A 55,507-nucleotide genomic window follows, 5' to 3' on the forward strand; every position below is an offset into this window, starting at 1 on the left:
CGATTAAAGAAGTGCAGAAGGAAACTGGCCATAAAGGGAAGAATCTATTCATGCCGATCCGCGTCGTCACAACAGGACAGTCGCACGGTCCTGAATTGCCGGATTCCATTGCATTGATCGGTAAGGAAAAGACGATTGAGCGAGTATCAAAATTCGCCAAAGCGTAATTTGATTAGTTGACTTTAGGCATTATCGATGTACAATTGACGTACATTCAATAAATCTTACTTTCAATATAAAACGAAAGCTTTGATAAGGAGAAGTACACATCGCATGCTCTTCAGAGAGGATCATCACCGGCTGAAAGTGATCCGTGCCTCTGCAGTGTGGAAATGCCCCTTTGAGCGCCGTGCCGAACAGTTAGTAGGCCGGACGCATCGCCAGCGTTACAGGCGTCAAGCGGGAAGGGGTTCAATCTCCTTTCAAGCGGAGTGGAACCGCGCATTCAATGCGTCTCTGTCTAATTACGGACAGGGGCGCTTTTTGTATTGAGACGGAAAAATAAGAAGGGGAGGTCGAAAACAGTGTTTCGTAGGATGAAGGAAGATATCCGTTGCATATTTGAACAAGATCCTGCAGCGCGCAGCACGTTCGAGGTGGTGCTTACGTATTCTGGCCTCCACGCGGTGTGGGCGCATAGAATAGCGCATGCGTTATATAAAAAGAACTTGCTGTTTCTAGCGCGGGCCGTTTCACAGATCAGCCGCTTTTTCACAGGCATCGAAATCCATCCGGGTGCGACGATCGGCAGACGCCTATTTATTGACCACGGCATGGGGATTGTCATTGGCGAGACGTGCGAAATTGGCGATGATGTAACATTGTACCAAGGTGTAACGCTGGGAGGAACAGGCAAGGAAAAAGGTAAACGCCACCCGACTCTTGGCAATAATGTGCTTGTAGCTTCAGGAGCGAAAGTACTTGGTTCCATTACAATCGGTGAAAATAGCAAGATCGGGGCAGGGTCGGTCGTTTTGATCGATGTGCCTGCCGATTCAACTGTCGTCGGTATTCCAGGCAAAGTCGTCGTCACGAACGGCGTACGGGTGAAGGATAAACACGACCATCGGAATTTGCCGGATCCAGTCATGGACACATGCAACCGCTTAGAAGATGAAATTGCATTTCTGAAAAGACGGATTGAAGAACTTGAGAAGAAGGAAGGGAAAACTGATGAGTATTCAAATTTATAATACATTGACACGGAAAAAGGAACCTTTCATTCCGCTAGAGGAAGGGAAAGTGAAAATGTACGTGTGCGGGCCGACCGTCTACAATTATATTCATATCGGCAATGCGAGGCCAGTCATCGTTTTTGACACGGTTCGCCGGTATTTGGAATATCGAGGCTACGACGTCAATTACGTGTCCAACTTCACCGATGTCGATGACAAAATCATCAAGACGGCGAATGAACTAGGTGAAGAGGTCGGAGAATTGACTGACCGTTTCATTAACGCTTATTTCGAAGACGTGGGAGCTCTCGGCTGCGGCAAAGCGGATGCTCATCCACGTGTTACGGAGCATATTGACGACATTATCGCTTTTATCCAAGTGCTCGTAGATAAAGGGTTTGCTTATGAAGCGCAAGGAGATGTCTATTACAGGACACGCAAGTTCGACGGATATGGCAAACTGTCCCACCAGTCAATCGATGAGCTGAAAGTAGGGGCTCGTATTGAAGAAAGCGGCATTAAAGAGAATGCGCTCGACTTCGCTCTTTGGAAAGCGGCGAAAGAAGGGGAGATCGCTTGGGAAAGTCCATGGGGTCCTGGGCGGCCTGGTTGGCATATCGAGTGCTCTGTCATGGCGAGAGAGCATCTAGGCGATACGATTGACATCCATGCGGGCGGGCAAGATTTGACATTCCCGCATCATGAGAACGAAATCGCGCAGTCCGAGGCGATGACCGGGAAGCAGTTTGCTCGTTATTGGATGCATAACGGCTATATTAATATCGACAATGAAAAGATGTCAAAATCACTCGGGAACTTCATCCTTGTTCATGACATCCGTAAGCAGATCGATCCGAGAGTGCTCCGTTTCTTCATGCTATCCGTCCATTACCGTCACCCGGTGAACTTCTCTCAAGAGCTTGTCGAGAGCGCTTCGAATGGATTGGATCGCATTCAAACTGCGTACAACAATTTGAAGCACCGTTTAAGCACGTCCACTGACTTGGGCGACCAACAAGATATATGGACGCATAAAGTGGATGAAGTCGTCCGCCAGTTTGAAATTGCGATGGATGATGATTTCAACACTGCGAACGCTATTGCTGCCATTTTTGAACTTGTGAAAACTGCCAACATTTATTTGTTGGAGAAGAACACTCAAACAGCCGTACTAACTTATTTCATTTCCACGTTTGACCGAATGATGGAAGTGCTTGGCTTGCCATTCGGCGAGGAAGAGCTATTGGATGATGAAATTGACGGGTTGATCGAGGAGCGATTGAATGCCCGCCGCGAACGGAATTTCGGCCGTGCAGACGAGATTAGGGACCTTTTGAAGGAAAAAGGGATCATCCTGGAGGATACTGCTCAAGGAACGCGGTGGAAAAGAGGATGAGTGACGGATATACATTGCGTGACGTCGACGTAAAGCAACTGAACGCATTAGCGCTAGCTTATATGGGAGACGCGGTTTACGAGCAGGCGGTCCGTGAGCATTTACTGCGCTCGGGCCGCGTGAAGCCGAACATACTCCATAAGGAGGCTACTCGGTATGTATCCGCCAAAGCCCAGGCGTCCTCTGTCAAAATGATGCAGGAGATGGCTTTTCTGACCGATGAGGAGGAAGCCGTCCTGCGGCGAGGGCGGAATGCGAAATCCGGTTCGGTTCCAAAAAATACTGATGTCGTTACGTATAATTATAGTTCAGGGTTCGAGGCTGTCCTTGGCTATTTATATTTGCTTGGCAGAAATGAACGACTGGAAGAAATCATCAGTAAGACAATGCAGTTCATTGAAAATCCGAAAGAGGAGGGCGCATCATGACAAATCAGGAATCGGAATTGATCGGCGGTAAAAACCCGGTCGTGGAAGCACTCCGTTCCGGCAGGGAACTGAATAAGATCTGGATTGCCGAAGGATTGAATAAAAAAAGCATCGGAGAGATCTTGTCGCTGGCAAAACAATCAGGCGTCATTGTCCAAGCTGTGCCTAAGCAGAAGCTGGATGGCATGCTTGACGTAAACCACCAAGGCATTATTGCCTCAGTTGCCGCCTATTCCTATGCTGAGTTGGATGATTTGTTCGCACTCGCAAGAAGCCGGGGAGAAGATCCGTTCTTCCTCATCCTCGATGAATTGGAAGACCCGCATAATCTAGGGTCCATCTTACGAACGGCGGATGCGACAGGCGTACACGGCATCATCATTCCAAAAAGACGTTCGGTTGGTTTGACGGGAGTCGTTGCGAAAGCTTCGACGGGCGCTATCGAGCACATACCGGTTGTCCGTGTGAACAATCTTTCTCAAACGGTGGAAGAATTGAAGAAAGCGGGTGTCTGGATAGCGGGAACGGACGCGAAAGGCTCGCAAGACTATCGTTCAATGGATGCAACATTGCCTCTCGCTATCATCATTGGAAGCGAAGGAAAAGGAATGTCCCGCATTTTGAAGGAGAAATGCGACTTCCTTTATCATTTGCCGATGATCGGGCACGTGACGTCGCTGAACGCCTCTGTCGCCGCCTCTCTGCTCATGTATGAAGTGTTGCGTAAACGCAAGCCCCAAACATCTGGGTCATGAAAAAAGATATATTGCTCGTCGATGGTTATAACATCATCGGGGCATGGCCGGAATTGAGAAAGTTGAAGCAAGAAAGCCTCGCTCAAGCCCGCGACCGGCTTATCGAACGAATGGCGGAATACAAGGCGCATACGGGCTGGCGTGTCATCGTTCTGTTCGATGCGCACTTGATGCGGGGAATTGAAAAGAAGGATTGGAAGCACAAAGTCGAAGTCGTTTTCACCCGTGAAAATGAAACCGCTGATGAGCGGATTGAAAAGATGGTGTCCGAATTAAGTGGGCGCAAAGTCCAAATTCATGTTGCCACTTCGGATTTAACGGAGCAATGGGTCATTTTTGCGCAAGGCGCACTCCGGAAATCGGCTCGTGAGCTAGAAATTGAGATGGATGAAATTGATAAACTAATCACGAAAAAAGTGAAAGAAATCCAAGAGGAACGACCGTTTTCGAAGATTCAATTGTCCGACGAGGTGGCAGAAATATTTGAAAAATGGCGCCGAGGAATGAAATGAACGGTTGACGCAAAAATTTTCCATACGGTATACTGATTGAAATGGCAATAACGAATCGGGGTGTGGTGATTGGCGGGAAATGTATACGTTCAGGGGGGTATTACTGATTTCACCGGGCTATCCGATGAAGAGCTTTTAGTTCGTATCCATGAGGGCAGCACGGACGCGCTTGATTTCCTTATTACCAAATATCAATCTTTCGTAAAAATGAAAGCGCGCTCATATTTCATGATGGGCGGCGATCGGGAAGATATCATTCAGGAAGGAATGATTGGTCTTTATAAAGCAATCCGTGACTTCAGGATGGATCGTCTTGCTTCGTTCCGGGCATTTGCGGAATTATGCATCACAAGGCAAATCATTACAGCTATCAAGACGGCAACGAGACAAAAACACATTCCGCTGAATACGTCAGTATCTTTGGACAAGCCTGTGTTCGACGAGGAATCCGATCGCACTTTACTAGATGTCATTTCAGGTTCCGTTCTCGATGATCCTGAAGATCTGATCATCCACAAAGAAGACTTCATCCATATGGAAGGGGAAATCAATAAAGTGCTAAGCGGGCTGGAAAAGCAAGTGCTATCACTCTATTTGGAAGGGCAGTCTTATCAGGAGATATCCGATGAATTGAATCGGCAAGTCAAATCCGTAGATAATGCGCTTCAACGCATCAAACGGAAGCTCGAACGGCATATGCAGCTGGATGTCGTCCATTGAGGCTTGCAAAGGTTGCCAAACAATTTCCATCGTGTTGACATCATGAATATTAGGTGGTACTCTTTAGCAAGACTATGACGATGTAATTAGACTATCGGCAATAGTTGCACGACGGAATTCCAAGGTGAAAAAATGTCTAAAAAACTGATTTTATGCTGTGATCGCTGCGGGTCAAGAAACTATGTTATCCCCGCGGGGAATAAACAGACGACGGTTCGGTTCGCAGTGAAGAAGTTTTGCAATCAATGTAATACACATACAGAACATAAACAAACAATCTAGTTGCAGCAATATACTTAGTATTCGGAGGTCTACGATTGAATGGGTAAGGTAACCGGCTTTTTAAAAGATGTCGTCTCTGAAATGCGGAAGGTCAGCTGGCCGAAGCGAAAAGAATTGACGCGCTATACGATCGTTGTCATTAGCACGGTTGTTTTCATGGCGGTTTATTTTGGTCTTGTCGATTTGGGCATTTCAGAAGTAATGGAATGGTATCTTGCGTTATAATAGGACAGCGTGAATATCCTTGTTGAAAAATATCCCGTCTTGTTACATGAACGGGTTTTTTCATTTCTCTGAAATATATAGAGTAATTGGCTTATATACGGGGAATTAATTAGAAAGACTTTAGTGAGTTAGAAAAAAGGAGGGACGGACACAACAGTCCTACGTTACTATGGAAATGGAGAAAAATTGGTACGTCGTCCACACATATTCAGGTTATGAAAATAAGGTGAAAGCCAACCTGGAAAAACGTGTTGAGACGATGGGAATGCAAGATAAAATATTCCGAGTCGTCATCCCGGAAGAGCAAGAAACGGATTTCAAAGACGGCAAAAAACGGACAGTCATGAAAAAGACATTCCCTGGATATGTCCTCGTGGAGCTGATCATGACAGATGACTCTTGGTATGTCGTCCGTAACACGCCTGGCGTCACAGGCTTCATCGGATCTTCAGGCGGGGGCGCGAAACCGACACCGCTTTTGCCGGAAGAAGTCGATTTCATCCTCAAGCAGATGGGCGTTAAAGAACGGAAAGCTGAAGCTGACTTTGAAGTTGGCGAAGTGATCGAAGTGCTTGAAGGACCATTTGCTCATTTCCAAGGGAAAGTGGAAGAAATCGATCAGGACAAAGGAAAAGTCCGAGTTTCCGTCGATATGTTCGGCAGAGAAACAATTATGGAACTTGACTTTGGACAAGTTGAAAAAATATAAGAGATTACCACTTGCAAGAAGAGCATAATAGTGGTATCATTTCAAAGGTCAGACTGTAAACAGTACAGGCTGGGCGGATTAACCAAATTCTACCGGGTGAAACCGGCAGGCACATATTGAGTGGGAGGGGCAACCCAATTACCACATCACGGACTTAAGGAGGTGTGTCTCGTGGCTAAAAAAGTAACCAAAATCGTAAAATTGCAAATCCCTGCAGGTAAAGCTAACCCAGCTCCACCAGTTGGACCGGCACTAGGTCAAGCAGGTGTCAACATCATGGGATTCTGTAAAGATTTCAACGCACGTACAGCAGATCAAGCAGGCTTAATCATTCCTGTTGAAATAACTGTATTTGAGGACCGTTCATTCACTTTTATTACAAAAACTCCACCAGCAGCAGTATTGCTGAAAGTTGCAGCTAATCTTCAAAAAGGTTCAGGTGAACCTAACAAGAAGAAAGTAGCTACTGTAAAACGTGATAAAGTTCGCGAAATTGCAGAACAAAAGATGCAGGATCTAAACGCAGCATCGGTTGAAGCGGCGATGGCAATGGTTGAAGGTACTGCTCGCAGTATGGGAATCACGATCGAAGACTGATCGCGATAAACCAAACGCGGTTCTTTGTAGTGGGGGTTGCGATTGTTCCTTGGAACACGCAACCCTTATTCGTGGGAGGTTCAATCCGTTAAAACCACAAACGAGGAGGAAATTTTAATGGCTAAAAGAGGTAAAAAGTTCACTGAAGCGGCGAAGCTAGTAGATCGCACGCAAGTGTATGACTTGAAAGAAGCGATTGAGCTTGCAAAGAAAACAAGCACAGTCAACTTCGATGCAACTGTCGAAGTCGCGTTCCGTCTAGGAATCGACACTCGTAAAAACGACCAGCAAATCCGTGGAGCTGTTGTGCTTCCAAACGGAACTGGTAAAACTCAACGCGTTCTCGTTTTCGCTAAAGGCGAAAAATTGAAAGAAGCGGAAGCTGCAGGTGCAGACTTTGCAGGCGATGCAGAGTACATCACTAAAATCCAACAAGGCTGGTTCGATTTCGACGTTATCGTTGCAACTCCGGACATGATGGGCGAAGTTGGTAAAATCGGTCGCGTATTGGGACCAAAAGGCTTAATGCCAAACCCTAAAACAGGTACAGTAACATTTGATGTTGCTAAAGCTGTTGCAGAAATCAAAGCAGGTAAAGTTGAATACCGTGCGGACAAAGCTGGTATTATCCACGCTCCAATCGGAAAAGCTTCTTTCGACAACGAAAAGCTTGAAGAAAACTTCAAAACTGTTTTTGAAACGATCCAAAAAGCTAAACCAGCTGCAGCAAAAGGAACTTACATGAAGTCAGTGAACGTTACGACTACAATGGGTCCTGCGGTCAAAATTGATCCATCGTCTGTAGTTATTAAATAAAAAACATTGACAAGCTTGAAATCTTATAGTAAGATTTCGTTTGTTGTAAACTAAATCATTTGTACCGTAGACAGCAGGGGCTTTTAAAGCTTAATCATCCTGCCGAGGACAAGACGCTCTTTATGTTAAAGATGACGACTTTTCTGCCCTCGTGGTCTACTTTGTGGATTGCGAGGGCTTTTCATATCGGTATGAATGACCCGAATTCTTACAGGAGGTGTCAAGATGAGCAAAGTATTAGAAGCTAAACAAGCGGTAGTTGAAGAGATCTCAGGCAAATTGCAATCAGCAGTTTCCGTTGTCGTAGTTGACTATCGTGGTCTTAACGTGAGCCAAGTTACGGAACTTCGTAAACAGCTTCGTGAAGCAGGCATCGACTTCAAAGTTTACAAAAACTCAATGTCGCGCCGTGCTGCTGAAACAGCTGGACTTGAAGGGTTGAATGAGCATTTGGTAGGTCCGAATGCAATCGCGTTCTCTACTGAAGACGTTGTTGCTCCTGCTAAAATCCTTAACGACTTCGCTAAGAAGAACGACAAGCTTGAAATCAAAGCAGGTGTGATTGAAGGAAATATCGCTTCTGTTGAAGATATTAAAGCATTGGCGGATCTTCCATCCCGCGAAGGACTTCTTTCTATGCTACTCAGCGTTCTACAAGCTCCAATGCGCAACTTCGCGCTTGCAACGAAAGCTGTTGCAGAGCAAAAAGAGGAACAAGGCGCTTAAGTTTACTCAAGCAGCCTGAACGAAAATATGCGGGGTAATCCCCGACAAAACAAAACCTATTTAGGAGGAACATATAATGACTAAAGAACAAATCCTTGACGCGATTAAAGAAATGACAGTTCTTGAATTGAATGACCTTGTAAAAGCTATCGAAGAAGAATTCGGCGTAACTGCTGCAGCTCCAGTTGCAATGATGGGCGGAGCAGGTGCTGGTGAAGCTGCTGCTGAGCAAACTGAATTTGACGTAGTTCTTGCATCTGCAGGAGACCAAAAAATTAAAGTTATCAAAGTCGTTCGCGAACTTACTGGCCTAGGCTTGAAAGAAGCGAAAGAACTAGTTGATAACGCTCCAAAAGCACTTAAAGAAGGCGTTGCTAAAGAAGAAGCTGAAGAAATGAAAGCTAAACTTGAAGAAGTTGGCGCTGGCGTAGAAGTTAAGTAATTTCTCGATAAATGAAGGAAGGCTCGTCGAATTTGGACGGGCTTTTCTTCGTTTTTTTATCTAAATGACGGCTTTTAATCTTATATTTAAAAAGAAAAATAAATGGGTAACCTTTCGGAAGGAAGGAGGATCATTATGTCCGAACATTACTACTCTAAAAATCCGACAGTGAAAAGTGATCCGAAGGAATGGCAAGCGACATTGCGCAACAACCGTCTGCGTTTCAAAACGGATGCGGGTGTATTCAGCAAAGGGGAAGTGGATTTTGGTTCTCGCCTGTTAGCGGAAGCTTTCACATTGCCTACTGTTGCAGGTGATGTGCTAGATGTTGGCTGTGGATATGGACCTATCGGATTATCGATCGCCGCATCTTTTCCGGATCGGAACATTCAAATGGTCGATGTCAACGAAAGAGCAATGGCTCTTGCAAATGAAAATGCTGAACTGAACGGCATTCGAAATGTGTCTGTTTACGCAAGCGATGCATTGTCGGCTGTAGAGGCGGATGGCTTCGCTGCAATATTGACGAACCCGCCGATCCGGGCAGGAAAAGAGACGGTGTTCAAAATCTATGACGGTGCTTTTTCCAAATTGGCTTTCGGTGGAGAACTGTGGGTCGTCATTCAGAAGAAGCAAGGTGCTCCTTCTACGATGGCGCATTTGACGGAGATTTTCGGAAATGTCGAAACCGTGGAAAAGAAAAAAGGATATTTCATACTTAAAGCCAAAAAAACCTTGACCTGAGAGTTTTGTTGTGCTAGTATTGTAAAATGCATAAATAATATAATGCGGTCGTGTGCCCTTTTGCATAAGTTTTGGAAATCTAAGGCATACTGGCAATGGATAAAAGATTGTTAAACCGAAAATGAGCTCTTGCCAGAACTCGTTTTCTTTTTGTTTTTTCGATATCATACACTATTTTTATGATTTCGCAAAGGACTAATATTGTTTTGAGGGGTGAAAGAGTTGACAGGTCATTTAGTTCAGTATGGTCAACACCGTCAGCGCAGAAGTTTCGCGCGGATCAATGAAGTTCTCGAGCTGCCGAATTTGATTGAAATCCAGACGGCATCTTACGAGTGGTTCTTGGAAGAAGGATTGCGGGAAATGTTCCGCGATATTTCTCCGATCCAGGATTTCACAGGTAATCTTTCGTTGGAATTCATTGATTATCAACTTGGTGAACCGAAATACCCTGTTGATGAATCAAAAGAGCGTGACGTTACGTATGCAGCGCCGCTCCGCGTAAAAGTGCGCTTGCATAACAAGGAAACAGAAGAAGTGAAGGAACAGGACGTTTTCATGGGCGACTTCCCGCTTATGACTGAGAACGGAACGTTCATTATTAACGGTGCGGAACGGGTTATCGTATCACAGCTCGTTCGATCCCCGAGCGTCTACTTCAATGATAAGACGGACAAGAATGGGAAGCGCGGCTTTGCGGCGACTGTCATTCCGAACCGCGGTGCATGGCTCGAGTATGAGACTGATGCAAAAGATGTGGTCCATGTCCGGATCGATCGTACCCGTAAATTGCCGATCACAGTTCTTCTACGTGCACTTGGATTCTCGACAGATCAAGAGATCATTGATTTGATCGGTGATAACGAGTACTTGCGCAATACGCTTGAAAAAGATAATACGGAAACGTCGGAAAAGGCATTGCTCGAAATCTATGAGCGTCTACGTCCCGGCGAACCACCGACACTGGATAGCGCGAAGAGCCTGCTATATCCCCGCTTCTTCGACCCAAAAAGATACGATTTGGCGAATGTCGGCCGTTATAAAATGAATAAAAAGCTTCATCTGCAAAACCGTCTCTTCAATCAAACGGTTGCAGAAACACTTGCAGACCCTGAAACAGGTGAAATTTTACTTGAGAAGGATCAACTGATCGATCGTAGAACATTGGACCGTCTCTTGCCGCATCTTGAAAAAGGCGTTGGCATCCAAGAATTGTCGCATATCGGCGGCGTTTTGGAAGACGACATTACAATCCAAACAATCAAAATCTATGCTCCGAAGAGTGAAGAGAAGCAAGTCATCAATGTCATCTCGAATGCGAGCATCGACGAGTCTGTGAAACATGTCACTCCAGCTGATATTGTTGCGTCCATCAGCTATTTCTTCAACTTGCTTCATGGAGTTGGAAATACGGATGATATCGACCATCTCGGAAATCGTCGTCTGCGTTCAGTCGGCGAGTTGCTGCAAAATCAATTCCGTATCGGTCTATCTCGTATGGAACGTGTCGTTAAAGAACGTATGTCCATCAATGACACTCAATCGATCGTGCCTCAACAATTGATTAATATCAGACCGGTTATCGCTTCTATCAAAGAATTCTTTGGCAGTTCGCAGCTATCTCAATTCATGGATCAGACGAATCCGCTTGCCGAATTGACGCATAAGCGACGTCTGTCTGCGCTCGGGCCTGGTGGATTGACTAGGAAACGTGCGGGAATGGAAGTCCGTGACGTCCACTATTCCCACTATGGACGTATGTGTCCGATTGAAACGCCGGAAGGTCCGAACATCGGATTGATCAACTCCCTTTCGACGTTTGCAAGAGTAAATAAATTCGGTTTCATTGAAACGCCTTATCGGAAGGTTGACCCTGAAACTGGACGCGTCACTCACCAAATCGATTACTTAACTGCAGATATCGAGGATAACTATGTCGTTGCACAGGCGAACGCGCCGCTCAACGAAGATGGTTCCTACGTGAACGAGGAAGTCGTCGGTCGTTTCCAAGGGGATAACACAGTATTCAAGCGTGAGCAGATTGACTATATGGACGTATCTCCAAAACAAGTTGTATCTGCGGCGACTGCTTGTATCCCATTCCTTGAAAACGATGACTCCAACCGTGCCCTCATGGGAGCGAACATGCAACGCCAAGCTGTACCTTTGTTGAACCCTGAAGCTCCGTTTGTCGGTACAGGGATGGAACACGTTTCAGCGCGTGACTCCGGTGCTGCAGTAATCGCTAAATACCACGGTATCGTTGAACACGTCGAAGCGAAAGAAATTCGTATTCGTCGCATTGAGACTGTGGATGACAAAGAAGTCAAAGGCGATTTGACGATTTATAAACTTGAGAACTTTATCCGCTCCAACCAAGGGACTTGCTATAACCAACGTCCGATTGTCAGTGTCGGTGACCGTGTGAAACCACGCGATATCCTTGCTGACGGTCCTTCGATGGATCAAGGGGAACTCGCTTTGGGCCGGAACGTCCTCACAGCTTTCATGACGTGGGACGGCTATAACTATGAAGATGCGATCATCATGAGCGAACGTCTCGTGAAGGATGACGTATTCACATCAATTCATATCGAAGAATATGAGTCGGAAGCTCGGGATACGAAACTTGGACCTGAAGAGATTACAAGGGACATCCCGAACGTCGGTGAAGAAGCTCTTCGCAACCTTGACGACCGCGGTATCATCCGGGTCGGTGCAGAAGTTCGCGATGGCGACATCCTCGTCGGAAAAGTGACACCTAAAGGGGTTACTGAACTGACAGCTGAGGAAAGACTCCTTCATGCAATCTTCGGCGAAAAAGCACGTGAAGTGCGCGATACATCTTTACGAGTTCCTCACGGTGCAGGCGGAATCGTCCTTGACGTGAAAGTGTTCAACCGTGAAGACGGTGACGAATTGCCACCGGGTGTCAACCAGCTCGTTCGCGCGTATATCGTACAAAAACGTAAAATCTCCGTCGGGGATAAAATGGCTGGACGTCACGGTAACAAAGGGGTAATCTCCCGTATCTTGCCTGAATCTGATATGCCATACCTTCCAGACGGAACACCGATTGATGTCATGTTGAACCCACTTGGTGTACCGTCTCGTATGAACATCGGACAGGTATTGGAAATGCACTTGGGAATGGCTGCACGGAATCTAGGCGTTCATATGGCTTCGCCGGTATTTGACGGAGCGAATGAAGAAGACGTTTGGACGACGATGGAAGAAGCCGGCATGAATCGTGATGGTAAGACGATCCTTTACGATGGCCGTTCAGGCGAACCGTTTGATAGCCGTGTATCCGTTGGTGTCATGTACTTGATAAAACTCGCGCATATGGTCGACGACAAGCTACACGCTCGGTCGACTGGACCATACTCGCTCGTTACGCAGCAGCCGCTCGGAGGGAAAGCCCAATTCGGCGGACAACGTTTCGGGGAGATGGAAGTTTGGGCGCTCGAGGCTTATGGTGCAGCTTATACATTGCAAGAAATCCTTACTGTCAAGTCGGATGATGTTGTCGGCCGTGTGAAAACATATGAAGCAATCGTCAAAGGTCAAAGCGTTCCTCAACCAGGTGTGCCTGAATCGTTCAAAGTATTGATCAAAGAACTTCAGAGCCTTGGTTTAGACGTTAAGATGCTGACGGAAGAATTCGAGGAAATCGAAATGCGTGATCTCGATGACGACGATGATATGCAACCGACAGATGCATTGAATCTGATGGCTGAAGAGGTCTGATAAAGTAATAATTTATACAATTGGATAGGGGAGCTGTTATACGCTCCTCTATTTTTAAACGATAATGATGAGAGTCCATCGCGGAGATAAGATAAGAGGGAGGTAGGCTCCTTGATAGATGTAAATAATTTTGAGTATATGAAAATCGGCCTTGCTTCACCGGATAAGATTCGTTCTTGGTCTTACGGTGAAGTGAAAAAACCCGAAACGATCAACTATCGTACATTGAAGCCCGAGAAAGACGGTCTGTTCTGTGAACGGATCTTCGGACCTACAAAAGACTGGGAATGTCATTGTGGTAAATATAAGCGCGTCCGTTACAAAGGTGTCGTCTGTGATCGATGCGGTGTTGAAGTAACTAGGCAAAAAGTTCGCCGTGAACGTATGGGGCATATCGAGCTAGCAGCGCCGGTCACTCACATTTGGTATTTCAAAGGCATCCCAAGCAGAATGGGCCTTATTCTCGACATGACGCCACGCGCGTTGGAAGAAATCATTTATTTCGCGTCTTATGTAGTTATCGATCCTGCGGACACACCGCTAGAACGGAAACAATTGCTCTCTGAAAAGGAATTCAGATTGTACCGTGAAAAGTACGGCTCAAAATTCCAAGCGCTTATGGGTGCTGAAGCAATTGAACAGCTACTAATGGCAATCGATTTGGATAAAGAAACGGAAATGTTGAAAGAAGAGTTGAAGACAGTGCAAGGTCAACGTCGTACTCGTGCGATCAGACGCTTGGAAGTTGTCGAGTCTTTCCGTAACTCCGGAAATCGTCCAGAATGGATGGTTCTTGAAGTGTTGCCGGTCATTCCTCCAGAATTGCGCCCAATGGTACAGTTGGACGGCGGCCGTTTTGCGACATCCGACTTGAACGATCTTTACCGAAGAGTCATTAACCGTAACAATCGGTTGAAGCGACTTCTTGACCTTGGTGCACCTGGCATCATCGTTCAGAATGAAAAGCGTATGTTGCAGGAAGCCGTCGACGCGCTCGTAGATAACGGTCGACGCGGACGACCGGTTACAGGACCAGGGAATCGTCCGTTGAAATCCCTCTCCCATATGTTGAAAGGGAAGCAAGGTCGCTTCCGTCAAAACCTATTGGGTAAACGGGTCGATTATTCCGGCCGTTCGGTAATCGTTGTTGGGCCAAACTTGAAAATGTATCAATGCGGCCTCCCGAAAGAGATGGCTATTGAATTGTTCAAGCCTTTCGTTATGAAAGAATTGGTCGAACGCGGACTTGCGCATAATATTAAGAGCGCGAAACGTAAAATTGAACGTTTGCATTCCGAAGTGTGGGACGTCCTCGAAGACGTCATTAGAGAGCATCCGGTTTTACTAAACCGAGCTCCTACTCTTCATAGACTTGGTATCCAGGCATTCGAGCCGATGTTGGTGGAAGGCCGTGCCATCCAGCTGCATCCACTCGTATGTACAGCATATAACGCCGACTTTGACGGAGACCAAATGGCTGTACACGTTCCACTTTCGGCAGAGGCTCAAGCTGAGGCGCGTCTACTTATGCTTGCCGCGCAAAACATCTTGAACCCGAAAGATGGAAAACCGGTTGTTACTCCATCTCAAGATATGGTGTTGGGTAACTACTACCTTACGTTGGAAAGAGCAGGTTCCATCGGCGAGGGAGCAATCTTCAGCAATATGAACGAGGCACTGATTGCATATCAAACAGGCCATGTCCATCTGCATACGAGAATCGCTATCCAAGCTGGTACGCTGAACAATCCAACATTCACAGAAGAACAGAACAGCAAGCTTTTATTAACAACAGTCGGGAAACTTATCTTTAATGAAATCCTTCCCGAAACATTCCCGTACATCAATGAGCCGACGAATCATAACTTGCAAATTGAAACGCCGGATAAATACTTCATCGAAGGTACGGTAGATGTTAGAGAGCATATTAAAAATGCGGAGATTGTTCTTCCATTCCGTAAAAAAATCCTCGGCAATATCATCGCGGAAATCTTCAAGAAGTTCCATATTACGGAAACTTCAAGAATGTTGGACCGCATGAAAAACCTAGGTTTCAAATATTCAACTCGTGCAGGCATCACAGTCGGTATCTCGGATATCGTCGTATTGCCGAACAAAGATGAAATTTTGCAAGAAGCTCAAGATAAAGTGGATAAAGTGACGCAGCAATTCCGCCGTGGTTTGATTACGGAAGAAGAGCGTTATGACCGTGTCATTTCCTACTGGAGCAATGCGAAGGACATCATTCAGGATAAACTGATGGACTCACTTGAAAATACAAACCCTATTTACATGATGAGTGACTCAGGTGCCCGTGGTAACGCGTCCAACTTCACGCAGCTCGCAGGAATGCGGGGCTTGATGGCCAACCCGGCTGGTCGAATCATCGAGTTGCCGATCAAATCTTCCTTCCGTGAAGGTTTAACCGTACTCGAGTACTTCATTTCCACGCATGGTGCTCGTAAAGGTCTCGCGGATACAGCATTGAAAACTGCCGACTCCGGTTACTTGACACGCCGTCTTGTAGACGTTGCACAAGATGTCATCGTACGTGAAGATGATTGCGGAACAGACAGAGGTCTACTTATCTCTGCTCTTACCGAAGGGACTGAAGTCATAGAAACGTTGGAAGAGCGAATCGAAGGCCGTCATACGAAGAAGACGATCCGTCATCCGGAAACGGGTGAAGTGATTGTTCCGAAAGATGGTCTTGTCACTGCTGATCTTGCAAATGCAATCGTAAATGCTGGCATTGAATCGGTTACGATCCGCTCTGCGTTCACTTGTAATACAAAACATGGTATTTGTAAGAAATGTTACGGCATCAACCTTGCGACAGGCGAAGCGGTCGAAGTCGGCGAAGCAGTCGGTATCATTGCTGCGCAATCGATCGGTGAGCCTGGTACACAGCTTACGATGCGTACATTCCATACAGGTGGGGTTGCCGGGGATGACATCACGTCCGGTCTCCCACGTATCCAAGAGATTTTTGAAGCCCGTAATCCGAAAGGGCAAGCGGTCATTTCTGAAATCAAAGGTGAGATCACTGAGATTGATGAAATCCGGGAAGGACAGAAGGAAATTACGATTCAAGGGGAAGTCGAGACGCGCAAGTATCTCGCGCCATATAATGCCCGCTTGAAAGTGCAAATTGGCGATTCTATCGATCGTGGAGATAGCATTACTGAAGGTTCCATCGACCCGAAAGAATTAATCATCGTTAAAGACGTAGCCACTGTACAAGAATACCTTCTTAAAGAAGTTCAAAAAGTATACCGTATGCAAGGTGTTGAAATCGGGGATAAGCACGTTGAAGTAATGGTTCGCCAAATGCTTCGCAAAGTGCGTGTCATCGAGGCTGGCGACACGGATCTTCTTCCAGGCTCGCTGCTCGATATCCACCAATTCTCCGAAGCGAATGCTGAAGTGTTGAAGAGCGGAAGAGTACCAGCTACATCACGTCCAGTCATTCTCGGTATTACAAAAGCATCGCTTGAGACGGAATCCTTCCTATCAGCAGCCTCTTTCCAAGAAACGACTCGCGTCTTGACAGATGCAGCGATCAAAGGCAAAACGGATGAGTTGCTAGGATTGAAGGAGAATGTCATCATCGGTAAACTAGTTCCGGCTGGAACAGGCATGCAACGCTATCGTCAAATTCAAATGGAACAAGATGAAGAGGCGACAGCAGCAGTTGTAGAATAAACAATAATTGAAATGGGGAGAGAAAAATCCTCTCCCCATTTTTTATTTATTGTTGACATGTTTCTTTCCAGATGATAATATACAAAAGGTTGATAGTTGAATGTCTGTACTTTGGAGGATGTACGAATGTCTTATGAAAAAGTCGAGCAGGCAAAGAAGACAATCATCGGTACAAAGCAAACAGTGAAAGCGATAAAGTCTGGCGTGGTGAGAGAAGTCGTCATTGCGAGAGATGCCGAAGAAAAGCTGATTGATCCCATAGTCGGAGAAGCAGCGCGTCACGGCATTCAAGTAAGTTATGTCGATTCGAGGGAAAAACTCGGTCAGGCATGCGGCATTCAAGTCGGTGCGTCCGTCGTCGCCATTACTGTATGATGGTTTTTGTGTGAATAAACACAAAGACTTTGTTTTTACCCCAAAAATGAACCACCTGGATGTGTGGTCTTACAAAAAGCACAGTGAAAGGAGGAAATCCGATGCCTACAATTAATCAATTGGTCCGTAAACCTCGTCAATCGAAATCGGACACTTCCAAGGCACCAGCACTCGGAAAAAGCTATAACAGCTTCAAAAAGTCGATGACAAATGTCAACTCGCCACAAAAAAGAGGTGTTTGTACTCGTGTGGGTACAATGACTCCGAAGAAACCGAACTCGGCTCTTCGTAAATATGCGCGTGTTCGTTTGACAAACACTCTAGAAGTGAACGCATATATCCCTGGTGAAGGCCACAACCTTCAAGAGCACAGCGTTGTTCTTATCCGCGGAGGACGTGTAAAAGACTTACCGGGTGTTCGTTACCACATCGTACGTGGAGCGCTTGATACTGCTGGTGTTACTGGCCGTATGCAAAGCCGTTCACAATACGGTGCGAAAAAACCTAAAGAAAAGAAAAACTAATAACGAAATGATTATTTCGAAAGGAGGAAAACAATATGCCTCGTAAAGGTCCTGTTGCAAAACGCGACGTATTACCGGATCCGATTTACAATTCCAAGCTTGTCACTCGTCTTATCAACAAAATGATGGTAGACGGTAAAAAAGGTACATCACAAAAAATCCTCTATGGTGCGTTTGAACTTGTTAAAGAACGTTCTGGTAAAGATCCTATTGAAGTATTTGAAGCAGCATTGAACAATGTTATGCCTGTACTTGAAGTACGTGCTCGCCGTGTCGGTGGTGCGAACTACCAAGTTCCAGTCGAAGTTCGTCCTGAACGTCGTACAACTCTCGGATTGCGTTACCTTGTGAACTACTCCCGCACACGTGGTGAGAAAACAATGGAAGAGCGTCTTGCGAATGAAATCCTTGATGCTTCCAACAACACAGGTGCATCTGTGAAACGCCGTGAAGAAATGCACAAGATGGCAGAAGCGAACAAAGCATTCGCTCACTATCGTTGGTAAGATCGGACGTTTTACCTTTATTCAGCAGAAACTGCCACCGCTATATATAGCGTTATCCATGCAATTTTGTATACTGCTAAGCGGATGTTATAATGCTGAACAAAGATAAAAGCCTCCGGCGGATGTCACGGATTTTTTAGGCGAGTTTTCGAACTCGCTCGAAAAAATCCCGACGCAATCACGCCGAGGCGTGATTGATTGACACCTTAATCCGAAACGGAAGGAGTTATACAAAATGGCTAGAGAGTTCTCCTTAGAGAATACTCGTAACATTGGTATCATGGCTCACATCGACGCCGGAAAGACGACGACGACCGAGCGGATCCTTTTTTACACAGGTAAGATCCATAAGATTGGAGAAACACACGAAGGGGCTTCCCAAATGGACTGGATGGAGCAGGAGCAAGAGCGTGGAATCACGATCACTTCCGCTGCAACAACAGCTTCTTGGAAAGGCCACCGTGTAAACATCATCGATACTCCAGGACACGTAGACTTCACAGTTGAAGTTGAACGTTCACTTCGCGTATTAGATGGTGCTGTTACAGTTCTTGACGCTCAATCGGGTGTTGAACCACAAACAGAAACAGTTTGGCGCCAAGCGACAAACTATAAAGTTCCACGTCTTGTTTTCGTAAACAAGATGGATAAAACAGGTGCAGACTTCCTTTACTCTGTAGGCACTCTTCATGACCGTCTACAAGCGAATGCTCACCCGATTCAACTTCCGATCGGTTCCGAAGATTCATTCAGCGGAATCATCGACCTCGTTGAAATGAAAGCAACTATGTACGGTAATGACCTCGGAACGGACACAACAATTGAAGAAATTCCGGAAGAATACCGTGCGCAAGCTGAAGAGTACCGTGAGAAATTGGTCGAAGCGATCGTAGACTTCGATGAAGATCTAATGGAAAAATACCTCGGCGGCGAAGAGCTTACAGTAGATGAGATTAAAACTGCAATCCGTAAAGCGACACTTGCGGTAGAATTCTACCCTGTTGTTTGCGGTACTGCGTTCAAAAACAAAGGTGTTCAATTAGTCCTCGACGCAGTTGTTGACTACTTGCCATCTCCGATCGATATCCCACCAATGATGGGTATCAATCCGGATACAGAAGAAGAAGAAGAGCGTCATTCCAGCGACGAAGAGCCATTCTCTGCTCTAGCGTTCAAAGTTATGACAGACCCTTATGTTGGTAAGCTTACATTCTTCCGTGTTTATTCCGGAGTTCTTCAATCGGGTTCATATGTACAGAACTCGACAAAAGGCAAGCGTGAGCGTGTAGGACGTATCCTACAAATGCACGCAAACTCCCGTGAAGAAATCGCTGAAGTTCATGCTGGTGAAATCGCAGCAGCAGTTGGTTTGAAAGACACTGGAACAGGTGACACGCTTTGTGACGACAAAGCACCAATCATCCTTGAGTCCATGGAATTCCCAGAACCGGTTATCTCTGTTGCAATTGAACCGAAGACAAAAGGCGACCAGGACAAGATGGGTACAGCTCTTGCGAAACTTCAAGAAGAAGACCCGACTTTCCGTGCACATACTGACCAAGAAACAGGAGAAGTTATCATCGCAGGTATGGGTGAGCTTCACCTCGACATTATCGTTGACCGCTTGAGACGTGAGTTTAAAGTAGAAGCGAATGTCGGAGCGCCACAAGTATCTTATCGTGAAACATTCCGTAGCGCTGCGGAAGTTGAAGGTAAGTTCGTACGCCAATCTGGTGGTCGTGGTCAATACGGTCACGTTTGGATCGAATTCTCTCCAAACGAAGAAGGAAAAGGTTTCGAATTCCAAAACGCTATCGTCGGTGGTGTCGTTCCTCGTGAATACATTCCATCCGTTGAAGCAGGTCTTCGCGATTCCTTAAACAATGGTGTTCTTGCTGGTTATCCGTTGATCGACGTAAAAGCTCGTCTATTCGATGGTTCTTACCATGACGTCGACTCCAATGAGATGGCGTTCAAGATCGCTGCTTCCATGGCACTTAAAAATGCTGCTGCAAAATGTAACCCAGCACTTCTTGAGCCGATGATGAAAGTTGAAGTCATCATTCCTGAAGAATACCTAGGCGATATCATGGGTGATATTACATCACGTCGTGGTCGCGTTGAAGGTATGGACGCTCGCGGTAACGCACAAGTTGTTCGTGCAATGGTTCCACTTGCAGAAATGTTCGGTTATGCAACTTCACTTCGTTCGAACACACAAGGTCGTGGAGTATTCTCTATGACATTCGATCACTATGAAGATGTTCCGAAATCAATTGCAGAAGAAGTTATCAAGAAAAATAAAGGTGAATAATTAAACTTCATCCTTGTTTCCATCATTGATTACTTGTAAGATATGGATAGTTGGAGGGAACAATTTCTCCAGCATCCATGCTTATAAAAAATAAAACATTCATATTTTTAAGGAGGAATTCCACAATGGGTAAAGAGAAATTCGATCGCTCCAAGGAGCATGCTAACGTTGGTACAATCGGTCACGTTGACCATGGTAAAACAACTTTGACTGCTGCAATCGCAACAGTTCTTTCAAAAAGAATGGGTGGAGAAGCGAAATCTTACGCTGACGTAGATAACGCACCAGAAGAAAAAGAGCGTGGTATCACGATCAATACTTCACACATCGAGTATGAAACTGACAAGCGTCACTACGCGCACGTTGACTGCCCAGGTCACGCTGACTACGTTAAAAACATGATCACTGGTGCAGCACAAATGGACGGCGGAATCCTAGTTGTATCTGCAGCTGACGGCCCAATGCCACAAACTCGTGAGCACATCCTTCTTTCTCGTCAAGTAGGTGTTCCTTACCTAGTTGTATTCATGAACAAATGTGACATGGTTGACGACGAAGAGCTTCTTGAGCTTGTTGAAATGGAAATCCGTGACCTTCTTTCTGAGTATGAGTTCCCTGGCGACGACATTCCTGTCATCAAAGGTTCTGCTCTTAAAGCACTTGAAGGTGAAGCAGAATGGGAAGAAAAAATCGTTGAGCTTATGAACGCTGTTGACGAATACATCCCAACACCACCACGTGACACTGACAAACCATTCATGATGCCAGTTGAGGACGTATTCTCAATCACAGGCCGTGGTACAGTTGCTACTGGACGTGTTGAGCGCGGACAAGTTAAAGTCGGTGACGTTGTTGACATCATCGGTTTGACTGAAGAACCAAAATCAACTACTGTAACAGGTGTTGAAATGTTCCGTAAGCTTCTTGACTATGCAGAAGCTGGAGACAACATCGGTGCACTTCTTCGTGGGGTAGCTCGTGAAGACATCGAACGTGGTCAAGTACTTGCAAAACCAGGTACAATCACACCACACACAAGATTCAAATCAGAAGTTTATGTTCTTTCAAAAGAAGAAGGTGGACGTCACACTCCATTCTTCTCTAACTACCGCCCACAGTTCTACTTCCGTACAACTGACGTAACTGGAATCATCTCTCTTCCAGAAGGCGTAGAAATGGTTATGCCTGGCGACAACGTTGAAATGACAGTTGAACTTATCGCTCCAATCGCGATTGAAGAAGGTACTAAATTCTCAATCCGTGAAGGTGGACGTACAGTAGGCGCTGGCGTTGTAGCTACAATCGAAAAGTAATAAACTTTTAAATCCCGCACTCGTGCGGGATTTTTTAATTGGATAGCCATTTTGCTAGTGTCAATGACATTTGGCACAATACGATGTTGTGACGATCGTGGATTGTGGCCGCGTTCAAAACAGACCTCCGAGCGCTCAAAGCCGGCCGTTCCGCGCTCAAGAAGTCGTTATCGCGCTCAAGAAATCGCTCCCGCGCTCAAAGAAACGACTGCTGCGCTCAAAGCCGGCCGTTCTGCGCTCAAGAAGTCGTTATCGCGCTCAAGAGATCGCTCCGAGCGCTCAGAACAAGCAAACTTTAAAATGGTATCCTTTATTAATAATTAATTTTCATAACATTTTAGATATCCAAGGAGTCATTTAGACTCCACAAGCCACGCAATCACAAAAAGCTGCACACTTCGCGAAAAACCTCACTATTTTTCATGTAAAATCCTACAAAACAGTTGAATTATAAGCAACATCCTATTATAATTAAAAAGCTGAGAAAAGAATTTCGCGAAAAGGGTTGCGAGATTCTTTTTCCTTGTGTATAATGTTGAATGTTGGTCTTTGACTGCGATGAAGCGGGAGGTTGCCGACACACCCGGCCGCTTTGCCATGGCACGTGTGTGGGAAATTTCCGTGGAGAATGTCTAGAAAATAGGCGAGAAGGAGGGAAAGTAATGGCAAAACAGAAGATTCGTATCCGTTTAAAAGCATATGATCACAGAATTCTTGATCAGTCAGCTGAAAAAATCGTAGAAACAGCAAAACGTTCAGGTGCAAGCGTATCAGGTCCGATACCACTTCCAACTGAAAGATCTGTTTATACAATTCTTCGTGCGGTACATAAGTACAAAGATTCGCGCGAGCAGTTCGAAATGCGTACGCATAAACGTCTTATCGATATCGTCAACCCGACACCACAAACTGTCGATGCATTGATGAAACTCGATTTACCATCTGGCGTTGACATTGAAATCAAACTTTAATCGATAAAATAAAACTAATTAATTCAGGAGGTGTGACAAATGACCAAAGGAATCTTAGGGAGAAAAGTCGGCATGACGCAAATTTTTGCTGAAAACGGCGATCTCATTCCAGTGACTGTGATTGAAGCTGCTCCAAACGTTGTTCTTCAAAAGAAGACAAACGAAACGGACGGCTACGAAGCAATCCAGCTTGGATTCGACGACAAACGTGAGAAGCTTGCAAACAAACCTGAAAAAGGACACGTTGCAAAAGCTGAAACGGCACCTAAGCGCTTCATTCGCGAATTCCGCGGAGTAGACGTAGCTGGGTATGAAGTTGGTCAGGAAGTCAAAGTCGATACATTCGCAGAAGGCGATATCGTCGATATTACAGGAGTATCAAAAGGTAAAGGGTTCCAAGGTGTTATCAAACGCCACGGATTCTCACGCGGACCAATGAGTCACGGTTCTCGTTTCCACCGTGCACCAGGTTCACTAGGTGCGGTTGACGGACAACGTGTATTCAAAGGTAAAAAATTGCCAGGACGTACTGGTGGAGACACTGTTACGATCCAAAACCTTGAAATCGTACGAGTTGACGCTGAGCGTAACTTGTTGCTAGTAAAAGGTAACGTTCCAGGAGCACGCAAATCACTTATCACAGTGAAAAGCGCAATCAAAGGGAACTAATTCTTAAAGGAAGGAGGAAACAAAAATGCCTAAAGTATCCGTACTAAGTCAGACAGGTTCTTCAGTTGGCGATATCGAATTGAACGAAGCGATCTTCGGAATCGAACCAAATGAAGCTGTCCTATTCGAAGCATTGGTTCAACAACGCGCATCTTTGCGTCAAGGTAACCATAAAGTAAAAACTCGTGCAGAAGTTGCTGGCGGTGGTCGTAAACCATGGCGCCAAAAAGGAACTGGACGTGCTCGTCAAGGGTCGATCCGTTCACCACAATGGCGTGGAGGCGGTATCGTATTCGGTCCGACTCAAAGAAGCTACAGCTACAAGCTTCCTAAAAAAGTTCGTCGTTTAGCTCTTCTTTCAGCGCTTTCAACAAAAGTGCGCGATGAAGAAATCATCGTATTGGACGCTCTAACATTCGAAGCTCCAAAAACAAAAGAATTCACGAAGGTCCTTACAGATCTTTCAATCGATAAAAAAGCATTGTTCGTAACAGCTGACCTTGATGAAGCAGTGGCATTGTCCGCTCGTAACATCCCTGGAATCAGCGTCGTTACAGCAAACGGCATCAACGTTCTCGACATCGTCGCTCATGACAAACTCGTCGTTACAAAAGATGCAGTTCAAAAAATTGAGGAGGTGCTTGGTTAATGGAAGCACGTGATGTACTAAAACGTCCGGTCATTACCGAGCGTTCTTCAGAACAAATGGAACTCAAAAAATACACTTTCGAAGTTGATACTCGCGCTAACAAAACACATGTGAAGCAAGCTATCGAAGAAATCTTCGGAGTGAAAGTTGAAAAAGTCAACGTACAGAACTACAAAGGTAAGTTCAAACGTATGGGCAAACATGCTGGTTACACAAACAAACGCCGCAAAGCGATCGTAACTTTGACTGCTGATTCAAAAGACATCGAACTTTTCGAAATGTAATTAACTCGTAAATAAACGAAGGAGGGAACACCAATGGCGATTAAGAAATACAAACCTACCTCCAACGGACGTCGTAATATGACTACTTCAGACTTCTCTGCTATTACAACAGATAAGCCGGAAAAATCATTGCTTGAACCACTTAAGCGTAAAGGCGGACGTAACAACCAAGGTAGGATGACTGTTCGTCACCAAGGTGGAGGCCATAAGCGCCAATACCGTGTCATCGACTTCCAACGTCGGAAAGATGGCATTCCAGGACGCGTTGCTACGATCGAATACGATCCAAACCGTTCTGCAAATATCGCCCTAATCAACTATGCTGATGGGGAGAAACGTTACATCCTTGCACCAAAAGGATTGGAAGTGGGCATGACTGTTATGTCAGGACCTGAAGCGGACATCCGCGTAGGGAACTCTCTTCCACTTGAAAACATTCCAATGGGTTCTACAATCCATAACATCGAATTGAAACCTGGTAAAGGTGGACAATTGGTGCGTTCTGCTGGTACATCCGCGCAATTGCTTGGACGTGAAGGCAAATACGTAATCATCCGTCTACAATCAGGAGAAGTTCGTATGATCCTATCAACTTGCCGCGCAACAATCGGTCAAGTAGGTAACGAACAACACGAATTGATTAACATCGGTAAAGCAGGTCGTTCACGCTGGATGGGCAAACGTCCAACTGTACGTGGATCTGTCATGAACCCTAACGATCACCCACACGGTGGTGGTGAAGGACGTACTCCAATCGGCCGTCCGAGCCCAGTTACACCTTGGGGTAAACCAGCTCTTGGTTACAAAACTCGTAAGAAAAACAACAAATCCGACAAACTTATCGTTCGTCGCCGTAAAAAATAATGTGATGACACTGCGGTTCGGTGAGTGGACCGTAGTACAATCATCACGGAGGGAGGTTTTTCCATGGGCCGCAGCTTGAAAAAAGGACCTTTTGCAGATGATCATCTAATGAAAAAGGTCGACGCTCAAAAAGATGCACAAAAGAAACAGGTCATTAAAACTTGGTCTCGCCGTTCCACAATCTTCCCATCCTTCATCGGATTGACGATTGCTGTATACGACGGACGTAAGCACGTACCTGTCTATGTGACTGAAGATATGGTTGGTCACAAACTCGGTGAATTCGTACCTACGCGCACATACAAAGGTCATGGCGCTGACGATAAGAAAACTAGACGTTAATTGAGAGGAGGTTAATCTGATGCAACAAGCAAAAGCTACTGCCCGCACAGTCCGTATTGCTCCTCGCAAAGTCCGTTTGGTCGTTGATCTTATCCGGGGCAAGAAAATCGGTGAAGCTGTCGCGATTCTACGCCTGACGCCGAAAGCGGCATCTCCGGTTGTAGAAAAAGTATTGAAATCAGCAATCGCAAATGCTGAACACAACTATGAAATGGATGTTGAGAACATGATCGTCAGCGAAGTATTCGTTGATGAAGGTCCAACAATGAAACGTTTCCGTCCACGTGCACAAGGTCGTGCAAGTGCGATCAACAAACGTACTAGCCACATTACAGTAGTGGTATCCGAAAAGAAGGAGGGGTAATTCGTGGGTCAAAAAGTACATCCTAATGGTTTGCGGGTTGGCATCATTCGTGATTGGGATTCGAAATGGTATGCAGAAAAAGACTATGCGAACCTTCTACACGAAGACTTGAAAATCCGTGAGTACATCGAAAAACGCCTAGTTGACGCTGCAGTTTCCAAAGTGGAAATCGAGCGTGCTGCAAAGCGTGTCAATATTACAATCCACACTGCGAAGCCGGGCATGGTGATCGGTAAAGGCGGTTCTGAAGTTGAAGCACTTCGTAAATCGTTGAACGATATCACTGGCAAGCGTGTACACATCAACATCGTAGAAATCAAACGTGCTGACCTTGACGCGAAATTGGTTGCAGAATCAATCGCACGTCAATTGGAAAGCCGTGTATCATTCCGTCGTGCTCAAAAACAAGCAATTCAACGTACGATCCGTTCTGGTGCAAAAGGAATCAAAACACAAGTATCCGGACGTCTTGGCGGTGCTGACATCGCTCGTGCGGAACACTACAGTGAAGGTACTGTTCCTCTTCATACATTACGTGCAGACATTGATTATGCACACGCAGAAGCTGACACTACATATGGTAAGCTTGGCGTAAAAGTATGGATTTACCGGGGAGAAGTCCTTCCAGTGAAGAAGAACTCTGAGGAAGGAGGCAACTAATTATGTTAATGCCTAAACGCGTTAAATATCGTCGTGTGTTCCGTGGTAAAATGCGCGGAGCTACAAAAGGCGGAGCATCTGTTCAATTCGGTCAGTTTGGCCTACAAGCGACTGAGTCAGGTTGGATCACTAACCGTCAAATCGAATCTGCTCGTATCGCAATGACACGTTACATGAAACGTGGCGGTAAAGTATGGATCAACATCTTCCCACATAAGCCATATACGAAAAAGCCTCTTGAAGTCCGGATGGGTTCCGGTAAAGGTGCTGTAGAAGGCTGGGTAGCAGTAGTAAAACCAGGTCGTGTAATGTTTGAAATCGCAGGTGTGTCTGAAGAGGTTGCCCGTGAAGCACTTCGTCTCGCATCTCACAAACTGCCCGTGAAGAGCAAGTTTGTAAAACGTGAAGAAATTGGTGGTGAATCTAATGAAAGCTAAAGAAATCCGTGACTTAACAACTGCAGAAATCGAGCAAAAAGTGAAATCACTGAAAGAAGAGCTTTTCAACCTTCGCTTCCAATTAGCGACAGGACAATTAGAAAACACTGCACGCATCCGTGAAGTTCGCAAATCGATTGCGCGCATGAAAACTGTAATACGTCAAAGAGAGATCAGTGCAAATAACTGATGAAGGAGGTTGCAGCCATGACTGAGCGTAACCAGCGCAAGGTATATACAGGCCGTGTAGTATCCGACAAAATGGATAAAACGGTTACCGTAATGGTAGAGACACACAAAAAGCACTCTTTATACGGCAAACGTGTAAAGTATTCGAAGAAATTCAAGGCCCATGATGAATTGAATGAAGCGAAAATCGGCGATGTAGTTCGCATTATGGAAACACGTCCACTTTCAGCTACAAAGCGTTTCCGCCTCATCGAAGTAGTCGAAAAAGCGGTCATCATCTAATAACGTTCGGAAAGTAAATTCCGAGAGGAGGTAGCCTCAATGATTCAACAAGAGAGCCGTATGAAAGTTGCCGATAACTCAGGAGCACGTGAAGTTCTAACAATTAAAGTGCTTGGCGGAACAGGCCGTAAAACTGCAAATATCGGTGACATCGTTGTTGTAACAGTGAAAAAAGCAACACCAGGTGGCGTTGTCAAGAAAGGCGACGTTGTCAAAGCAGTTATCGTTCGTACAAAGAGCGGAGTGCGTCGTAAAGATGGCTCCTACATTACGTTCGACGAAAACGCATGTGTTATCATCCGTGATGACAAGAGCCCACGTGGAACACGTATTTTCGGACCAGTTGCACGCGAATTGCGCGACAGCAACTTCATGAAGATCATTTCCCTAGCTCCAGAAGTTCTTTAATCACATGACAGTGCCAATCAAGGAGGTGCGATGAAATGCACGTTAAAAAAGGCGATAAAGTTATGGTCATCACCGGAAAAGATAAAGGTAAGACCGGAGTAATCTTAGCTGCTTTCCCTAAAAAGGATCGCGTACTTGTGGAAGGCGTCAACATTGTAAAAAAACATACGAAGCCTAACCAAGCGAATCCTCAAGGCGGAATCGTCAGCCAAGAGGCAGCTATCCATGTATCCAACGTCATGCCAATCGATCCTAAAACAGGTGAGCCTACTCGCGTAGGATATAAATTCGAAGATGGCAAAAAGATTCGTATTGCTAAAAAATCCGGTGAAGCGCTGGATAAATGAGTAATGGATGAAAGGAGGTCCAACTGATGAGCCGTTTAAAAGAAAAGTTTTCGAAAGAAATCACACCTGCTCTCATGAGCAAGTTTGAATATACTTCAGTAATGCAAGTACCAAAAGTAGAGAAAATCGTCATCAACATGGGTGTTGGTGATGCTGTTCAAAACTCTAAAGCGCTAGATGCAGCGGTAGAAGATCTAACTATTATTTCAGGTCAAAAGCCGGTTGTAACAAAAGCGAAAAAGTCAATCGCCGGATTCCGTCTTCGTGAAGGAATGCCGATCGGTGCGAAGGTAACACTACGCGGCGAGCGCATGTATGAATTCCTGGACAAGCTGATCTCAGTTTCACTTCCACGTGTTCGTGACTTCCGAGGTGTTTCGAAGAAAGCATTCGATGGTCGCGGTAACTACACACTTGGTGTGAAAGAACAGCTAATTTTCCCTGAAATTGACTACGATAAAGTATCTAAAGTACGAGGAATGGATATCGTCATCGTTACGACTGCTAACTCCGATGAAGAAGCACGCGAGTTGCTAACGCAGTTCGGCATGCCGTTCCAAAAGTAAACTAAAGGGAGGCGAAAACGTGGCTAAGAAATCAATGATCGTTAAACAGAAACGTACTCCAAAGTTCAAAGTTCAAGAATATACACGTTGCGAGCGCTGTGGTCGTCCGCACTCCGTATATCGTAAATTTAAACTTTGCCGTATTTGTTTCCGAGAACTCGCATATAAGGGACAAATTCCTGGCGTTAAAAAAGCTAGTTGGTAATCCCCTAACTTGGGAAGGAGGTTAATGGAATGACAATGAGTGATCCTATCGCAGATATGCTTACACGCATCCGTAACGCGAACATGGTTCGTCACGAGAAGCTTGAGGTACCTGCTTCAAACATGAAAAGAGAAATCGCTGAAATCTTGAAACGCGAAGGTTTCGTACGCGATGTTGAATATGTGGAAGATAGCAAACAAGGCATTATCCGCATTTTCCTTAAATATGGTCAAAACAACGAGCGTGTTATCACTGGTCTTAAACGTATCTCAAAACCTGGTCTTCGTGTTTATGCAAAAACAAATGAAGTTCCTAAAGTTTTGAATGGCCTTGGTATCGCCCTTGTATCCACGTCAAACGGTCTCCTTACTGATAAGGAAGCTCGTGCAAAACAAGTAGGCGGAGAAGTCGTCGCTTACGTTTGGTAATCTGTAACAATTGAATGGAGGTGCAATGGAATGTCCCGAATTGGTAAACGCCCGATCGAGGTTCCTGAAAACGTGACAGTTACTATCGCTGATAATAACGTTGTTACTGTTAAAGGCCCGAAAGGCGAACTTACAAATACATTTAATGCTGATATTAAAATCGAGCAAGAAGGCAACATCATCACTTTGACTCGCCCGTCTGACTCGAAAGAACACCGTTCCATCCACGGAACAACTCGTTCCCTTCTTGATAACATGGTAACTGGTGTGTCAAAAGGTTTCGAACGTACTCTTGAACTTGTTGGGGTTGGGTATCGTGCTCAGCTTCAAGGCAATAAACTCGTATTGAACGTAGGGTACTCTCACCCGGTTGAATTCACACCGGAAGATGGAGTTGAAGTTGAAGTTCCTGCAAATACGAAAATCATCGTTCGCGGTATCAATAAAGAGCGCGTCGGTGCTTTGGCGTCGAACATTCGTAAAGTACGTCCACCTGAACCGTATAAAGGAAAAGGTATTAAGTACGAAGGCGAACAAATCCGTCGTAAAGAAGGAAAAACAGGTAAATAATGCCGCGTAAAGGCATTCGGAAGGAGTGACCACGATGATCACGAAACAAGATAAGAACGCTGTCCGCAAAAAACGTCACGCACGTGTTCGTACGAAAATCAGCGGATCTCCAGCGCGTCCACGCTTGAATGTTTATCGTTCAAACAAACATATCTATGCACAACTAATCGACGATGTGAATGGCGTTACGATTGCAAGTGCTTCCACTATGGATAAAGGGTTCGAATTGGACTCTAAAGCGAATGCTGAAGCAGCAGCTAAAGTCGGCGAGATGATCGCGAAGAAAGCCGTTGAAAAGGATGTCAAATCGGTTGTTTTCGACCGTGGCGGATACCTATTCCATGGCCGTGTGAAAGCTCTTGCAGACGCAGCACGCGAAAATGGACTGGAATTTTAATTAAGAAGGAGGGACATATTTCATGCGTCGTAATGATCAGAATAGAAGTGAATTCGAAGAACGCGTAGTAACGATCAACCGCGTAGCGAAAGTGGTAAAGGGTGGACGTCGTTTCCGCTTCACAGCACTTGTCGTTGTCGGAGATAAAAACGGCCGCGTCGGTTTTGGAACAGGGAAAGCGCAAGAGGTTCCTGATGCAATCCGTAAAGCTATCGAAGATGCGAAGAAAAACTTGATCGAAGTGCCAATGGTTAAAGGAACGACTCCACACGAAATTATCGGACGTTTCGGTGCAGGACAAATCCTCATCAAACCGGCAGCACCTGGTACAGGAGTAATCGCCGGAGGACCTGTCCGTGCGGTACTTGAACTTGCAGGAATCACGGATATCCTTTCAAAATCCCTAGGATCAAGCACACCAATCAACATGGTTCGTGCAACAATTGAAGGGTTGAAGAGTTTGAAACGCGCTGAAGAGGTTGCTAAATTGCGCGGCAAATCCGTTGAAGAACTGTTAGGTTAAGGGGGGAAACACAATGGCAAATAAACTTGAAATCACCCTTACGAAAAGTGTAATCGGCGCTAAGCCGGCACAACGTAAAACAGTTGAAGCTCTCGGTCTGCGTAAATTGAATCAGACAGTTGAACATCAAGACAACGTAGCAATTCGTGGCATGATCAGCAAGGTTAGCCACTTGGTCACTGTTAAAGAACAATAATGCACATTTTCGAAATAAGGAGGTGCCGATAAGATGAAATTACACGATATGAAGCCAGCTGAAGGCGCACGTAAAGCACGTAAACGCATTGGTCGTGGAATCGGTTCCGGTACAGGTAAAACTTCCGGTAAAGGTCATAAAGGTCAAAACGCTCGTTCCGGCGGCGGTGTTCGTCTTGGATTCGAAGGTGGTCAAATTCCACTTTTCCAACGACTTCCGAAGCGTGGATTTACGAACATCAATCGTAAAGAATATGCGATCGTGAACTTGGATGTACTTAACCGTTTTGACGAAGGTACTGAAGTTACGCCTGAATTGCTAATTGAAACTGGAATCGTGAGCAATGAAAAATCAGGAATTAAGATTCTTGGAAATGGGACTCTTGAGAAAAAGATTACTGTCAAAGCTCATAAATTCTCAGCTTCTGCTAAAGAGGCTATCGAGAAAGCGGGCGGGCAAGCAGAGGTGATTTAATGTTTCAGACAATCTCCAACTTTATGCGCGTTAGAGATATTAGGTCTAAAATCATTTTCACACTATTAGTGCTCATCGTATTTAGACTCGGCACATTCGTCCCAGTCCCTAACGTTGACGCAACGGCTTTGCAACAATCAAACAACCAATTCATTGGATTTCTAAACATATTCGGCGGTGGCGCTTTAGCGCAGTTCTCCATTTTTGCAATGGGAATCATGCCTTACATCACCGCTTCCATCATCGTGCAATTATTGCAGATGGATGTCGTTCCGAAATTCACTGAATGGGCGAAGCAAGGGGACGTCGGAAGACGAAAGCTTGCTCAATTCACAAGATATTTCACAGTCGTCCTCGCTTTCATTCAAGCGATCGCCATGTCATTCGGTTTTAACCAAATGTTCGGCGGTACGCTCATAGTAGGCGAAGGTATTTCCACTTATGTGATGATTGCGATTGTCTTGACTGCCGGTACATCATTCCTGCTTTGGCTTGGTGAGCAGATCACCGCAAAAGGAGTCGGTAATGGTATTTCCATTATCATCTTCGCGGGTATCGTCGCAGCTATTCCAAACGCAGTGAACCAACTGTATGCAACACAAATTCAAGATGCGGGAGATGCTTTGTTCATTCGCCTTGCTATGATGGCATTATTGTTGATCGTAATTATTGCGATCATCGTCGGAGTTGTTTACGTACAAGAAGCGCTCCGTAAAATTCCAATTCAGTATGCAAAACGTATGACAGGTCGTCAACAGACTACGGCCGCACAACAAACGCACTTACCATTGAAATTGAATGCTGCAGGGGTAATCCCGGTAATCTTTGCTGTGGCATTTTTCATTACACCTCAGCAAATCGCTACATTTTTCGGCGAAAACAGCGTAACGAAGTTCATTACTCGAACGTTCGATTACAATGAACCGATCGGAATGATTCTTTATGTAGCATTAATCCTTGCTTTCACATATTTCTATGCATTCATTCAGGTGAATCCGGAAAATATGGCAGACAATCTGAAAAAGCAAGGTGCGTATATCCCGGGCATTCGTCCAGGGCAGAATACGCAAAATTATTTAACAAGCACTTTGTATAGACTGACTTTCGTTGGCTCGATCTTCCTTGCCGTCGTAGCAGTCATGCCGATTTTCTTCATCAATTTGGCGAACCTTCCACAGTCCGCTCAAATCGGAGGAACTAGCTTGCTCATCGTCGTCGGGGTTGCCCTTGAAACGATGAAACAACTTGAATCACAACTTGTGAAAAGGCATTACAAAGGGTTCATGAAATAATATTCCTAATAGGTGTACCTCTTGGTTAACTCCTGTTTTGAATAATGATGGAGGGCAAGACGTATGAATATCGTATTAATGGGTCTGCCAGGTGCCGGAAAAGGTACACAAGCAGATAAAATTGTCGAAAAGTACGAAATCCCTCATATTTCTACAGGCGATATGTTCCGTGCTGCAATTCAGGAAGGCACGGAACTTGGAGTCAAAGCAAAATCGTTCATGGATCAAGGTGCTCTTGTTCCTGATGAAGTGACAATTGGCATCGTTCGTGAACGACTAAGCAAATCCGATTGTGATAATGGATTCCTACTTGATGGGTTTCCGCGCACAGTTCCTCAAGCAGAAGCATTGGATGCATTGCTTTCGGATATGGGCCGGAAAATTGAGCATGTGCTCAACATCAAAGTAGAAAAAGATGAACTTATCGCAAGATTGACCGGTCGCAGAATTTGTAAAGTATGCGGCACGTCCTACCATTTGCAATTCAACCCGCCAAAGGTTGAAGGCAAATGCGATAAGGATGGCGGGGAACTTTATCAGCGAGCGGATGACAATCCGGAAACCGTCACGAACCGTCTGGAAGTAAATATGAATCAAACAGCACCACTATTGGCGTTTTATGACGACAAAGGCGTGTTGACGAACATAGATGGACAAAAAGACATCAATGATGTTTTCAAAGATCTGGACGCTATCTTACAAGAGAGTGGCCAGTGATCCTTTCCGGACGCAATTCATGCACGCCATATTGTGGGCAGCATCGCACTGTTGCACGGAAAGAGCGTATGATTAACGAGCTGCAAAAGCATATGGTGCCCGGTATAGGAACTGGTGATAATCCATTGGCGGCACTGTTTTGGGACGTCGTAAATGCAAATGCCTGCCGAGGTAGGTATAATGTAAAAGATGTCCGAAACTCTGTGGCAAGGATGGAACGCACCAACGGCAATCCTGTCGTTAGCGTCTTTTCCGATGCGATTTTCCACAACAAAAGTCGGGGACTGACTAACGGGAAACGAAGTGTGACAGACGTCTTTCGAACATCACTCATGCAATCCGGACATATGTTGAAGGAAGCTTTGAAGGCGACTGTTGCCGCTCGATGGTTAAGACCTTTATTGGATATAGAAGGGAGACAGGATTGATGGCGAAGGACGACGTAATTGAAGTTGAAGGTACCGTAGTCGAAACGTTGCCGAACGCAATGTTCAAGGTGGAATTGGAAAATGGTCATACGATTCTTGCACATGTTTCAGGCAAGATCCGTATGCACTTTATCCGTATCCTGCCTGGCGACAAAGTGACGATGGAACTCTCACCTTATGATTTGACACGCGGTCGTATCACATACCGTTTCAAATGAAACTTTTGCAACTCCGGAATATTGAAGGAGGTTGGGTAAGATGAAAGTAAGACCATCTGTAAAACCGATCTGCGAAAAATGTAAAGTTATTCGCAGACGCGGCCGAGTAATGGTAATCTGTGAAAATCCAAAACATAAACAAAGACAAGGCTAATACAAAGGGAGGTGCACAATCTATATGGCACGTATTGCTGGTGTAGACGTACCGCGCGATAAGCGCGTAGTCATTTCATTGACATACATTTTCGGAATTGGTAAAACAACTGCACAAAAGATCCTTGCTAACGCTGGCGTTTCTGAGGAAACTCGCGTTCGTGATCTTACTGAAGCAGAACTTGATAAAATCCGTGAGCAAATCGACGGTTTGAAAGTTGAAGGGGACCTTCGTCGTGAAACTTCCCTCAACATCAAACGTTTGATGGAAATCGGAAGCTTCCGTGGAATCCGTCACCGTCGTGGACTACCTGTTCGTGGACAAAACACGAAAAACAATGCACGTACACGTAAAGGTCCTAAACGGACAGTAGCTAACAAGAAGAAATAATAGGTAAAGGAGGTTTTCGTACATGGCACGTAAACAACAAACTCGTAAGCGTCGTGTGAAAAAGAATATTGAAACTGGTATTGCACATATCCGTTCGACGTTCAACAATACAATCGTAACAATCACTGATAGTCACGGTAATGCACTTTCATGGTCAAGTGCTGGTGCACTAGGATTCAGAGGTTCTCGTAAATCGACTCCGTTTGCTGCACAAATGGCTGCTGAAACGGCTGCTAAAACTGCTATGGAGCATGGCCTGAAGTCTTTGGAAGTTACTGTTAAAGGACCAGGTGCTGGTCGTGAAGCTGCAATCCGTTCACTACAAGCTGCAGGTCTAGAAGTAACTGCAATCAGAGACGTAACACCGGTTCCACATAACGGATGCCGCCCACCGAAACGTCGTCGTGTATAATGGTTTGTTCTCCATTTGATTGAAAAGCACAATTTTTGGTAAAACTAAATTGTGTGATTGCATTTTGATTTCTTTTGATAATCGATTTCAATATGGAACGGCCTATATACTAGACGTTTTGAAGGAGGGTAAATGAATGATCGAGATTGAAAAACCGAAGATTGAAACAGTTATGATCAGCGAAGATTCCAAGTTCGGTAAGTTTATTATTGAACCATTGGAGCGTGGATACGGAAACACTTTAGGGAATTCCTTGCGCCGCGTGCTTCTTTCCTCATTGCCAGGAGCTGCCGTGACATCTATCCAGATCGACGGAGTTCTTCATGAATTCTCTACAATTGAAGGTGTCGTTGAAGACGTTGCAACAATTATTTTGAACGTGAAGAAACTTGCTCTCAAAATCTACTCAGATGATGAGAAAGTGATTGAAATAGATGTAAAAGGCGAGGGGACGGTCACTGCTGCTGATATCACTCATGACAGTGATGTCGAAGTGCTGAATCCGGATCTTCAAATCGCTACACTAGGCAAGAACGGTCATCTGCGTATGCGCATGTATGCTGTTCGTGGCCGTGGGTATGCACCTTCCGATCAAAACAAACGTGAGGATCTTGCGATTGGTGTTATTCCGATCGACTCTATTTACACTCCAGTTTCACGCGTCAATTTTCAAGTCGAGAATACTCGTGTAGGTCAAAGTACCAACTTTGATAAGTTGACGTTTGACATTTGGACAGATGGCAGCATCGGTCCGAAAGAAGCTGTTTCGCTCGGAGCAAAAATCCTGACGGAGCATCTGAATATTTTTGTCGGTATGACTGACGAAGCACAAACTGCTGAAATAATGGTGGAAAAAGAAGAAGACCAGAAAGAGAAAGTACTTGAGATGACTATCGAAGAACTTGATCTATCTGTGCGTTCTTATAACTGCCTGAAACGCGCAGGCATCAATACCGTTCTAGAACTTGCTAACAAGTCTGAGGATGAAATGATGAAAGTGCGCAACCTTGGCCGTAAATCGCTTGAAGAAGTAAAGGCGAAATTGGATGAGTTGAACCTCGGGTTACGCTCGGAAGATTAATCAACTAGATTGAAGGAGGGAAACTTCTATGGGTTACAGAAAACTTGGACGTACAAGTTCACAACGTAAAGCAATGCTTCGCGACTTGGCGACAGACCTAATCGTGCATGAGCGCATCCAAACAACAGAAGCGCGTGCAAAAGAATTACGTTCAGTCGTTGAAAAGATGATCACGCTTGGTAAACGCGGTGACTTACATGCACGTCGTCAAGCAGCACAATTCATTCGTCGTGAGCTAGTCACAACTGCGGATGAAGAAGGCAATGAAAAAGAGATTTTTGCACTTCAAAAATTGTTTGATAACGTGGCACCACGCTACGCTGACCGCCAAGGCGGATACACTCGTATTATGAAAATGGGACCTCGTCGTGGAGACGGAGCACCTGTTGTAGTAATCGAATTAGTATAATAATGCGGAGGGCGACCGCCTAGACGCGACAGGCATAAGACGGATTGGCGAAGCGGCGCTTTTTGCCGCAAAACCGAGACGGATTATGACCCGAGCGGCTGGCGCCCGAAGCTGGAATGTAACATGACGAAGGGTGTGTCTGGCATACGCACAGCCACGCCCTTTTAATATCTAAACGATTTATACGACAAATAATTAAAGCTGAGTGTTATGATCGACGGTTCAGCCGATCGGTCTAGCTCTACGCATCTCATCCGCTGATCTGGATTGAGCACCCAGCATCAGAATAGAATGGAGCGCATTTCTTCGGATGAGGTGCGCGCTTTTTTTATTTATATCGAGAAAAAATTGTAGAATTCAGTTGTTTCATACATAATCGAAAAATGCCGGAGGTGAAAGATGTGAAGGAAATTTTGTCATTGGATCATGTGTCTTATTCCTACGAGTCGGAAGAAGGCGATGTTCGCAGAGCAGTGGATGATGTCAGTTTCACTGTTAGGGACGGAGAATGGATTGCCATTGTAGGTCATAATGGATCGGGGAAATCGACGTTGGCCAAACTGATGATCGGTCTTTTATTTCCGGAAGAGGGCAAAGTGAAAGTCTTTCTAGAAGAGTTGAACGCAGAGAATCTATGGGACATCCGCTCAGACATCGGTATCGTCTTTCAAAACCCGGACAATCAATTCGTTGGCTCGACTGTACAGGACGATGTTGCATTCGCTTTGGAAAACAACGGTATCCCTTTTGAAGAGATGGTGCCACGTGTTCATGATTCACTTGCACAAGTGAAAATGGAAGGATTTCTGGATCATGAGCCTCATCATCTATCCGGCGGACAAAAACAACGTGTGGCAATTGCAGGAGCTCTTGCCATGCGTCCAAAGCTGCTCATTTTGGACGAGGCGACTTCCATGTTGGATCCGCAAGGGCGCGATGAAGTGATCCAAGTAGTCGATGAGCTGAAGCGGACGACAGGGCTCACGGTCATCTCCATTACACATGATTTAGAGGAAGTGCTTCTCGCGGATAAGGTTATTGTGATGAATAATGGGAAATTGATGATGACCGGCAATCCGGAGGAGATTTTTGCGCATGGCGACGAGCTGGAGGCAATCGGACTGGATCTGCCTTTTGCGGCAAGATTGTCGCGCGCTCTTCGCCAGGAAGGTATCGCAATACAAGGGGAACATATGACGGAAGAAGAGTTGGTGAATGAATTATGGACATCTCACTTCAACAAGTAGGCTATTCATACGCAAAAGGCACGCCTTTTGAAAAACGGGCCCTCTATGAGGTGAATGCTTCAATTAAATCAGGATCATATACGGCGGTCATTGGACATACGGGGTCTGGCAAATCGACGTTGCTCCTTCATTTGAACGGCCTTCTGAAGCCGACTGAAGGTTCTGTGGGCATCGGAGAGATAAACATTACTTCCGATACGAAGGCAAAAGAGCTAAAAAAAATCCGAAAGCATGTCGGCATCGTCTTTCAATTTCCGGAACACCAACTCTTCGAGGAGACCGTAGAGAAGGATATTATGTTTGGACCTTTGAACTTCGGGATACCTGAAGAGGAGGCTAGAAGGCGAGCTCATGAATTGATTAAGCTTTTAGGCTTGCCGGAAGACGTCGCACAGAAGTCGCCGTTCGATCTATCTGGCGGACAGATGCGACGTGTTGCGATAGCGGGCGTTCTTGCATTCAAACCGTCCGTCCTTATATTGGATGAACCGACAGCTGGACTCGATCCGCGCGGGCGTAAAGAAATAATGGAGCTTTTCAACAAGTTGCATAAGGAAGAAGGTTTGACGACGATTCTCGTTACGCATAGCATGGAAGATGCAGCGAGATATGCTGATCAAATCCTTGTCATGCATGAAGGACGCTCTGTCATGTCTGGAACGGCTGAAGAAGTATTCAGGGATGCTGAGCGGCTAAAGTCATTCAGGCTTGACCTGCCGCGTTCTGTGGCGTTTCAGCGCGATGTGGAGAAGCTGTTCGGCAGGCAGTTTGGGAAGCTTGCACTTACTGAAGAGCAGCTTGCCAGCATCATTGCCGACGCTTTGCAGGAAGAAGGTGAGCAATAAATGCTTGAGAAGATGATCTTTGGTCGATACGTGCCGGGCGATTCGTTCGTCCATCGACTTGATCCAAGGTCGAAGCTGCTATTCGTCTTCATGTTCATTATCGCAGTATTTTTAGCGAATAATACGATCACATACGCTTTACTGCTAGCTTTCACGTTGTTTGTCATATTCATTGCACGGATTCGTCTTTATTTTTTGTTCAATGGACTAAAACCGATTCTCTTCCTCATCGTTTTCACTTTGCTTATGCACTTCATTTTCACGAAGGAAGGCGCGCTGCTGATCGATTGGAAATTCATAAAGATTTATGAAGAAGGGGTCAGGCAGGGGATTTATATTTCCATTCGGTTCCTCGTACTTGTCCTCATGACGACTATATTGACATTGACGACGTCTCCCATTTCTATCACGGATGGAATGGAGACGTTGCTGAATCCATTGAAGCGCATTAAACTCCCCGTTCACGAACTTGCTCTAATGATGTCGATTTCACTTCGCTTCATTCCGACACTGATGGATGAAACGGATAAGATATTGAAAGCCCAGCTTGCACGTGGGTCAGATCTGACGAGCGGTACGATCAAGGAAAGGATACGTGCAGTCGTACCGTTGCTTGTCCCCCTTTTCGTCAGCGCTTTTAAACGGGCAGAGGATCTTGCTATAGCAATGGAAGTGAGAGGCTATCGCGGGGGAGAGGGAAGGACAAGGTACCGTCAGTTAAGTTGGCAATGGCGTGATACATTGATTATCATCCTTTTCCTTGTTTTAGTCGCAGCTCTTATTTGGCTGAGAGGAGGGAACTGATATGAGACGGGTCAAAGCTACAGTCGCCTACGATGGGACAGACTATGCAGGATACCAGTTCCAACCGAATATACGGACAGTGCAATCCGTCATCGATAAAGCCCTTGTGAAGCTTCACAAAGATAAGTCCATCTACTCTGTCGCAAGCGGTAGGACAGATGCGGGTGTGCATGCTTTTGGACAGGTAATCCATTTCGATACGCCATTGGATCTTCCCCCTGACAGGTGGCGGATGGCGCTGAATGTTTTATTGCCTAAGGATGTAAGAATAATGAATGTGGAGTTTGTGGATGGAGAATTTCATGCACGCTATTCTGCGACGGGAAAGACCTATATGTACAAATGGTCGTCGAGCGAAATCCAAAGCCCTTTTCAAAGAAATTATGCCGTTCATTTAGGGAAGTGGAAGCCTGATATTGAGCGGATGCGCGAAGCTGCCCAGTATTTTATCGGTACGCATGATTTCACAAGCTTTTGTTCATCCAAAACGGCGACTTCAAATAAAGTGCGGACCGTACGGGAATTGACGCTAGTCCAGCAAGGCGAAGAGCTGATCATGACGATTGAAGGCGATGGTTTCCTTTACAATATGGTGCGGACAATTGCAGGCATGCTTTTTGCGGTCGGCATAGGTTGGAACGAGCCGGCGGACATGAAGGAAATGATCGAAGCAAAAGACCGAAAAAAGGTTGGGAAAACAGCGCCAGCACACGGTTTGTACTTGATGAATGTGACATACTAGACTCGAGTCAACTTTTCCAGGTGTTTTCTGAGAAAATGCTTGACTTATGATCACTTTCAATATAAGATGATAAATGGTATTTCAATAACCCCACAATAAGCCCCGGAAAGTTTATTTGTGTTTAGGGATAGAGAAAACAACGGAACAGATTGATAATTTTAGGAGGAAACAATACATGCGTACAACATTCATGGCTAAAGGTCACGAAGTAGAGCGTAAATGGCTCGTTGTCGACGCTGAAGGACAGACGCTTGGTCGTCTAGCTTCTGAAGTTGCAGCAATTTTGCGCGGCAAAAATAAACCTACGTTCACACCACACGTTGACACTGGCGATCACGTCATCATCATCAACGCTGAGAAAATCCAATTGTCTGGGAATAAATTAAAAGATAAAATCTACTATCGCCACACTGGCTATACAGGTAATATCAAACAACGTACAGCTCTTGAAATGCGTACAAACTACCCAACTAAAATGTTGGAACTTGCGATTAAAGGGATGCTTCCAAAAGGTCCTCTAGGTCGTCAAACAATCAAGAAACTTCATGTCTATGCTGGACCGGAACATCCACATACGGCACAAAAACCAGAAGCATACGAGCTTCGCGGATAATTAAGAGGAGGAAACACTTTTGGCACAAGTACAATATATCGGCACTAGCCGTCGTAAAAGCTCAGTAGCTCGTGTACGTCTCGTACCTGGCGAAGGTAAAATTGTCGTCAACAACCGTGACGTAGAAGACTACGTACCATTCGAAACACTTCGTGAAGTGATCAAGCAACCACTTGTAGCTACTCAAACACTTGGCAGCTATGACATCCATGTAAACGTCCACGGCGGCGGTTACACTGGTCAAGCAGGCGCAATCCGCCACGGCGTGGCACGTGCTCTACTTACTGTAGACCCTGAATTCCGCGGCACTTTGAAAGCTGCAGGATTGCTTACACGTGACTCCCGTATGAAAGAACGTAAAAAATACGGTCTTAAAGGCGCGCGTCGTGCACCTCAGTTCTCAAAACGTTAATCTACGAATATGTACAGCCCTTTCCCGATTTTATCGGGGAAGGGTTTTTTATTGTTTACAATACGAATTTAGTAATGCGGTATCATGGTTTAATGAATTTTCTTTACCTTGCAAGCGTAAACACGAAGAATGAGTTGTCTAAATTAAATAACATTCGTCTTACCATTGACTGTACGAAAGTTTCTATGTTATAAATGTAAAGTGAAAAACAGATTCACAACTACGCAATAATTTCATTTAAATATTAAATGTATATGCTTGGGAATATGGCTCAAGCGTTTCTACCTGGTAACCGTAAACTACCGGACTACATGAAAAATAACTGGAAACATTATTTTTCCATTATTTTTCGTGAATCGGCAAACCGGGTAGACTCTATCCGGTTTTTTTGCATTTCATCCAGAAAAGGAATTGCCGGAAGAAGCGTATGAATAGCTTCCCGCTAATAACGGGAGACTATTAGATATTGATTCAAACAATATGTATTGTAGAGGATGGGACGGAATGACAAAGAAACCTATTTACTTCAACCACGACGGTGGAGTTGACGATCTTGTATCATTATTCCTATTGCTTCAAATGGATAATGTTGAATTGACAGGTGTATCGGTCATACCAGCCGATTGTTATTTAGAGCCGGCCGTATATGCAAGCCGGAAAATCATCGATCGTTTTGGAAAAGGCGTCAGTCTGGATGTAGCCGAATCAAATTCGCGCGGAAAAAATCCTTTCCCGAAAGACTGGAGAATGCATGCGTTTCTCGTAGATGCACTGCCAATTTTAAATGAATCCGGGAAAGTTGTTACTCCTGTCGCAGAAAAGCCGGCACATCTTCATATGATCGAAGCGATTCGTAATACTTCTGAGAAGACAACATTATTATTCACAGGACCACTTACTGATCTGGCACGTGCATTGGACGAGGCGCCGGATATTGAAGAGAAAATCAAAAGACTCGTATGGATGGGCGGAACTTTCCGTGAAGATGGAAATGTTCATGAGCCTGAGCATGATGGAACAGCGGAATGGAATGTGTTTTGGGATCCTGAAGCGGCGGCTCGTGTATGGGAAACGAATATAGAAATTGATTTAGTCGCGCTTGAAAGTACAAACCAAGTGCCATTGACGTTGGATGTTCGTGAACGTTGGGCGAAGGAACGCAGCTATATCGGAGTTGACTTTCTCGGTCAATGTTATGCGATGGTCCCACCGCTCGTCCATTTTAAAACAAATTCCACGTACTATTTATGGGACGTGTTAACGACTGCTTTTATCGGTAAAACAGATCTTGTTAAAGTGAAAATGGTTAATAGTTATGTCATTTCCGATGGACCGAGTCAGGGACGCACAGTAGAAACACCTGACGGGCGCCCGGTCAACGTTGTATATGATGTGAATCGGGATGCATTCTTTGATTACATTACGGAATTGGCGAAGCAAGTGAACGGAGAAAACTCCAAGTAATTATAAAAATCCATCCAATCTTACAATGACGGGAGAGTTACTATGCAATACATCTGGGGAATTTGCGGCATCATCGGTATTTTAGCAATTGCATGGGTCTTTTCGACAGCACGTAAATCCATCAATTTGAGAACTGTTCTTGGAGCTTTAGCGATTCAGCTCGTATTCGGTTTTGCTGTGTTGAAATGGGAATTCGGAAGGAAAGCGTTAGAATATATTTCGGGAATTGTCCAGAAAGTCATTGATTCATCCAATGAAGGGATTCAATTCTTATTTGGAGGAGTATTAGGGGCAGATAATGCAGGCTTCACTTTTGCATTTCAAGTGTTGCCGATTATCATTTTCTTTGCTTCCTTAATATCGGTCCTTTATTATTTAGGAATTATGCAGTTTGCGACGAAAATCGTTGGAGGCCTTTTGGCGAAAGCTCTTAAGACAAGCGAGACTGAGTCGATGTCAGCTGCTGCTAATATTTTTCTTGGTCCGACAGAAGCACCGTTAGTCGTAAAACCTTATATCGAAAAAATGACTAAATCAGAACTATTTGCAGTGATGGTAGGCGGAATGGCCTGCGTATCGGGTGCTGTTTTAGGCGGGTATGCTATGCTTGGCGTTCCTATAGAATATTTGTTAGCTGCAGCTTTCATGGGTGCTCCGGGCGGATTATTATTTGCGAAAATCATCGTCCCTCAAACGGAAAAATTGAACACAGCTGAAAATGTTCAAATGGTGAAAGACACGGAATCGAGAAACGTAATCGACGCGGCATCTCGCGGAGCGATGGATGGATTGAAAATAGCGGTTAGTGTAGGTGCGATGTTAATTGCGTTTATCTCTCTCATCTATTTGATCAATCTCATCACTGGGGCAGTTGGCGGGATATTCGGACTTGAATCACTGACACTTGAACAAATCTTAGGATATCTATTCTCCCCACTCGCTTTCCTAATTGGAATTCCATGGGAGGAAGCATTACAAGCAGGTTCATTTATTGGACAAAAATTTGTACTGAATGAATTTGTCGCGTACACTTCCTTTGCTCCTGAAATAGCCAATCTATCACCGAAGGCCGTCGTCATGATCAGTTTTGCATTATGCGGCTTTGCCAATCTCTCAGCGTTGGCTATGTTAATCGGTGGTTTAGGAGGAATGGCTCCTTCAAGAAGAAATGATATTGCGGAAATGGGATTGCGCGCAATCATCGGAGGAACGCTTGCCAATCTGATGAGCGCCGCCATTGCCGGGATGTTACTATAATTGATGTCATAATAGATTGTTGTTTCAATAAGGGACTGCCTGTTTTTCGGCAGTCCTTTTTCTATTGAGAAGTAAAGCTTATAAACGTTGGACGTGAAAATAAAGTAACTTTACAATATTAATAGAAGATATACAACTTAGTGAGATTTGTGAGGAGAATGCATGGTGTATGGATGGGATAACATATGGCCGAAACTGTTGGCGTTTGCAGTGTTTCTGTTTTTAATTTATACGAATTACACAAATTATGAGGAGCATCGAGCGCTAATAGAGGAAGCGGAGAGTAATCCGGTCGAGGAGAGGGTACATCGGAAGCTTGTCGTTCTTGATTTTTTTCGCGAACCTCGATTCACTGTGCAAGTAGGATCTATGCCGGACAGTAGCATTCCGACAAGACATAATTCATCCATTATCGGAGTCGACCGAGAAGTTTATGAGCAGTTGGATGTCGGCGATTATTTGGCGGGCTATAAGGCGGAAGGCAAGTTTTATACGGATAGCACGTTGAAAGAGGAAAAGAATTGGTTTTATATCTTATTCGCTTTTTTTAACCTGTATCCAATCGGTTTTGTGCTTTACTGGCTGCTCAAAATTAAAGCGCTCCGTGAGTTTATAGGACGAATCGGGAAGATTCTCTATCTAAAAAGTATAGGATCTCTAATTGCGTATATTGTCTTTTGGGGGATTGCATTACTTCTTATTGCTTTTTTCGCGACAGAATTTAAAAATTCAGTGGAAAAAAGTTATGAAAAGTTTTTTGGGAAACATCATGTTGAAACGACTGCACTCGTCGTGGAGAAAGATGTCGATTGGCGAGGAGGTAAGTATGATAGAAGGCAGTATTATGTTTCATTAATGTACGGTCCCGAAAATTCACCGGATAGCCTTTTTGTTGTAAAAGAAGTGACGAGGCATACGTACGACAAATATACGAAGGAGATGCCGATCGTCTATAAGGAAGACAATCCTTATCAAGTTTTCGCAAGTCATATGGGGCCGTGGGACGTTATTTACGTAATGACGAGAGGGACAGTAATCGCCTTCGCTGCTACAGGCATTTTAGTTGTTTTATTATGTTTGCTGCCGTATTTATTATGGAAACGGAACAAAGCGGGGCATTCATAAGTACCCTTACTTTAGTTAACTTTAGAAATGAAAATCAAAGTGCTGGACGGTGTGCTTCGCTCGTAGGTAAGATGGAATGAGTGATGACGAGGAGGATATGATATGAAAGAAATTACAACAGCAGATTTACAGCAGAAGCTTGAGAATGGTGAGAGTCTTCATATGATCGATGTAAGGGAAGATGAAGAGGTCGCTGCGGGAATCGTGCCTGGTGCCATTCATATTCCATTGGGAGAGATCCCGGAACGCATGGCTGAACTAGATAAAGCGACGCCGTATGTGCTGATTTGCCGGTCAGGCGGTCGCAGTGGCCGTGCTGCAGAATTTTTAGAGGCACAAGGGTATGACGTAACCAATATGGTTGGCGGCATGTTGGATTGGCATGGAGACGTTGAATAAGGAATGCGAAAAAATAGGCTATCCAGAAGGTCGGAAAATCGGCTTTCTGGATGGCTTTTTTAATTGAAGATGGCGGAGTCCAAAGGGGGTAGTTGATTTCTTCGCTCAAGAATCCGATTTTGCGCTCAAGAAAATGAATATGCGCTCAAGAATCCGATTTTGCGCTCAAGAAAATGAATATGCGCTCAAGAATTTGATTTTGCGCTCAAGAAAATGAATATGCGCTCAAGAATTTGATTTTGTGCTCAAGAAAATGAATTAGCGCTCAAGAATTTGATTTTGCGCTCAAGAAAATGAATTTACGCCCAAGAATCCGATTTTGCGCTCAAAAAAACGAATCTTTGCTCAAGAAGTCTGACCCGGCGCTCAAGAACTCAAGTTCAGCCCTCAATAATCAGCCGAATTCAATTGCATTCCGAAAGAATGAAGTCCTTACAGCAGACCGATCATCCAAAATGTAAAACAAGCTATCATATCTTGGCCAAGGTCTGCGTATAGTGGAGGAAAAAGGCGGTGTGAGATTGAAACGATGGCTTATCATCGGGTTGTTATTTGCAAGCTCCCTACTTATCGTGCTTTACGGTGTGAATGCCTCGGACAGAGGTTTTTTCATGCCTGAACAGCTTGGGGGAGTGAAGATTGTCATTGATCCAGGGCACGGGGGACTAGACGGCGGAGCATCAGTTGGAGACGTTGTAGAGAGGGACATTACGTTAAGCATTTCGCATGAATTGAAGAAGAGATTGGAAAAGAAGGGCGCGATGGTTGTTATGACGCGTGAGAAGGAAGGCGACGCCCTTGCAGAACACGCACCGAGTGAGAAATTCGGAACGACAAGGCAAAGAAAAATGGCCGACTTGAAGTTGCGGGAAACCATTGCAATTGAAGAGGATCCTGATATGTTCCTCAGCGTCCATGTAAATGCGATTCCAGAACAAAGATGGCGGGGTTCACAAGTGTTTTATCATGCTGAAGGTCATCCTGGAGGAGAACTTTTAGCAAAATCAATTCAAGGATCTTTCGTAAATAATTTACAAAATACTGATCGTGAAGCCTTAGCGATCAAAGGGGTTTATTTGTTGAAAAAAGTTCCGATGCCTTCCGTTTTAATAGAGACAGGCTTTATCTCAAACCCGGAGGAACGGGCGTTGTTGACGGATCCTGCCTACCGCGGGAAAGTAGCGGATGCGATAGTGGAAGGAATCATCCAATTTCATTTATCTGAAAAGCAATGAAGACAATTCTGACTTTGCAAGTGTAGCAATATGGTATACTTAGAGGAGAAGAAATAAACCTCTAAGGAGTGGCCATATTGATTAACGAACAAATTGTCCGTGACGTTGTAGGCGAGTTGAAGGATCCGTTTTTACATAAAACACTTGCGGAAACCGATGGGATTATTAGTGTATCGGTTAAACCGGAGAAAAAGCATGTCAGTGTAAAATTGGCCATCGCTAAAGTCAACACAGCGGAGCAAATGAACTTGCAGATGAAAGTGGTTGAAGTGATAAAAGCAGCAGGAGCAGACTCAGTGGGTATTCGTTTTGAGGAACTGCCGCCTGAAACACTCGAAAAATTCCGTGGTACGGCAACGGAGGCTGAAGCTCAAGACTTACTGTCTCCGTTGAATGATGTTGAATTCATTTCAATTGCATCCGGGAAAGGCGGAGTGGGGAAATCGACGGTTTCCGTGAACTTGGCGGTTGCCCTCGCTCGTCTTGGGAAGAAGGTAGGATTGATCGACGCGGATATTTACGGTTTCAGTGTACCTGATATGATGGGTATTACAGAATTGCCGGTCATCCGTGATAATCGAATCATTCCGGTGGAGCGATTTGGAGTGAAAGTAATTTCAATGGGATTCTTTGTGGAAGATAACGCTCCTGTCGTATGGCGTGGACCGATGCTCGGGAAAGTGCTAGATCAGTTTTTCCGTGATGTAGATTGGGGACCGCTGGATTATCTAATTCTAGATTTACCGCCTGGCACTGGGGACGTCGCTCTTGATGTCCATCAAATGATTCCTTCATCCAAAGAAATTGTCGTCACAACGCCACATCCGACTGCTGCATTCGTAGCGGCCCGTGCAGGAGCAATGGCGCTTCAGACAGATCATGCCCTCTTAGGTGTCATTGAAAACATGGCGTGGTTTGAGTCAAAACTGACAAATGAAAAGGAATACGTATTTGGCCAAGGGGGAGGCACTCGGTTAGCAGAAGAATTACGCACCGAGCTTTTAGGACAAATTCCACTCGGTCAGCCGGATTGGAATGAAACTGAATTTGCCCCATCTGTTTATGCAGAAGATCATCCGATTGGTCAAACGTATACGAAGATTGCACAGACAGTTATCGATAAAACTCAAAAATAATAGGAAGCTTCAAAAAAGGGCGGTGGAGGTTATTTACCTCCGCCGCCGCTATTTCCACCACCACCTGATTGTTCACCGCCACCACTAGATCCACCGCCACCACCTTGCTTCTCAGTTGGTGCCACTTCACCCGCTTTAAGGATCAACTCCTGCCATTTCGCCTTAAGTAATGGGCTGTTAATCGTTTCTTCAATCGACTTCTCCATCTGTTTTTTCATATTAGCTGATTGTAAAATGGTTTCCATTTGTTTTTGCATATCAGGCTGTCCGAAAAATTCCACCATTTCTTTTTGGAATGAAGAGTCATTAATTAGCTTTGACATAATGTCTTGCTGCTGATCCTTCATGCTTTTCGCAACTTTTTCCGTAAACTTCGGATCCTCAAATGCCTTTTTCCAGAAATCCTCGCCTTTATCCGATAGTAACGTATCCTCGATGGATTTTTTCACTTCCGCCTGATCCAGTACCATCAACTCCCTGAATTCGGGATCGGATAGCATTGTCCGAACAGCCTTTTTTCCATCTTCTGTTTGTAGAGCATCCGTCATCATCTTCTTCATTTCATCGTAATTCGGTCCTTGCTGTTGCATACTGCAGCCCGATAATAATATAACAAGTACAAGTAAATGAACCCATTTTTTCATCATGAGATCAATTTCCCTTCCGATTGCGTTTTCAATTATTGTTCACAATATAAAGAGGAATATGCATTACGCATTCAAGGAAATAGATTTTTCGGCAAAACGTTGATACACTATTGGAAGCAATTAAAAACGGGGGAACAGTAACGTGACCATACGAAATTGGGTTAAATTCTTTTTTACTGCATTAATTATCGGAGGAGTTGTCACGGGAATCCTCGGGTTGATCGTCCGATGGGAATTCTTCTCACAATATTTATCATCCGGAGAATATACGGAGTTTCTTGGCGCATTCTTATGGATGATCTTTCTCGGATTTACGATGAGTGTCGTTGCGCAGATGGGCTTCTTCGCCTATTTGACGGTTCACCAATTTGGTGTGAACTTATTCAGAACTTTGACATTATGGAATTGGGTGCAGCTACTCATCATCGCAGTAGTCATTTTTGATCTCGTGTTTTTCAGATTCAAACTGACTGCTGGAGATACCGGGCGAACCGTGCTTTATTTGATGCTGTTGTTTTCATTACTAGCAGTATCTATTGTCACGGCTTATTTCAAAGCGAAATGGACAAAAAAGCACACGCTTATTTCTGCACTGTTCTTCATGATCGTCATTACGACGCTTGAATGGCTACCGGCATTAATGGTTCGGTCAGGCAATATCGATTCGTGGGTGACAATTTTATTATTCCCGCTTCTCGCGGTCAATGCATATCAGCTTCTCATGCTGCCGAAGTATAACCGCCAATCCGATGAGGACAAGGCAAAGCTCGATGCGCGTAAACAGGCACGAAAATCGAAATCGACAAAAACGGCAAAAGCGAAATGATAAAAGCGCAGTTCCTCAAATAAAAGGAGAACTGCGCTTTTTGTTACGTCTAGACTCCGGGCGCCAGAAGCTCGGGGTCATAAGTCAAAGCTGTTACGTGGCAAAGACCGCCATTCAACATCTTTGTCTAATGCCTTTCGCTTTTAGTCAGGCGCCCTTCGCTTTTGGTTATTTCGGCATTTTTTTCGTTTTGATGGACATGTTGAAAAGGACATCTTCCAATAATCTATTTTGGCGTGTCTCGGCCAGCTTTTTGAAATTGGCTAATGTGACCCTTTCTTCACGATGGTGCGGCAACGAAATAATTTCTCCTTCAATGACCGGCGGCGGCTCTCCAGTGTGCCAGCGGACGGATGAACCGAGTGCATTCACTTCGCTGTCCCATAGCGCACTTCGTAAAGAATATGGAAACTGTTCATCAGACGTCCTGAACCATAACGGCTTTGCACCGAACAACTTCTCATACTGTTCAAGCTGTTCAATGAGAAGAGGTGTGTTCTGTTCATATTCCATTCCTGCATGTCCCAATAAGCCTGTCGGGATGTTGCGTTTCTTGATCAATTGTATGATCTCCGGAAAACGGTCGGCCCATTCCATATCTAGAAGAAGCAATGGATAGGGAGCCTGTAATTCATGAACCAGCTGTTTCACTTCCTCGTCTCCGAATGAAATATTAATTGTCATCGCAGAACCGGACATTCCTCTAACAATGACTTCATTCGGCTCATCCGTCAACCGGAAAACAGCCTTCAACGAATCCGATCCGGGCATGCTTGGGAAGAATAGTGCGGCAGCACAGCAAACGAAAATGAGAATAACTAGTTTAGCTCTCAAGTCACATCCCCTTTAAAACGAAATCTATAGGGTACTTTATGATAAAGGCTTGACCAATATGATTGGGTCATGCTAATATAAGAAAGTCGTTACAGGGTAGTGAAAAAAGGGTTGATTTTCACCCGGCTTTCAGCTAAACTAAATATTGTCGTTGGAAATAATAATTACGATTCCGCAGTAGCTCAGTGGTAGAGCAATCGGCTGTTAACCGATCGGTCGTAGGTTCGAGTCCTACCTGCGGAGCCATTTTTATGCTTCCATAGCTCAGTAGGTAGAGTGCTTCCATGGTAAGGAAGAGGTCACCGGTTCGAATCCGGTTGGAAGCTCCAGATGAAACTTGCGATTTCTGTTTCATTAAGAAAGACGCTTTTTTTATGCTCACCTGCCCTTTGGAATACGAAATATAAAAATGAAAAAAATAGACTTGCATAACGAATACGAATTTGTTAATATAACATTTGTGCGATTCGTAAAGCAGTTTATTAATCTTATATGGCCCCTTGGTCAAGCGGTTAAGACACCGCCCTTTCACGGCGGTAACACGGGTTCGAATCCCGTAGGGGTCACCATGTTTGTTTCTAAAGTTAGTAAAATGAAGCTGACAAAGAGATGCGCAGCTTATCACTACACTCCCGTTAAAATTGGGAGAAGCAAGCAGGTCGCGGAAGCGATTGAGAGAAAGAGGGAGCGTACAAAAGTACGTGACCGAGTGAACGAATGAAGCTGACAAAGAGATGCGCAGCTTATCACAATTTTAACCTGGTGGGGTAGCGAAGTGGCTAAACGCGGCGGACTGTAAATCCGCTCCCTCAGGGTTCGGCGGTTCGAATCCGTCCCCCACCACCATTACATACTTACGCTTTAACATGTTTGCTAATCCAGTTAAAAACGAGTGAAGCCGAAGCAGCAATGCGAAGCTAAACTCTATTTTAACGTTGGGGTATAGCCAAGCGGTAAGGCAACGGACTTTGACTCCGTCATTCGTTGGTTCGAATCCAGCTACCCCAGCCAATTATTTTTTTCGCTCCACGAAAAAAATAATTTGCGAGCAATTCCGAAGGTATTGCGAGCAAATCGGTTTTAATACCAGAACATTCCAAGTTCAAGGAATTAGGAGCAAATCGGTTTTAATACCAGAGCATTCCAAGTTCAACGAATTAGGAGAAAACCGATCTTAATATCCACAGCATCTAACCACATACACACCACTCTCAAATCCATCCAAAAGATAGGATTTTTTTTATTGCCTAAAATACCCTCTCACGACATTCAAAAAATGTTCATACAGCTATCCGTCAAATTCAGTTTTTGCGAGTATTATAGAAAGGTATTGTATAGTAGAGACAAAGATCAGCAGAAATGATGTAGATTCTCACAAGTATAGAACAGTTCGCATGTGTTTATGCGTTACTGGACTGACTTATGCGTATTTGGATAATCGCGCAATCATCGAAGTTTATTCAAATAGGCAATGAGGTTCAGTTGAAAGGATTGATGATGTTCACATGCATGATTATTTTGAAGTAATGCGTAAAATGACAGGCAACGACAATCAGATCGACGTCGAGGCAATCCTCGCCGATATTGCGTTTGCGCTCGATCAAACCGTCATCGTCGCGATGACTGATCGCACAGGAAAAATAACATATGTCAATGAATTGTTTACAAAGATATCGCAGTTCGAAGCTAATGAGCTGATTGGGGCTACACACTCGATCATTAATTCTGGCTATCATTCGAAAGAGTTTTTCAAAGATATGTGGTCGACAATTGGCCGCGGGAAAATCTGGCAAGGTGAAATTCGTAACCGAGCAAAGGATGGCAGCATCTACTGGGTGGATACAAAGATTGTTCCTTTTATGAGTGAATCGGGAACACCGAATAGATATATTTCCATTCGTTATGATATTACAGAACGGAAGCTTATGGAGGAGAAAATTCGAAAGGATGCACAAACATACCGTCGAATTGCCGAAGAAAACCGTAATCTATCGTATAATGACCAACTAACGTCTTTGCTCAACCGTAATGCATTCAGCAAGGAGCTGCGATCATGTATAGAAAGTAAGCGAAAAGATGAATCAAGATTAGGGCTTGTTTATTTGAACATCGATCGATTGCGAAATGTAAATGACTCGTTTGGACAGGAAACTGGGGATTACGTGCTGTCGGTAATCGCAAACCGGTTGAGGAACGTACTACGTCATGAAGACATCATTGGCCGCATCTCAGGTGACGAATTTGCGTTCACTTTAACGGAGGCTGCGGACGAGGAAAAAGCGGAGCAGTTGACGGAGACAATAAAGAGCAGTTTGGAAAATCCGATAAGCCTTCATGGTGAATTGTACACTATTTCAACTAGCTGTGGCATTGCGTTATTTCCAAAACACGCGAAAGTGGCGCCGGAGCTTATGATGAAGGCTGAAAAGGCGTTGCATTATGTAAAAGAGCATGGTGGCGGGAATTATAAAATGTATGAACCTGGAACAGCGACAAAAACATTGGAACGCATTTTATTGGAGAATGAATTGCGTAAAAGTGTTCAATTGGGACATTTCACATTAGAATATCAACCGAAAATGAACTTGTCCCGTGGCGATCTGTCTGGGGTCGAGGCATTGGTGCGCTGGAATCATCCTGAACTTGGCCGCATTCCACCGGACAAGTTCATTCCGTTGGCGGAGGAGACGAATCTCATTTTGCCGCTTGGCGAATGGATTTTACGGGAAGCTTGCAAGCAGGCGGCGCAATGGAAGCACGAAGGGTATGGACCAATTCGCATTGCCGTGAATATGTCGACCGTCCAGCTGGATGATGAGGAAATCGTTGGGGCGATAAAACGGATTCTTATGGAAGAGGAAGTTGAACCGGATTTCATCGAAATTGAACTGACCGAGAGCTCATTTGCAGATCGGGATGAAATGAGGGAGACGATTCAGCAGATTAGGGATTTAGGCATGCATGTTGCAATAGATGATTTCGGAACAGGTTATAGCACTTTCAGTTATATTAAGGAATTGCCAGCAGACACAGTGAAAATCGATATGTCATTCGTGAAGGACATTGACGTGAACGAAAACAGCAGAGCTATCGTCAAGGCGATTGTTACATTGGCAGATACGGCTGGCCTTAATGTCGTTGCCGAAGGAATCGAGACGGGGGAACAAGCGGAAATCCTTTGCAACTTAGGATGCAGAGAAGGACAAGGCTATTTCTTCAGCAAGCCTTTACCTCCCGAAGAATGTGAATTGATGTTTTCAAAATCCGTAGAATATGAATAAATATCCGTAAACTTGTCAGGTTGAGCCATTTCATTGAACGAATTACAATATGGGTGGGGGGCTGACAAATATGAGAAAACTGGATATATCACTAATTGGTGTTCCACTCGACTACGGACAAAGCAGAAGAGGAGTGGATATGGGACCGAGTGCCATCCGTTATGCGGGGGCAATAAGAAGATTGGAAGCGATCGGACATACGCTGAAAGATGAAGGGGATATCCAAGTAAGCTCTGTCGAACATAAAGATCGTGAAGCTACAAACTTGAAGAACTTGGAGGAAGTCGTCCAAGCAACGAGTGAACTTGCGAATCGGGTTGCTGAAGTCGTAGAAAAAGGGAATTTCCCACTCATCCTCGGAGGCGATCATAGCATTGCAATTGGGACGATTGCAGGATTATCGTCAACGTATAAAAACTTAGGTGTCATCTGGTATGATGCGCATGTTGACATGAATACTGCTGAAACGTCACCATCAGGTAATATCCATGGAATGCCGCTTGCGGTTCTCATGGGCCGGGGGCATGAAAGATTAGTAAATATCTTTAAAGAAGGGCAGAAAGTAAAGCCCGAAAACATTGTCATTATCGGAGCTCGTTCAGTCGATCCAGGCGAGCGTTTATTAATTAAAGATCTAGGCATCAAAGTATTCACGATGCACGAAATTGATCGCGATGGCATGACATCGGTCATGAAGGAAGCGATTGCTTATTTACAAGCAAAGAATGTTGATGGTGTCCACTTGTCATTGGATTTGGATGGCCTTGATCCTCTCTACACACCTGGAGTCGGAACACCGGTGCCAGGCGGAATCAGCTATCGCGAAAGCCATCTTGCAATGGAGATGCTCGAGGATTCGGGTATGATCACATCAGCAGAATTCGTCGAAGTGAATCCGATCCTCGATGAAAAGAACAAAACTGCGGATGTCGCAGTCGGACTAATGGGCTCATTGTTCGGAGAAAAATTATTATAAGGCAGGCCGCTTGGATTAATATCCAAGCGGTTATTTTTTGTGAAAGAATTTCCTAAAAGAACGGAAATATTTATCAATCTTTGGTAAAATAAAAAATATGGATTAAAAAAATGAAACCAGTTGGACCCTTCAAACGTATAGAAGGAACAGCCGCATAGAGCGGAGGATGAAAGTCATTGGATGAATTGGTCAATAAAAGAATAAATGATGTGATCAAAGGCGATCAGGATGCATTCGAAGAAATTGTCACCATGTTTCAACATCGGCTGTATCATGTTTGTTATCGAATGCTCGGCAATCCCCAGGAAGCGGAAGATATAGCTCAAGAAGCATTTGTGCGTGCATATGTGAACATCCATACGTACGATCAGAAACGGAAATTTTCCACTTGGTTATTTCGGATTGCAACAAATTTATGCATCGATAGAATTCGTAAAAAGAAACCGGATTATTATCTTGATGCGACAGTGCCTGGAACGGATGGCCTAAATATGTATTCGCAGATTGCAGCAGCCGGCGACTTGCCGGAGGAAGAAGTAGAGCGTATGGAAGCACAGGATCGTGTCCAATATGAGATTGGAAGGCTTCCTGAAAAATATCGTTCTGTTATCATCCTAAGATATATGGAAGAATTGCCGTTGCAGGAGATTAGTGATATTTTAGAATTACCACTTGGAACCGTAAAGACCCGAGTTCACCGTGGCCGGGAAGCGCTACGGAAACA

The 55,507-nt window shown here is 44.8% G+C and carries 70 protein-coding genes, 5 tRNA genes, 1 riboswitch and 2 other annotated features (2 of these 78 only partly in view); of the genes, 73 read left to right on the plus strand and 2 right to left on the minus strand.

Translation table 11 applies throughout. The annotated features are described in order from the left end of the window. The 64 genes from gltX to ACTHPA_RS04715 all read left to right on the plus strand — a co-directional run. Positions 1–167, plus strand: partial view of a glutamate--tRNA ligase gene (gene gltX / locus ACTHPA_RS04400; RefSeq protein ID WP_440498969.1) — the end only. 1,297 nt of this gene lie to the left of the window's left edge; the window shows 167 of its 1,464 coding nt (coding positions 1,298–1,464); the start codon falls outside the window, past its left edge; it ends in the stop codon at positions 165–167. 73 nt (positions 168–240) lie between these two features. Beyond that, positions 241–461 (plus strand) — a binding site (T-box leader). Positions 462–524: 63 nt separating this feature from the next. Beyond that, complete coding sequence (gene cysE, locus ACTHPA_RS04405) at positions 525–1,193, plus strand: serine O-acetyltransferase (RefSeq protein WP_440498970.1); 669 nt, start codon at positions 525–527, stop codon at positions 1,191–1,193. Then, a complete protein-coding gene (cysS, locus tag ACTHPA_RS04410) occupies positions 1,174–2,571 on the plus strand; it encodes a cysteine--tRNA ligase (RefSeq protein ID WP_440498971.1) in 1,398 nt (465 codons plus the stop codon). The genes cysE and cysS overlap by 20 nt, the downstream gene beginning before the upstream one ends. Then, positions 2,568–2,999: a Mini-ribonuclease 3 gene (locus ACTHPA_RS04415; protein ID WP_440498972.1), complete on the plus strand. Its 432-nt coding sequence runs from the start codon at positions 2,568–2,570 to the stop codon at positions 2,997–2,999. The genes cysS and ACTHPA_RS04415 overlap by 4 nt, the downstream gene beginning before the upstream one ends. Further along, positions 2,996–3,754, plus strand: a complete 759-nt coding sequence (gene rlmB / locus ACTHPA_RS04420; RefSeq protein WP_440498973.1) for a 23S rRNA (guanosine(2251)-2'-O)-methyltransferase RlmB — start codon at positions 2,996–2,998, stop codon at positions 3,752–3,754. Before ACTHPA_RS04415 ends, rlmB begins: the two co-directional genes overlap by 4 nt. Next, positions 3,751–4,266 carry an NYN domain-containing protein gene (locus ACTHPA_RS04425; protein WP_440498974.1) on the plus strand — a complete coding sequence of 172 codons (516 nt, stop codon included), beginning with the start codon at positions 3,751–3,753 and terminating at the stop codon, positions 4,264–4,266. Before rlmB ends, ACTHPA_RS04425 begins: the two co-directional genes overlap by 4 nt. A gap of 69 nt (positions 4,267–4,335) precedes the next feature. Next, positions 4,336–4,986: an RNA polymerase sporulation sigma factor SigH gene (gene sigH, locus ACTHPA_RS04430; protein WP_440498975.1), complete on the plus strand. Its 651-nt coding sequence runs from the start codon at positions 4,336–4,338 to the stop codon at positions 4,984–4,986. A gap of 132 nt (positions 4,987–5,118) precedes the next feature. Further along, the gene (gene rpmG, locus ACTHPA_RS04435; protein ID WP_440498976.1) at positions 5,119–5,268 is read left to right on the plus strand and encodes a 50S ribosomal protein L33; all 150 of its coding nucleotides are present in this window, start codon (positions 5,119–5,121) and stop codon (positions 5,266–5,268) included. 39 nt (positions 5,269–5,307) lie between these two features. Next, positions 5,308–5,493, plus strand: coding sequence for a preprotein translocase subunit SecE (gene secE / locus ACTHPA_RS04440; RefSeq protein WP_413054657.1), 186 nt, complete (start codon positions 5,308–5,310; stop codon positions 5,491–5,493). A gap of 175 nt (positions 5,494–5,668) precedes the next feature. Further along, the gene (nusG, locus tag ACTHPA_RS04445; RefSeq protein ID WP_440498977.1) at positions 5,669–6,202 is read left to right on the plus strand and encodes a transcription termination/antitermination protein NusG; all 534 of its coding nucleotides are present in this window, start codon (positions 5,669–5,671) and stop codon (positions 6,200–6,202) included. Between the two features lie 171 nt (positions 6,203–6,373). Continuing rightward, on the plus strand, positions 6,374–6,799 hold the full coding sequence (gene rplK / locus ACTHPA_RS04450) for a 50S ribosomal protein L11 (RefSeq protein WP_060203386.1): 426 nt from the start codon (positions 6,374–6,376) through the stop codon (positions 6,797–6,799). Positions 6,800–6,916: 117 nt separating this feature from the next. After that, on the plus strand, positions 6,917–7,615 hold the full coding sequence (gene rplA, locus ACTHPA_RS04455; protein WP_440498978.1) for a 50S ribosomal protein L1: 699 nt from the start codon (positions 6,917–6,919) through the stop codon (positions 7,613–7,615). Positions 7,616–7,661: 46 nt separating this feature from the next. Then, positions 7,662–7,808, plus strand: a sequence feature (ribosomal protein L10 leader region). Positions 7,809–7,840: 32 nt separating this feature from the next. Continuing rightward, complete coding sequence (gene rplJ, locus ACTHPA_RS04460; RefSeq protein WP_440498979.1) at positions 7,841–8,341, plus strand: 50S ribosomal protein L10; 501 nt, start codon at positions 7,841–7,843, stop codon at positions 8,339–8,341. A gap of 76 nt (positions 8,342–8,417) precedes the next feature. Beyond that, on the plus strand, positions 8,418–8,783 hold the full coding sequence (gene rplL, locus ACTHPA_RS04465; protein WP_440498980.1) for a 50S ribosomal protein L7/L12: 366 nt from the start codon (positions 8,418–8,420) through the stop codon (positions 8,781–8,783). A 135-nt stretch (positions 8,784–8,918) separates the two neighbouring features. Then, positions 8,919–9,527: a class I SAM-dependent methyltransferase gene (locus tag ACTHPA_RS04470; protein ID WP_440498981.1), complete on the plus strand. Its 609-nt coding sequence runs from the start codon at positions 8,919–8,921 to the stop codon at positions 9,525–9,527. Between the two features lie 213 nt (positions 9,528–9,740). Further along, positions 9,741–13,277 (plus strand): DNA-directed RNA polymerase subunit beta, encoded by a 3,537-nt coding sequence (gene rpoB, locus ACTHPA_RS04475; protein WP_440498982.1) that lies wholly within the window; start codon positions 9,741–9,743, stop codon positions 13,275–13,277. 111 nt (positions 13,278–13,388) lie between these two features. Beyond that, positions 13,389–16,982, plus strand: coding sequence for a DNA-directed RNA polymerase subunit beta' (rpoC, locus tag ACTHPA_RS04480; protein ID WP_440498983.1), 3,594 nt, complete (start codon positions 13,389–13,391; stop codon positions 16,980–16,982). 126 nt (positions 16,983–17,108) lie between these two features. Continuing rightward, positions 17,109–17,357, plus strand: a complete 249-nt coding sequence (locus ACTHPA_RS04485) for a ribosomal L7Ae/L30e/S12e/Gadd45 family protein (RefSeq protein WP_440498984.1) — start codon at positions 17,109–17,111, stop codon at positions 17,355–17,357. Between the two features lie 101 nt (positions 17,358–17,458). Beyond that, positions 17,459–17,881, plus strand: a complete 423-nt coding sequence (rpsL, locus tag ACTHPA_RS04490; protein WP_440498985.1) for a 30S ribosomal protein S12 — start codon at positions 17,459–17,461, stop codon at positions 17,879–17,881. A gap of 35 nt (positions 17,882–17,916) precedes the next feature. Next, positions 17,917–18,387, plus strand: a complete 471-nt coding sequence (gene rpsG / locus ACTHPA_RS04495; protein ID WP_207959161.1) for a 30S ribosomal protein S7 — start codon at positions 17,917–17,919, stop codon at positions 18,385–18,387. A gap of 235 nt (positions 18,388–18,622) precedes the next feature. Beyond that, positions 18,623–20,701 carry an elongation factor G gene (gene fusA / locus ACTHPA_RS04500; RefSeq protein WP_440498986.1) on the plus strand — a complete coding sequence of 693 codons (2,079 nt, stop codon included), beginning with the start codon at positions 18,623–18,625 and terminating at the stop codon, positions 20,699–20,701. A 125-nt stretch (positions 20,702–20,826) separates the two neighbouring features. Then, the gene (gene tuf / locus ACTHPA_RS04505; protein WP_440498987.1) at positions 20,827–22,014 is read left to right on the plus strand and encodes an elongation factor Tu; all 1,188 of its coding nucleotides are present in this window, start codon (positions 20,827–20,829) and stop codon (positions 22,012–22,014) included. A 662-nt stretch (positions 22,015–22,676) separates the two neighbouring features. After that, on the plus strand, positions 22,677–22,985 hold the full coding sequence (gene rpsJ / locus ACTHPA_RS04510) for a 30S ribosomal protein S10 (RefSeq protein ID WP_042478628.1): 309 nt from the start codon (positions 22,677–22,679) through the stop codon (positions 22,983–22,985). Between the two features lie 39 nt (positions 22,986–23,024). Continuing rightward, complete coding sequence (rplC, locus tag ACTHPA_RS04515) at positions 23,025–23,654, plus strand: 50S ribosomal protein L3 (RefSeq protein WP_440498988.1); 630 nt, start codon at positions 23,025–23,027, stop codon at positions 23,652–23,654. A 25-nt stretch (positions 23,655–23,679) separates the two neighbouring features. Further along, the gene (rplD, locus tag ACTHPA_RS04520; RefSeq protein ID WP_440498989.1) at positions 23,680–24,303 is read left to right on the plus strand and encodes a 50S ribosomal protein L4; all 624 of its coding nucleotides are present in this window, start codon (positions 23,680–23,682) and stop codon (positions 24,301–24,303) included. Further along, entirely contained in the window at positions 24,303–24,587 is a 285-nt protein-coding gene (rplW, locus tag ACTHPA_RS04525; protein WP_440498990.1) for a 50S ribosomal protein L23, read from the plus strand. The genes rplD and rplW overlap by 1 nt, the downstream gene beginning before the upstream one ends. Positions 24,588–24,620: 33 nt before the next feature. Continuing rightward, positions 24,621–25,451 (plus strand): 50S ribosomal protein L2, encoded by an 831-nt coding sequence (gene rplB, locus ACTHPA_RS04530; protein WP_440498991.1) that lies wholly within the window; start codon positions 24,621–24,623, stop codon positions 25,449–25,451. A gap of 63 nt (positions 25,452–25,514) precedes the next feature. After that, positions 25,515–25,793 (plus strand): 30S ribosomal protein S19, encoded by a 279-nt coding sequence (gene rpsS, locus ACTHPA_RS04535; RefSeq protein ID WP_060203421.1) that lies wholly within the window; start codon positions 25,515–25,517, stop codon positions 25,791–25,793. 19 nt (positions 25,794–25,812) lie between these two features. Next, positions 25,813–26,157: a 50S ribosomal protein L22 gene (gene rplV / locus ACTHPA_RS04540; protein WP_060203423.1), complete on the plus strand. Its 345-nt coding sequence runs from the start codon at positions 25,813–25,815 to the stop codon at positions 26,155–26,157. 3 nt (positions 26,158–26,160) lie between these two features. Continuing rightward, positions 26,161–26,817: a 30S ribosomal protein S3 gene (gene rpsC, locus ACTHPA_RS04545; RefSeq protein ID WP_440498992.1), complete on the plus strand. Its 657-nt coding sequence runs from the start codon at positions 26,161–26,163 to the stop codon at positions 26,815–26,817. 2 nt (positions 26,818–26,819) lie between these two features. After that, positions 26,820–27,254, plus strand: coding sequence for a 50S ribosomal protein L16 (gene rplP / locus ACTHPA_RS04550; RefSeq protein WP_440498993.1), 435 nt, complete (start codon positions 26,820–26,822; stop codon positions 27,252–27,254). Beyond that, positions 27,244–27,444, plus strand: a complete 201-nt coding sequence (rpmC, locus tag ACTHPA_RS04555; RefSeq protein ID WP_009499049.1) for a 50S ribosomal protein L29 — start codon at positions 27,244–27,246, stop codon at positions 27,442–27,444. Before rplP ends, rpmC begins: the two co-directional genes overlap by 11 nt. 17 nt (positions 27,445–27,461) lie before the next feature. Next, complete coding sequence (gene rpsQ / locus ACTHPA_RS04560; RefSeq protein WP_147057446.1) at positions 27,462–27,725, plus strand: 30S ribosomal protein S17; 264 nt, start codon at positions 27,462–27,464, stop codon at positions 27,723–27,725. Positions 27,726–27,764: 39 nt separating this feature from the next. Next, positions 27,765–28,133, plus strand: coding sequence for a 50S ribosomal protein L14 (gene rplN / locus ACTHPA_RS04565; RefSeq protein WP_060203431.1), 369 nt, complete (start codon positions 27,765–27,767; stop codon positions 28,131–28,133). 35 nt (positions 28,134–28,168) lie between these two features. Continuing rightward, positions 28,169–28,480: a 50S ribosomal protein L24 gene (rplX, locus tag ACTHPA_RS04570; protein WP_060203433.1), complete on the plus strand. Its 312-nt coding sequence runs from the start codon at positions 28,169–28,171 to the stop codon at positions 28,478–28,480. 26 nt (positions 28,481–28,506) lie between these two features. Continuing rightward, positions 28,507–29,046, plus strand: a complete 540-nt coding sequence (gene rplE / locus ACTHPA_RS04575; protein WP_440498994.1) for a 50S ribosomal protein L5 — start codon at positions 28,507–28,509, stop codon at positions 29,044–29,046. A 19-nt stretch (positions 29,047–29,065) separates the two neighbouring features. Continuing rightward, positions 29,066–29,251: a 30S ribosomal protein S14 gene (gene rpsN / locus ACTHPA_RS04580; RefSeq protein ID WP_066366377.1), complete on the plus strand. Its 186-nt coding sequence runs from the start codon at positions 29,066–29,068 to the stop codon at positions 29,249–29,251. Positions 29,252–29,280: 29 nt separating this feature from the next. Then, positions 29,281–29,679 carry a 30S ribosomal protein S8 gene (gene rpsH, locus ACTHPA_RS04585; RefSeq protein WP_060203437.1) on the plus strand — a complete coding sequence of 133 codons (399 nt, stop codon included), beginning with the start codon at positions 29,281–29,283 and terminating at the stop codon, positions 29,677–29,679. Positions 29,680–29,709: 30 nt separating this feature from the next. After that, positions 29,710–30,249, plus strand: coding sequence for a 50S ribosomal protein L6 (rplF, locus tag ACTHPA_RS04590; RefSeq protein ID WP_440498995.1), 540 nt, complete (start codon positions 29,710–29,712; stop codon positions 30,247–30,249). A gap of 34 nt (positions 30,250–30,283) precedes the next feature. Further along, positions 30,284–30,646, plus strand: coding sequence for a 50S ribosomal protein L18 (gene rplR / locus ACTHPA_RS04595; RefSeq protein WP_252504706.1), 363 nt, complete (start codon positions 30,284–30,286; stop codon positions 30,644–30,646). Between the two features lie 22 nt (positions 30,647–30,668). Beyond that, complete coding sequence (rpsE, locus tag ACTHPA_RS04600; protein WP_440498996.1) at positions 30,669–31,169, plus strand: 30S ribosomal protein S5; 501 nt, start codon at positions 30,669–30,671, stop codon at positions 31,167–31,169. A gap of 13 nt (positions 31,170–31,182) precedes the next feature. Then, a complete protein-coding gene (gene rpmD / locus ACTHPA_RS04605; RefSeq protein WP_224654333.1) occupies positions 31,183–31,365 on the plus strand; it encodes a 50S ribosomal protein L30 in 183 nt (60 codons plus the stop codon). A 33-nt stretch (positions 31,366–31,398) separates the two neighbouring features. Beyond that, on the plus strand, positions 31,399–31,839 hold the full coding sequence (rplO, locus tag ACTHPA_RS04610; RefSeq protein WP_060203448.1) for a 50S ribosomal protein L15: 441 nt from the start codon (positions 31,399–31,401) through the stop codon (positions 31,837–31,839). Next, a complete protein-coding gene (secY, locus tag ACTHPA_RS04615) occupies positions 31,839–33,131 on the plus strand; it encodes a preprotein translocase subunit SecY (RefSeq protein WP_440498997.1) in 1,293 nt (430 codons plus the stop codon). The genes rplO and secY overlap by 1 nt, the downstream gene beginning before the upstream one ends. 63 nt (positions 33,132–33,194) lie before the next feature. Beyond that, complete coding sequence (locus ACTHPA_RS04620; RefSeq protein WP_440498998.1) at positions 33,195–33,848, plus strand: adenylate kinase; 654 nt, start codon at positions 33,195–33,197, stop codon at positions 33,846–33,848. Further along, positions 33,845–34,276, plus strand: coding sequence for a hypothetical protein (locus ACTHPA_RS04625; RefSeq protein WP_440498999.1), 432 nt, complete (start codon positions 33,845–33,847; stop codon positions 34,274–34,276). Before ACTHPA_RS04620 ends, ACTHPA_RS04625 begins: the two co-directional genes overlap by 4 nt. Further along, the gene (gene infA / locus ACTHPA_RS04630) at positions 34,276–34,494 is read left to right on the plus strand and encodes a translation initiation factor IF-1 (protein WP_060203457.1); all 219 of its coding nucleotides are present in this window, start codon (positions 34,276–34,278) and stop codon (positions 34,492–34,494) included. The genes ACTHPA_RS04625 and infA overlap by 1 nt, the downstream gene beginning before the upstream one ends. 40 nt (positions 34,495–34,534) lie before the next feature. After that, on the plus strand, positions 34,535–34,648 hold the full coding sequence (gene rpmJ / locus ACTHPA_RS04635; protein ID WP_076758849.1) for a 50S ribosomal protein L36: 114 nt from the start codon (positions 34,535–34,537) through the stop codon (positions 34,646–34,648). 24 nt (positions 34,649–34,672) lie between these two features. Continuing rightward, the gene (gene rpsM / locus ACTHPA_RS04640) at positions 34,673–35,038 is read left to right on the plus strand and encodes a 30S ribosomal protein S13 (protein WP_440499000.1); all 366 of its coding nucleotides are present in this window, start codon (positions 34,673–34,675) and stop codon (positions 35,036–35,038) included. A gap of 22 nt (positions 35,039–35,060) precedes the next feature. Continuing rightward, entirely contained in the window at positions 35,061–35,450 is a 390-nt protein-coding gene (gene rpsK / locus ACTHPA_RS04645) for a 30S ribosomal protein S11 (RefSeq protein WP_009499031.1), read from the plus strand. Positions 35,451–35,586: 136 nt separating this feature from the next. Further along, positions 35,587–36,531 carry a DNA-directed RNA polymerase subunit alpha gene (locus tag ACTHPA_RS04650; RefSeq protein ID WP_251627903.1) on the plus strand — a complete coding sequence of 315 codons (945 nt, stop codon included), beginning with the start codon at positions 35,587–35,589 and terminating at the stop codon, positions 36,529–36,531. Between the two features lie 28 nt (positions 36,532–36,559). Continuing rightward, on the plus strand, positions 36,560–36,940 hold the full coding sequence (rplQ, locus tag ACTHPA_RS04655) for a 50S ribosomal protein L17 (RefSeq protein ID WP_060203464.1): 381 nt from the start codon (positions 36,560–36,562) through the stop codon (positions 36,938–36,940). A 401-nt stretch (positions 36,941–37,341) separates the two neighbouring features. Further along, the gene (locus ACTHPA_RS04660; RefSeq protein WP_440499001.1) at positions 37,342–38,187 is read left to right on the plus strand and encodes an energy-coupling factor ABC transporter ATP-binding protein; all 846 of its coding nucleotides are present in this window, start codon (positions 37,342–37,344) and stop codon (positions 38,185–38,187) included. Beyond that, positions 38,163–39,032, plus strand: a complete 870-nt coding sequence (locus tag ACTHPA_RS04665; protein WP_440499002.1) for an energy-coupling factor ABC transporter ATP-binding protein — start codon at positions 38,163–38,165, stop codon at positions 39,030–39,032. The genes ACTHPA_RS04660 and ACTHPA_RS04665 overlap by 25 nt, the downstream gene beginning before the upstream one ends. Next, on the plus strand, positions 39,033–39,836 hold the full coding sequence (locus ACTHPA_RS04670; RefSeq protein ID WP_440499003.1) for an energy-coupling factor transporter transmembrane component T family protein: 804 nt from the start codon (positions 39,033–39,035) through the stop codon (positions 39,834–39,836). It abuts the gene before it with no gap. A gap of 1 nt (position 39,837) precedes the next feature. Then, positions 39,838–40,578 (plus strand): tRNA pseudouridine(38-40) synthase TruA, encoded by a 741-nt coding sequence (truA, locus tag ACTHPA_RS04675; RefSeq protein WP_440499004.1) that lies wholly within the window; start codon positions 39,838–39,840, stop codon positions 40,576–40,578. A gap of 175 nt (positions 40,579–40,753) precedes the next feature. Further along, the gene (gene rplM, locus ACTHPA_RS04680) at positions 40,754–41,191 is read left to right on the plus strand and encodes a 50S ribosomal protein L13 (RefSeq protein ID WP_440499005.1); all 438 of its coding nucleotides are present in this window, start codon (positions 40,754–40,756) and stop codon (positions 41,189–41,191) included. 19 nt (positions 41,192–41,210) lie between these two features. Continuing rightward, positions 41,211–41,603 (plus strand): 30S ribosomal protein S9, encoded by a 393-nt coding sequence (gene rpsI / locus ACTHPA_RS04685; protein ID WP_440499006.1) that lies wholly within the window; start codon positions 41,211–41,213, stop codon positions 41,601–41,603. 228 nt (positions 41,604–41,831) lie between these two features. Continuing rightward, positions 41,832–41,933: riboswitch (purine riboswitch) on the plus strand. Between the two features lie 174 nt (positions 41,934–42,107). Then, positions 42,108–43,067 carry a nucleoside hydrolase gene (locus tag ACTHPA_RS04690; RefSeq protein ID WP_440499007.1) on the plus strand — a complete coding sequence of 320 codons (960 nt, stop codon included), beginning with the start codon at positions 42,108–42,110 and terminating at the stop codon, positions 43,065–43,067. A gap of 42 nt (positions 43,068–43,109) precedes the next feature. Beyond that, positions 43,110–44,324, plus strand: coding sequence for a NupC/NupG family nucleoside CNT transporter (locus tag ACTHPA_RS04695; protein WP_440499008.1), 1,215 nt, complete (start codon positions 43,110–43,112; stop codon positions 44,322–44,324). Between the two features lie 162 nt (positions 44,325–44,486). Further along, positions 44,487–45,449 carry a hypothetical protein gene (locus ACTHPA_RS04700; RefSeq protein ID WP_440499009.1) on the plus strand — a complete coding sequence of 321 codons (963 nt, stop codon included), beginning with the start codon at positions 44,487–44,489 and terminating at the stop codon, positions 45,447–45,449. Positions 45,450–45,551: 102 nt separating this feature from the next. Beyond that, a complete protein-coding gene (locus tag ACTHPA_RS04705) occupies positions 45,552–45,848 on the plus strand; it encodes a rhodanese-like domain-containing protein (RefSeq protein ID WP_440499010.1) in 297 nt (98 codons plus the stop codon). A 521-nt stretch (positions 45,849–46,369) separates the two neighbouring features. Then, positions 46,370–47,083: an N-acetylmuramoyl-L-alanine amidase gene (locus ACTHPA_RS04710; protein ID WP_440499011.1), complete on the plus strand. Its 714-nt coding sequence runs from the start codon at positions 46,370–46,372 to the stop codon at positions 47,081–47,083. Positions 47,084–47,160: 77 nt separating this feature from the next. Then, on the plus strand, positions 47,161–48,219 hold the full coding sequence (locus ACTHPA_RS04715; protein WP_440499012.1) for an Mrp/NBP35 family ATP-binding protein: 1,059 nt from the start codon (positions 47,161–47,163) through the stop codon (positions 48,217–48,219). A gap of 29 nt (positions 48,220–48,248) precedes the next feature. Here the strand turns inward: ACTHPA_RS04715 and gerD are convergent, their stop codons facing one another. Beyond that, positions 48,249–48,866, minus strand: a complete 618-nt coding sequence (gene gerD, locus ACTHPA_RS04720) for a spore germination lipoprotein GerD (protein WP_440499013.1) — start codon at positions 48,864–48,866, stop codon at positions 48,249–48,251. A 142-nt stretch (positions 48,867–49,008) separates the two neighbouring features. Between gerD and ACTHPA_RS04725 the strand changes: the two genes are divergently transcribed. Continuing rightward, a complete protein-coding gene (locus tag ACTHPA_RS04725; protein WP_440499014.1) occupies positions 49,009–49,692 on the plus strand; it encodes a KinB-signaling pathway activation protein in 684 nt (227 codons plus the stop codon). 168 nt (positions 49,693–49,860) lie between these two features. Here ACTHPA_RS04725 and ACTHPA_RS04730 read toward each other — a convergent pair whose 3' ends face one another. Next, positions 49,861–50,526, minus strand: coding sequence for a hypothetical protein (locus tag ACTHPA_RS04730; RefSeq protein WP_440499015.1), 666 nt, complete (start codon positions 50,524–50,526; stop codon positions 49,861–49,863). A gap of 171 nt (positions 50,527–50,697) precedes the next feature. Here ACTHPA_RS04730 and ACTHPA_RS04735 point away from each other — a divergent pair. The 8 genes from ACTHPA_RS04735 to sigW all read left to right on the plus strand — a co-directional run. Then, positions 50,698–50,772, plus strand: a tRNA-Asn gene (locus ACTHPA_RS04735). 7 nt (positions 50,773–50,779) lie between these two features. After that, positions 50,780–50,855, plus strand: a tRNA-Thr gene (locus ACTHPA_RS04740). Positions 50,856–51,020: 165 nt separating this feature from the next. Further along, positions 51,021–51,095 (plus strand) — tRNA-Glu (locus ACTHPA_RS04745). A gap of 192 nt (positions 51,096–51,287) precedes the next feature. Next, positions 51,288–51,372, plus strand: a tRNA-Tyr gene (locus tag ACTHPA_RS04750). Positions 51,373–51,462: 90 nt separating this feature from the next. Next, positions 51,463–51,537, plus strand: a tRNA-Gln gene (locus tag ACTHPA_RS04755). 494 nt (positions 51,538–52,031) lie between these two features. Continuing rightward, positions 52,032–53,807: a putative bifunctional diguanylate cyclase/phosphodiesterase gene (locus ACTHPA_RS04760; RefSeq protein WP_440499016.1), complete on the plus strand. Its 1,776-nt coding sequence runs from the start codon at positions 52,032–52,034 to the stop codon at positions 53,805–53,807. Positions 53,808–53,877: 70 nt separating this feature from the next. Beyond that, positions 53,878–54,783, plus strand: coding sequence for an arginase (gene rocF / locus ACTHPA_RS04765; protein WP_440499017.1), 906 nt, complete (start codon positions 53,878–53,880; stop codon positions 54,781–54,783). Positions 54,784–54,959: 176 nt separating this feature from the next. Continuing rightward, positions 54,960–55,507, plus strand: the 5' portion of a protein-coding gene (sigW, locus tag ACTHPA_RS04770) for an RNA polymerase sigma factor SigW (protein ID WP_440499018.1). It continues 16 nt past the right edge of the window; the window shows 548 of its 564 coding nt (coding positions 1–548); its start codon is at positions 54,960–54,962; the stop codon falls past the right edge of the window.

The organism is Sporosarcina sp. SAFN-015, from assembly GCF_051966875.1.
Classification (GTDB): domain Bacteria; phylum Bacillota; class Bacilli; order Bacillales_A; family Planococcaceae; genus Sporosarcina.

Bases quoted from the DNA above. Each gene is read 5' to 3' on its own strand.
- cysS (WP_440498971.1), top strand. From the start codon at position 1,174: ATGAGTATTCAAATTTATAATACATTGACACGGAAAAAGGAACCTTTC.
- ACTHPA_RS04415 (WP_440498972.1), top strand. From the start codon at position 2,568: ATGAGTGACGGATATACATTGCGTGACGTCGACGTAAAGCAACTGAAC.
- rlmB (WP_440498973.1), top strand. From the start codon at position 2,996: ATGACAAATCAGGAATCGGAATTGATCGGCGGTAAAAACCCGGTCGTG.
- ACTHPA_RS04425 (WP_440498974.1), top strand. From the start codon at position 3,751: ATGAAAAAAGATATATTGCTCGTCGATGGTTATAACATCATCGGGGCA.
- rpmG (WP_440498976.1), top strand. From the start codon at position 5,119: ATGTCTAAAAAACTGATTTTATGCTGTGATCGCTGCGGGTCAAGAAAC.
- secE (WP_413054657.1), top strand. From the start codon at position 5,308: ATGGGTAAGGTAACCGGCTTTTTAAAAGATGTCGTCTCTGAAATGCGG.
- nusG (WP_440498977.1), top strand. From the start codon at position 5,669: ATGGAGAAAAATTGGTACGTCGTCCACACATATTCAGGTTATGAAAAT.
- rplA (WP_440498978.1), top strand. From the start codon at position 6,917: ATGGCTAAAAGAGGTAAAAAGTTCACTGAAGCGGCGAAGCTAGTAGAT.
- rplJ (WP_440498979.1), top strand. From the start codon at position 7,841: ATGAGCAAAGTATTAGAAGCTAAACAAGCGGTAGTTGAAGAGATCTCA.
- rplL (WP_440498980.1), top strand. From the start codon at position 8,418: ATGACTAAAGAACAAATCCTTGACGCGATTAAAGAAATGACAGTTCTT.
- ACTHPA_RS04470 (WP_440498981.1), top strand. From the start codon at position 8,919: ATGTCCGAACATTACTACTCTAAAAATCCGACAGTGAAAAGTGATCCG.
- ACTHPA_RS04485 (WP_440498984.1), top strand. From the start codon at position 17,109: ATGTCTTATGAAAAAGTCGAGCAGGCAAAGAAGACAATCATCGGTACA.
- rpsL (WP_440498985.1), top strand. From the start codon at position 17,459: ATGCCTACAATTAATCAATTGGTCCGTAAACCTCGTCAATCGAAATCG.
- rpsG (WP_207959161.1), top strand. From the start codon at position 17,917: ATGCCTCGTAAAGGTCCTGTTGCAAAACGCGACGTATTACCGGATCCG.
- fusA (WP_440498986.1), top strand. From the start codon at position 18,623: ATGGCTAGAGAGTTCTCCTTAGAGAATACTCGTAACATTGGTATCATG.
- tuf (WP_440498987.1), top strand. From the start codon at position 20,827: ATGGGTAAAGAGAAATTCGATCGCTCCAAGGAGCATGCTAACGTTGGT.
- rpsJ (WP_042478628.1), top strand. From the start codon at position 22,677: ATGGCAAAACAGAAGATTCGTATCCGTTTAAAAGCATATGATCACAGA.
- rplC (WP_440498988.1), top strand. From the start codon at position 23,025: ATGACCAAAGGAATCTTAGGGAGAAAAGTCGGCATGACGCAAATTTTT.
- rplD (WP_440498989.1), top strand. From the start codon at position 23,680: ATGCCTAAAGTATCCGTACTAAGTCAGACAGGTTCTTCAGTTGGCGAT.
- rplW (WP_440498990.1), top strand. From the start codon at position 24,303: ATGGAAGCACGTGATGTACTAAAACGTCCGGTCATTACCGAGCGTTCT.
- rplB (WP_440498991.1), top strand. From the start codon at position 24,621: ATGGCGATTAAGAAATACAAACCTACCTCCAACGGACGTCGTAATATG.
- rpsS (WP_060203421.1), top strand. From the start codon at position 25,515: ATGGGCCGCAGCTTGAAAAAAGGACCTTTTGCAGATGATCATCTAATG.
- rplV (WP_060203423.1), top strand. From the start codon at position 25,813: ATGCAACAAGCAAAAGCTACTGCCCGCACAGTCCGTATTGCTCCTCGC.
- rplP (WP_440498993.1), top strand. From the start codon at position 26,820: ATGTTAATGCCTAAACGCGTTAAATATCGTCGTGTGTTCCGTGGTAAA.
- rpmC (WP_009499049.1), top strand. From the start codon at position 27,244: ATGAAAGCTAAAGAAATCCGTGACTTAACAACTGCAGAAATCGAGCAA.
- rpsQ (WP_147057446.1), top strand. From the start codon at position 27,462: ATGACTGAGCGTAACCAGCGCAAGGTATATACAGGCCGTGTAGTATCC.
- rplN (WP_060203431.1), top strand. From the start codon at position 27,765: ATGATTCAACAAGAGAGCCGTATGAAAGTTGCCGATAACTCAGGAGCA.
- rplX (WP_060203433.1), top strand. From the start codon at position 28,169: ATGCACGTTAAAAAAGGCGATAAAGTTATGGTCATCACCGGAAAAGAT.
- rplE (WP_440498994.1), top strand. From the start codon at position 28,507: ATGAGCCGTTTAAAAGAAAAGTTTTCGAAAGAAATCACACCTGCTCTC.
- rpsH (WP_060203437.1), top strand. From the start codon at position 29,281: ATGACAATGAGTGATCCTATCGCAGATATGCTTACACGCATCCGTAAC.
- rplF (WP_440498995.1), top strand. From the start codon at position 29,710: ATGTCCCGAATTGGTAAACGCCCGATCGAGGTTCCTGAAAACGTGACA.
- rplR (WP_252504706.1), top strand. From the start codon at position 30,284: ATGATCACGAAACAAGATAAGAACGCTGTCCGCAAAAAACGTCACGCA.
- rpsE (WP_440498996.1), top strand. From the start codon at position 30,669: ATGCGTCGTAATGATCAGAATAGAAGTGAATTCGAAGAACGCGTAGTA.
- rpmD (WP_224654333.1), top strand. From the start codon at position 31,183: ATGGCAAATAAACTTGAAATCACCCTTACGAAAAGTGTAATCGGCGCT.
- rplO (WP_060203448.1), top strand. From the start codon at position 31,399: ATGAAATTACACGATATGAAGCCAGCTGAAGGCGCACGTAAAGCACGT.
- secY (WP_440498997.1), top strand. From the start codon at position 31,839: ATGTTTCAGACAATCTCCAACTTTATGCGCGTTAGAGATATTAGGTCT.
- ACTHPA_RS04620 (WP_440498998.1), top strand. From the start codon at position 33,195: ATGAATATCGTATTAATGGGTCTGCCAGGTGCCGGAAAAGGTACACAA.
- infA (WP_060203457.1), top strand. From the start codon at position 34,276: ATGGCGAAGGACGACGTAATTGAAGTTGAAGGTACCGTAGTCGAAACG.
- rpmJ (WP_076758849.1), top strand. From the start codon at position 34,535: ATGAAAGTAAGACCATCTGTAAAACCGATCTGCGAAAAATGTAAAGTT.
- rpsM (WP_440499000.1), top strand. From the start codon at position 34,673: ATGGCACGTATTGCTGGTGTAGACGTACCGCGCGATAAGCGCGTAGTC.
- rpsK (WP_009499031.1), top strand. From the start codon at position 35,061: ATGGCACGTAAACAACAAACTCGTAAGCGTCGTGTGAAAAAGAATATT.
- ACTHPA_RS04650 (WP_251627903.1), top strand. From the start codon at position 35,587: ATGATCGAGATTGAAAAACCGAAGATTGAAACAGTTATGATCAGCGAA.
- rplQ (WP_060203464.1), top strand. From the start codon at position 36,560: ATGGGTTACAGAAAACTTGGACGTACAAGTTCACAACGTAAAGCAATG.
- ACTHPA_RS04665 (WP_440499002.1), top strand. From the start codon at position 38,163: ATGGACATCTCACTTCAACAAGTAGGCTATTCATACGCAAAAGGCACG.
- ACTHPA_RS04670 (WP_440499003.1), top strand. From the start codon at position 39,033: ATGCTTGAGAAGATGATCTTTGGTCGATACGTGCCGGGCGATTCGTTC.
- truA (WP_440499004.1), top strand. From the start codon at position 39,838: ATGAGACGGGTCAAAGCTACAGTCGCCTACGATGGGACAGACTATGCA.
- rplM (WP_440499005.1), top strand. From the start codon at position 40,754: ATGCGTACAACATTCATGGCTAAAGGTCACGAAGTAGAGCGTAAATGG.
- ACTHPA_RS04690 (WP_440499007.1), top strand. From the start codon at position 42,108: ATGACAAAGAAACCTATTTACTTCAACCACGACGGTGGAGTTGACGAT.
- ACTHPA_RS04695 (WP_440499008.1), top strand. From the start codon at position 43,110: ATGCAATACATCTGGGGAATTTGCGGCATCATCGGTATTTTAGCAATT.
- ACTHPA_RS04700 (WP_440499009.1), top strand. From the start codon at position 44,487: ATGGTGTATGGATGGGATAACATATGGCCGAAACTGTTGGCGTTTGCA.
- ACTHPA_RS04705 (WP_440499010.1), top strand. From the start codon at position 45,552: ATGAAAGAAATTACAACAGCAGATTTACAGCAGAAGCTTGAGAATGGT.
- gerD (WP_440499013.1), bottom strand. From the start codon at position 48,866: ATGATGAAAAAATGGGTTCATTTACTTGTACTTGTTATATTATTATCG.
- ACTHPA_RS04760 (WP_440499016.1), top strand. From the start codon at position 52,032: ATGCATGATTATTTTGAAGTAATGCGTAAAATGACAGGCAACGACAAT.
- rocF (WP_440499017.1), top strand. From the start codon at position 53,878: ATGAGAAAACTGGATATATCACTAATTGGTGTTCCACTCGACTACGGA.